57 protein-coding genes and 1 pseudogene are annotated in these 43,555 nt (G+C 42.5%); 54 read left to right on the top strand and 4 right to left on the bottom strand.

The window, feature by feature from the left end:
* The 16 genes and pseudogenes from BLR42_RS22885 to BLR42_RS15785 all read left to right on the top strand — a co-directional run.
* A pseudogene (locus BLR42_RS22885) lies at nucleotides 1-638 on the top strand (DDE transposase); the annotation flags it as partial.
* A gap of 266 nt (nucleotides 639-904) precedes the next feature.
* Nucleotides 905-1,123 carry a hypothetical protein gene (locus BLR42_RS15855; RefSeq protein WP_091871121.1) on the top strand — a complete coding sequence of 73 codons (219 nt, stop codon included), beginning with the start codon at nucleotides 905-907 and terminating at the stop codon, nucleotides 1,121-1,123.
* Between the two features lie 86 nt (nucleotides 1,124-1,209).
* On the top strand, nucleotides 1,210-2,022 hold the full coding sequence (locus BLR42_RS15850; RefSeq protein ID WP_091871118.1) for an FkbM family methyltransferase: 813 nt from the start codon (nucleotides 1,210-1,212) through the stop codon (nucleotides 2,020-2,022).
* A 33-nt stretch (nucleotides 2,023-2,055) separates the two neighbouring features.
* Nucleotides 2,056-3,135: a hypothetical protein gene (locus BLR42_RS15845; RefSeq protein WP_091871116.1), complete on the top strand. Its 1,080-nt coding sequence runs from the start codon at nucleotides 2,056-2,058 to the stop codon at nucleotides 3,133-3,135.
* A gap of 53 nt (nucleotides 3,136-3,188) precedes the next feature.
* Nucleotides 3,189-4,007, top strand: coding sequence for a glucose-1-phosphate cytidylyltransferase (gene rfbF, locus BLR42_RS15840; protein ID WP_091871113.1), 819 nt, complete (start codon nucleotides 3,189-3,191; stop codon nucleotides 4,005-4,007).
* Complete coding sequence (gene rfbH / locus BLR42_RS15835; protein ID WP_091871109.1) at nucleotides 4,000-5,334, top strand: lipopolysaccharide biosynthesis protein RfbH; 1,335 nt, start codon at nucleotides 4,000-4,002, stop codon at nucleotides 5,332-5,334. The genes rfbF and rfbH overlap by 8 nt, the downstream gene beginning before the upstream one ends.
* A gap of 23 nt (nucleotides 5,335-5,357) precedes the next feature.
* On the top strand, nucleotides 5,358-6,434 hold the full coding sequence (rfbG, locus tag BLR42_RS15830) for a CDP-glucose 4,6-dehydratase (RefSeq protein WP_091871106.1): 1,077 nt from the start codon (nucleotides 5,358-5,360) through the stop codon (nucleotides 6,432-6,434).
* Nucleotides 6,435-6,594: 160 nt separating this feature from the next.
* Nucleotides 6,595-7,023, top strand: coding sequence for a hypothetical protein (locus tag BLR42_RS15825; RefSeq protein ID WP_091871103.1), 429 nt, complete (start codon nucleotides 6,595-6,597; stop codon nucleotides 7,021-7,023).
* 109 nt (nucleotides 7,024-7,132) lie between these two features.
* Nucleotides 7,133-8,980, top strand: coding sequence for an AAA family ATPase (locus tag BLR42_RS15820; protein ID WP_091871100.1), 1,848 nt, complete (start codon nucleotides 7,133-7,135; stop codon nucleotides 8,978-8,980).
* A gap of 104 nt (nucleotides 8,981-9,084) precedes the next feature.
* Nucleotides 9,085-9,729 (top strand): acetyltransferase, encoded by a 645-nt coding sequence (locus BLR42_RS15815; RefSeq protein WP_091871097.1) that lies wholly within the window; start codon nucleotides 9,085-9,087, stop codon nucleotides 9,727-9,729.
* A 30-nt stretch (nucleotides 9,730-9,759) separates the two neighbouring features.
* Complete coding sequence (gene neuB, locus BLR42_RS15810; protein ID WP_091871094.1) at nucleotides 9,760-10,758, top strand: N-acetylneuraminate synthase; 999 nt, start codon at nucleotides 9,760-9,762, stop codon at nucleotides 10,756-10,758.
* Complete coding sequence (gene neuC / locus BLR42_RS15805; RefSeq protein WP_091871092.1) at nucleotides 10,755-11,990, top strand: UDP-N-acetylglucosamine 2-epimerase; 1,236 nt, start codon at nucleotides 10,755-10,757, stop codon at nucleotides 11,988-11,990. The genes neuB and neuC overlap by 4 nt, the downstream gene beginning before the upstream one ends.
* Nucleotides 11,991-12,046: 56 nt before the next feature.
* Nucleotides 12,047-12,733 carry an acylneuraminate cytidylyltransferase family protein gene (locus tag BLR42_RS15800; RefSeq protein WP_091871089.1) on the top strand — a complete coding sequence of 229 codons (687 nt, stop codon included), beginning with the start codon at nucleotides 12,047-12,049 and terminating at the stop codon, nucleotides 12,731-12,733.
* Between the two features lie 31 nt (nucleotides 12,734-12,764).
* Nucleotides 12,765-13,847 (top strand): nucleotidyltransferase family protein, encoded by a 1,083-nt coding sequence (locus BLR42_RS15795; protein ID WP_091871086.1) that lies wholly within the window; start codon nucleotides 12,765-12,767, stop codon nucleotides 13,845-13,847.
* Nucleotides 13,848-14,030: 183 nt separating this feature from the next.
* The gene (locus BLR42_RS15790) at nucleotides 14,031-15,260 is read left to right on the top strand and encodes a BTAD domain-containing putative transcriptional regulator (protein ID WP_170832824.1); all 1,230 of its coding nucleotides are present in this window, start codon (nucleotides 14,031-14,033) and stop codon (nucleotides 15,258-15,260) included.
* Between the two features lie 146 nt (nucleotides 15,261-15,406).
* Nucleotides 15,407-16,264 carry a GTP pyrophosphokinase gene (locus BLR42_RS15785; protein WP_091871079.1) on the top strand — a complete coding sequence of 286 codons (858 nt, stop codon included), beginning with the start codon at nucleotides 15,407-15,409 and terminating at the stop codon, nucleotides 16,262-16,264.
* Nucleotides 16,265-16,381: 117 nt separating this feature from the next.
* Here the strand turns inward: BLR42_RS15785 and BLR42_RS15780 are convergent, their stop codons facing one another.
* A complete protein-coding gene (locus BLR42_RS15780; RefSeq protein WP_091871076.1) occupies nucleotides 16,382-17,245 on the bottom strand; it encodes a class I SAM-dependent methyltransferase in 864 nt (287 codons plus the stop codon).
* A 481-nt stretch (nucleotides 17,246-17,726) separates the two neighbouring features.
* Between BLR42_RS15780 and rpsJ the strand changes: the two genes are divergently transcribed.
* The 31 genes from rpsJ (at nucleotide 17,727) to BLR42_RS15625 (ending at nucleotide 34,090) form a co-directional block, all read left to right on the top strand.
* A complete protein-coding gene (gene rpsJ, locus BLR42_RS15775; protein ID WP_022761340.1) occupies nucleotides 17,727-18,038 on the top strand; it encodes a 30S ribosomal protein S10 in 312 nt (103 codons plus the stop codon).
* A 144-nt stretch (nucleotides 18,039-18,182) separates the two neighbouring features.
* Nucleotides 18,183-18,866, top strand: coding sequence for a 50S ribosomal protein L3 (gene rplC / locus BLR42_RS15770; protein ID WP_022761339.1), 684 nt, complete (start codon nucleotides 18,183-18,185; stop codon nucleotides 18,864-18,866).
* A gap of 29 nt (nucleotides 18,867-18,895) precedes the next feature.
* The gene (gene rplD / locus BLR42_RS15765; protein WP_022761338.1) at nucleotides 18,896-19,519 is read left to right on the top strand and encodes a 50S ribosomal protein L4; all 624 of its coding nucleotides are present in this window, start codon (nucleotides 18,896-18,898) and stop codon (nucleotides 19,517-19,519) included.
* Nucleotides 19,519-19,818: a 50S ribosomal protein L23 gene (gene rplW, locus BLR42_RS15760; protein WP_022761337.1), complete on the top strand. Its 300-nt coding sequence runs from the start codon at nucleotides 19,519-19,521 to the stop codon at nucleotides 19,816-19,818. The genes rplD and rplW overlap by 1 nt, the downstream gene beginning before the upstream one ends.
* A gap of 88 nt (nucleotides 19,819-19,906) precedes the next feature.
* On the top strand, nucleotides 19,907-20,749 hold the full coding sequence (gene rplB, locus BLR42_RS15755) for a 50S ribosomal protein L2 (RefSeq protein ID WP_022761336.1): 843 nt from the start codon (nucleotides 19,907-19,909) through the stop codon (nucleotides 20,747-20,749).
* A 33-nt stretch (nucleotides 20,750-20,782) separates the two neighbouring features.
* Nucleotides 20,783-21,064, top strand: coding sequence for a 30S ribosomal protein S19 (gene rpsS / locus BLR42_RS15750; protein ID WP_022761335.1), 282 nt, complete (start codon nucleotides 20,783-20,785; stop codon nucleotides 21,062-21,064).
* Nucleotides 21,065-21,105: 41 nt separating this feature from the next.
* Nucleotides 21,106-21,492 carry a 50S ribosomal protein L22 gene (gene rplV, locus BLR42_RS15745; RefSeq protein ID WP_022761334.1) on the top strand — a complete coding sequence of 129 codons (387 nt, stop codon included), beginning with the start codon at nucleotides 21,106-21,108 and terminating at the stop codon, nucleotides 21,490-21,492.
* Nucleotides 21,493-21,512: 20 nt separating this feature from the next.
* Nucleotides 21,513-22,184, top strand: a complete 672-nt coding sequence (gene rpsC / locus BLR42_RS15740; protein WP_022761333.1) for a 30S ribosomal protein S3 — start codon at nucleotides 21,513-21,515, stop codon at nucleotides 22,182-22,184.
* The gene (rplP, locus tag BLR42_RS15735) at nucleotides 22,184-22,621 is read left to right on the top strand and encodes a 50S ribosomal protein L16 (protein ID WP_022761332.1); all 438 of its coding nucleotides are present in this window, start codon (nucleotides 22,184-22,186) and stop codon (nucleotides 22,619-22,621) included. Before rpsC ends, rplP begins: the two co-directional genes overlap by 1 nt.
* The gene (gene rpmC, locus BLR42_RS15730; RefSeq protein WP_022761331.1) at nucleotides 22,611-22,814 is read left to right on the top strand and encodes a 50S ribosomal protein L29; all 204 of its coding nucleotides are present in this window, start codon (nucleotides 22,611-22,613) and stop codon (nucleotides 22,812-22,814) included. The genes rplP and rpmC overlap by 11 nt, the downstream gene beginning before the upstream one ends.
* A 24-nt stretch (nucleotides 22,815-22,838) precedes the next feature.
* On the top strand, nucleotides 22,839-23,093 hold the full coding sequence (gene rpsQ / locus BLR42_RS15725; RefSeq protein WP_022761330.1) for a 30S ribosomal protein S17: 255 nt from the start codon (nucleotides 22,839-22,841) through the stop codon (nucleotides 23,091-23,093).
* Between the two features lie 33 nt (nucleotides 23,094-23,126).
* Nucleotides 23,127-23,495 (top strand): 50S ribosomal protein L14, encoded by a 369-nt coding sequence (rplN, locus tag BLR42_RS15720; protein ID WP_022761329.1) that lies wholly within the window; start codon nucleotides 23,127-23,129, stop codon nucleotides 23,493-23,495.
* An 11-nt stretch (nucleotides 23,496-23,506) separates the two neighbouring features.
* Complete coding sequence (gene rplX / locus BLR42_RS15715; RefSeq protein WP_091871073.1) at nucleotides 23,507-23,818, top strand: 50S ribosomal protein L24; 312 nt, start codon at nucleotides 23,507-23,509, stop codon at nucleotides 23,816-23,818.
* A gap of 21 nt (nucleotides 23,819-23,839) precedes the next feature.
* Nucleotides 23,840-24,379, top strand: a complete 540-nt coding sequence (gene rplE, locus BLR42_RS15710) for a 50S ribosomal protein L5 (RefSeq protein WP_022761327.1) — start codon at nucleotides 23,840-23,842, stop codon at nucleotides 24,377-24,379.
* A 19-nt stretch (nucleotides 24,380-24,398) separates the two neighbouring features.
* The gene (locus tag BLR42_RS15705) at nucleotides 24,399-24,584 is read left to right on the top strand and encodes a type Z 30S ribosomal protein S14 (RefSeq protein ID WP_022761326.1); all 186 of its coding nucleotides are present in this window, start codon (nucleotides 24,399-24,401) and stop codon (nucleotides 24,582-24,584) included.
* 88 nt (nucleotides 24,585-24,672) lie between these two features.
* The gene (rpsH, locus tag BLR42_RS15700; protein WP_022761325.1) at nucleotides 24,673-25,074 is read left to right on the top strand and encodes a 30S ribosomal protein S8; all 402 of its coding nucleotides are present in this window, start codon (nucleotides 24,673-24,675) and stop codon (nucleotides 25,072-25,074) included.
* Nucleotides 25,075-25,089: 15 nt separating this feature from the next.
* The gene (rplF, locus tag BLR42_RS15695; RefSeq protein ID WP_022761324.1) at nucleotides 25,090-25,629 is read left to right on the top strand and encodes a 50S ribosomal protein L6; all 540 of its coding nucleotides are present in this window, start codon (nucleotides 25,090-25,092) and stop codon (nucleotides 25,627-25,629) included.
* A 19-nt stretch (nucleotides 25,630-25,648) separates the two neighbouring features.
* The gene (gene rplR / locus BLR42_RS15690; protein WP_022761323.1) at nucleotides 25,649-26,017 is read left to right on the top strand and encodes a 50S ribosomal protein L18; all 369 of its coding nucleotides are present in this window, start codon (nucleotides 25,649-25,651) and stop codon (nucleotides 26,015-26,017) included.
* A 16-nt stretch (nucleotides 26,018-26,033) separates the two neighbouring features.
* Entirely contained in the window at nucleotides 26,034-26,543 is a 510-nt protein-coding gene (gene rpsE / locus BLR42_RS15685) for a 30S ribosomal protein S5 (protein ID WP_022761322.1), read from the top strand.
* A gap of 30 nt (nucleotides 26,544-26,573) precedes the next feature.
* On the top strand, nucleotides 26,574-26,777 hold the full coding sequence (gene rpmD / locus BLR42_RS15680; RefSeq protein WP_022761321.1) for a 50S ribosomal protein L30: 204 nt from the start codon (nucleotides 26,574-26,576) through the stop codon (nucleotides 26,775-26,777).
* Between the two features lie 15 nt (nucleotides 26,778-26,792).
* Entirely contained in the window at nucleotides 26,793-27,233 is a 441-nt protein-coding gene (rplO, locus tag BLR42_RS15675; RefSeq protein ID WP_022761320.1) for a 50S ribosomal protein L15, read from the top strand.
* The gene (gene secY / locus BLR42_RS15670; protein WP_022761319.1) at nucleotides 27,233-28,549 is read left to right on the top strand and encodes a preprotein translocase subunit SecY; all 1,317 of its coding nucleotides are present in this window, start codon (nucleotides 27,233-27,235) and stop codon (nucleotides 28,547-28,549) included. Before rplO ends, secY begins: the two co-directional genes overlap by 1 nt.
* A 92-nt stretch (nucleotides 28,550-28,641) precedes the next feature.
* Complete coding sequence (locus BLR42_RS15665; protein WP_091871070.1) at nucleotides 28,642-29,283, top strand: adenylate kinase; 642 nt, start codon at nucleotides 28,642-28,644, stop codon at nucleotides 29,281-29,283.
* Between the two features lie 18 nt (nucleotides 29,284-29,301).
* On the top strand, nucleotides 29,302-30,060 hold the full coding sequence (map, locus tag BLR42_RS15660; RefSeq protein WP_091871067.1) for a type I methionyl aminopeptidase: 759 nt from the start codon (nucleotides 29,302-29,304) through the stop codon (nucleotides 30,058-30,060).
* Nucleotides 30,061-30,098: 38 nt separating this feature from the next.
* Nucleotides 30,099-30,317 (top strand): translation initiation factor IF-1, encoded by a 219-nt coding sequence (infA, locus tag BLR42_RS15655; protein WP_022761316.1) that lies wholly within the window; start codon nucleotides 30,099-30,101, stop codon nucleotides 30,315-30,317.
* 151 nt (nucleotides 30,318-30,468) lie between these two features.
* A complete protein-coding gene (rpmJ, locus tag BLR42_RS15650; RefSeq protein ID WP_022754357.1) occupies nucleotides 30,469-30,582 on the top strand; it encodes a 50S ribosomal protein L36 in 114 nt (37 codons plus the stop codon).
* A gap of 165 nt (nucleotides 30,583-30,747) precedes the next feature.
* Nucleotides 30,748-31,116 (top strand): 30S ribosomal protein S13, encoded by a 369-nt coding sequence (gene rpsM, locus BLR42_RS15645; RefSeq protein ID WP_022761315.1) that lies wholly within the window; start codon nucleotides 30,748-30,750, stop codon nucleotides 31,114-31,116.
* 58 nt (nucleotides 31,117-31,174) lie between these two features.
* Complete coding sequence (gene rpsK, locus BLR42_RS15640; RefSeq protein ID WP_022761314.1) at nucleotides 31,175-31,573, top strand: 30S ribosomal protein S11; 399 nt, start codon at nucleotides 31,175-31,177, stop codon at nucleotides 31,571-31,573.
* A 159-nt stretch (nucleotides 31,574-31,732) separates the two neighbouring features.
* Entirely contained in the window at nucleotides 31,733-32,326 is a 594-nt protein-coding gene (gene rpsD, locus BLR42_RS15635) for a 30S ribosomal protein S4 (RefSeq protein WP_091871065.1), read from the top strand.
* 108 nt (nucleotides 32,327-32,434) lie between these two features.
* On the top strand, nucleotides 32,435-33,397 hold the full coding sequence (locus BLR42_RS15630) for a DNA-directed RNA polymerase subunit alpha (RefSeq protein ID WP_026499387.1): 963 nt from the start codon (nucleotides 32,435-32,437) through the stop codon (nucleotides 33,395-33,397).
* A gap of 156 nt (nucleotides 33,398-33,553) precedes the next feature.
* Nucleotides 33,554-34,090, top strand: coding sequence for a bL17 family ribosomal protein (locus tag BLR42_RS15625; protein ID WP_022761311.1), 537 nt, complete (start codon nucleotides 33,554-33,556; stop codon nucleotides 34,088-34,090).
* A 295-nt stretch (nucleotides 34,091-34,385) separates the two neighbouring features.
* On the opposite strand, the gene BLR42_RS22875 is transcribed toward BLR42_RS15625, so the two are convergent.
* Nucleotides 34,386-36,251 (bottom strand): flagellinolysin, encoded by a 1,866-nt coding sequence (locus tag BLR42_RS22875; protein WP_278289357.1) that lies wholly within the window; start codon nucleotides 36,249-36,251, stop codon nucleotides 34,386-34,388.
* A 194-nt stretch (nucleotides 36,252-36,445) separates the two neighbouring features.
* Between BLR42_RS22875 and BLR42_RS15610 the strand changes: the two genes are divergently transcribed.
* From BLR42_RS15610 to rpsI, 6 genes are all read left to right on the top strand, one after another.
* On the top strand, nucleotides 36,446-37,312 hold the full coding sequence (locus BLR42_RS15610; protein ID WP_242879371.1) for an energy-coupling factor transporter ATPase: 867 nt from the start codon (nucleotides 36,446-36,448) through the stop codon (nucleotides 37,310-37,312).
* Entirely contained in the window at nucleotides 37,303-38,148 is an 846-nt protein-coding gene (locus BLR42_RS15605) for an energy-coupling factor transporter ATPase (protein ID WP_091871062.1), read from the top strand. The genes BLR42_RS15610 and BLR42_RS15605 overlap by 10 nt, the downstream gene beginning before the upstream one ends.
* A 32-nt stretch (nucleotides 38,149-38,180) precedes the next feature.
* The gene (locus BLR42_RS15600; RefSeq protein WP_022761307.1) at nucleotides 38,181-38,981 is read left to right on the top strand and encodes an energy-coupling factor transporter transmembrane component T family protein; all 801 of its coding nucleotides are present in this window, start codon (nucleotides 38,181-38,183) and stop codon (nucleotides 38,979-38,981) included.
* 65 nt (nucleotides 38,982-39,046) lie between these two features.
* Nucleotides 39,047-39,793: a tRNA pseudouridine(38-40) synthase TruA gene (gene truA, locus BLR42_RS15595; protein ID WP_170832822.1), complete on the top strand. Its 747-nt coding sequence runs from the start codon at nucleotides 39,047-39,049 to the stop codon at nucleotides 39,791-39,793.
* Between the two features lie 220 nt (nucleotides 39,794-40,013).
* Nucleotides 40,014-40,442 (top strand): 50S ribosomal protein L13, encoded by a 429-nt coding sequence (gene rplM, locus BLR42_RS15590; RefSeq protein WP_022761305.1) that lies wholly within the window; start codon nucleotides 40,014-40,016, stop codon nucleotides 40,440-40,442.
* Between the two features lie 20 nt (nucleotides 40,443-40,462).
* Nucleotides 40,463-40,861 carry a 30S ribosomal protein S9 gene (rpsI, locus tag BLR42_RS15585; protein ID WP_022761304.1) on the top strand — a complete coding sequence of 133 codons (399 nt, stop codon included), beginning with the start codon at nucleotides 40,463-40,465 and terminating at the stop codon, nucleotides 40,859-40,861.
* Nucleotides 40,862-41,105: 244 nt separating this feature from the next.
* On the opposite strand, the gene BLR42_RS15580 is transcribed toward rpsI, so the two are convergent.
* Both BLR42_RS15580 and BLR42_RS15575 read right to left on the bottom strand, forming a co-directional pair.
* On the bottom strand, nucleotides 41,106-42,161 hold the full coding sequence (locus BLR42_RS15580) for a tyrosine-type recombinase/integrase (RefSeq protein ID WP_170832821.1): 1,056 nt from the start codon (nucleotides 42,159-42,161) through the stop codon (nucleotides 41,106-41,108).
* Nucleotides 42,162-42,214: 53 nt separating this feature from the next.
* Complete coding sequence (locus BLR42_RS15575) at nucleotides 42,215-42,739, bottom strand: helix-turn-helix domain-containing protein (RefSeq protein WP_091871060.1); 525 nt, start codon at nucleotides 42,737-42,739, stop codon at nucleotides 42,215-42,217.
* 163 nt (nucleotides 42,740-42,902) lie between these two features.
* Here BLR42_RS15575 and BLR42_RS15570 point away from each other — a divergent pair, with 163 nt between their 5' ends.
* Nucleotides 42,903-43,139, top strand: coding sequence for a hypothetical protein (locus tag BLR42_RS15570; protein WP_013280038.1), 237 nt, complete (start codon nucleotides 42,903-42,905; stop codon nucleotides 43,137-43,139).
* Nucleotides 43,140-43,555: the final 416 nt, after the last annotated feature.

Here is a 43,555-nt window from a genome sequence, read left to right as displayed (position 1 = left end):
GTATGATGATTGAGTCTAACATCAAGAAGATGGGACGTCTGGAACTGTTGTATACCTGCTTGTCAAATCTTGTAGCAAGCCTTAAACGAGGCGGTTACAATGACAAGATCAAAGGGTTGGAAGCTTATGCGGATCCTAACAACAGAAACCGTGTTGTGTATTACGAAAAGGAAATTCCTCAGTCAGAACGGATTCAAAAAGTAATCGATGATGCTGTTCAACTCCTTCCAACATGTAAGGAAAGCCACGGAGAGACTACTGACTATCAGCTCCTTGAAAGGGCGATCTCAGAGCAGACAAAGGATGATGGCAATGGTCATATCATTCCAAAAGATAAGGGCGAGATGGATGCAACTATTCTTCAAAATCCAGCTGATCCGGAGGCGACTTTCAGAAGCAAGGCTGGTAAAGAACACCGCGGATATGTCGCCAATATCACGGAAACTGTTAGTGAAAACGGATCCATTATCACAGACTACCAGTATGATGTAAATACTAGAAGTGATGCCTCATTCATCAAGGAATACATAGACAATCAGGAAGAATCTCCCGAAGCTGTCGCACTCATAACCGATGGGGCTTATGACAGCCATGAGATAAAGATGCAGGCAGCTAAAAAGGGTATTGCAGTTTTTTAACTGGTCTTATTGGTAAACAACCAAAACCAATACTGGCTGACTTTGAGATTACGGCTGAAGGCACGGTATCAAAGTGTCCTGCAGGAAATGTCCCAAAGAGCAGTTCTCATATAAAGCAGACAAACTGTTCTCGTGTATCATTCCCAAGAGAAACATGTGAAAACTGTCCTCACCAACGGGAATGCAATCCCCAGTTGAAGAAGTGAACTGCCACAATGACCATATCATTAAACTCCAGAAACCGTTTGTTAGGATCATTGGAGATTATGGATGATGATACACGCAGTAAAATCAGCAGAATCAGGAATGGTGTAGAAACATCTCCATCAATCCTCAGAAATAAATATGGTGTTGATAAAATGCCTGTCCGTGGAAAGCTAAAGGCAAAATATTGCTTTGGCTTTAAGGTTGGTGCGCAAAATTTTGCCAAACTGATGCGATTTGTTAATGGCAAATCGAAATGCCGGGCATTGGTTCCAGGATGATGACAATAAAGAGGGGGACTATGCCTCCTCAATAAAGAAAACCGTCGTCAAACATAGTTTTATTCAGTTATCAATGTTCAAAAAATATGTCAAGGTCACGTATAAATGTGACTTTTGGCACCTACATCATAATATTGCTTGCAATAGGCAGTAGTGCATCAGGTGAAGTAGTTAGGAATCTACAGGAAAAAGGGTTTGGGAAAATATATCTTTGCGAGGATTGGGAAAGCGCCAACGATGCGGTGAAAGAGCAGGTTTTCTGTGATTATATTCAAAAAAAGAGCATCGATTTGTCAGGCGAATATATAGATTTAGCCAATCATAAAATTCTCAATCCGCTGAAGCACCCGAGAGTATACAGACAAATGCTGACGGGGACGTTTTTTTCGGAAATAATTGTTCCGGGAATGTATAATGACGATAAGTATGGGAATTTGCAGCAGCTTGATGAGATAAAGAGCAGAATCGGTGGAGCGAAATGTGTTCTGGATATCGGAGCATGTGCCGGACTGTTTTCTATTATGGTGTCCGGTATTGCTGAAAATGTCTGGGCCTTTGAACCGTCAGAGGCTATAAGATTTTACTTGATAAAGAATACGGAGCTTTGCGGAAATGTTCATGTGGAATCGTTTGGTATTTTAAATGAAAAAGGTAAAAAGACTTTTTATGATGTTTCGGATTATCCAAAGTACAGCGGGTTTGTAGAACGCGATGGCGCTGTTCCATATCAGGTAATGACAACTAATGTGGATTACTGGTGTGAAGATATGGGAATTAAACCGGATGTTATAAGGATAGATGCTACGGATTGTCTGGTTGAAATAATGGACGGGGCTAAAAATACAATTAAAGAATATGACCCTGTAATTATTATAGGGACTAAAATAGTTGATGTTTAAAGAAGTGTTGCAAAAGTGGCATGTGGAGATGTTATGAGTAATTGGCAGATAATGCATGACAATAGAATTATTGCTGAGATAGCGGATAATGGTATTGCAAAAGTGCATAATTCTGCCTTTATGCCTTTTGATCTGTGGCTGGAAGAAGCAACTGATGTAGATACTCTTGTTAATAATCTTACCAATTTTTATTACTGGTGTGCATCAAGGGTTTTGACATTAGACCGTGAATATGCAAAGGAAATACTAAGCAGTATAGGGGCGCAGCAAGGTACAACTGATAAGGAGAGGGCTAAGGTTGCGCTTTCTTACCACTGTTTATCTCTTAAAGATATTTATTGGGTGAAACCGGATGATGAAGAAGTCTCCTTCGATGATATAAATATTTACGATAATCATTTAGATAATGCGTTTGTCGATTTGTCATTAAGGGGCAAAGCCATGACAGTGGATAATGCGCACCTAATAGCGGATGATATTTCGACAAGCGGAGTATGCCCTAAGGCTTGGGTCAGGAAAGCGGACGGATTTTGGCTATATAAAGATGGCGATATTCAAAATGTGGAGAATGAGATTTTGGCTAGCAAAATTTGCAGATGCTTCAAGTGCAATCAGGTTTTGTATGAAAAAGAAAACTTTGATGGAGACATCGTTTCTGTCAGTAAGATAATGACTAGCAAGAAATATAGTATTGCGACCAGAGCAGCATTTGATATTTATGCGGTTAATCATGAAATGGATCCGATTGATGAGATTATAAGACTGGATGGATACGGATATTATATGATGAATATTCTTGACTACCTGGTGGGAAATACGGACAGGCACTGGGAAAACTGGGGATTACTGATTGATAATGAGACCGGAAAGGCATTACGGCTGCATGATCTTATGGATTTCAACCAGGCATTCAAAGCATATGATAATGTTGATGGTGCTCTTTGCCAGACAACGCTTCCCAGAAGAATAACTCAGAGACAGGCTGCGATAGAGGCGGTAAATGAAATCGGAATGAATCGGATAAGCGAGGTTGATCCTGTATGGTTTGAGGGTAGAAACAATGACTATATGATGTTTATGGAACGTATGAATATCTTACAGAGCTATGCTTAAGGTCTTGATGAGTCTGAATGTTACTGTGATGCCATATTAATGAGGGAAAAACAATGAAGGTTGTATTACTTGCCGGCGGAGAAGGAACCAGATTTTCTGAGGAGTCCGGGTATAAACCAAAACCCATGATTGAGGTAGGAGGTATGCCTATTATCTGGCATATCATGAAATACTATTCTCATTTTGGGTATAACGAGTTTGTAATCTGCGCAGGCTACAAGCAGCATATTATCAAGAAATGGTTTGGGGATTATTTCCTTTATACTTCTGATGTCACCTACGATCTGGCTGACACCTATAGTATAGAATTCCACGATATACATAGAGAGCCCTGGAAGGTAACCGTGGTTGATACCGGGCTTAAGACGATGACAGGTGGAAGACTTAAGCGGATTCAGAAGTATATTGGCGATGAACCTTTTATGATGACCTACGGTGATGGCGTATGTGATGTCAATATCGATAAACTGGTGGAATTCCATAAGGATCATGGGAAGATAGCTACGCTTACTTCAGTAATGCTCGATCAGGAAAAGGGAGTTCTTGATATTGCTGAGAATAATTCGGTTCGCGCTTTTAGAGAAAAAAGAATTACAGATGCCAGACCGATCAATGCCGGATACATGGTGTTACAGCCTGATGTTTTTAAATATATCGAAGGAGATTCTACTGTTTTTGAAAAGGATGTCCTTGAGAGGCTTGCCGGCTTGGGTGAATTGATGTCATATAACCACAAAGGTTTCTGGCAATGCATGGACACGAAACGTGAGCACGACGTTCTTGAGGGCATGATCGCCAGAGGTGAAGCACCCTGGATGAAGTGGGAAGACACTCATGGTGATTTAAGTTCCGGTGGGAGAGATGATGTCTGATCAGGAAATGATGAAAAAGCAGATACTTGATATGGTATCTGAATATGCAAAAAAATATCACACAAAATCCGATGAATTCCATGAGGGAGACAGGATTCCGTACGCATCAAGAGTTTATGATGAAAAGGAGATGGTTAACCTTGTGGATTCCGCATTGGAATTCTGGCTTACTTCCGGAAGATATACGGACGAGTTTGAGAAGAAGCTCTCTGAGTACCTTGGCGTGAAGTTCTGTTCTCTTGTTAATTCCGGATCTTCTGCAAATCTTGCTGCCTTTATGGCATTGACATCTCCGCTTCTCGGAGAGCGAAGGGTTCGTAGAGGCGACGAAGTCATAACGGTTGCCGCGGGGTTTCCGACAACTGTAGCGCCTATAATTCAATACGGCGCGGTTCCTGTTTTTGTTGATGTTAAGATTCCTGAATGCAATATAGATGTCGCGAGGCTTGAAGAGGCTTTGTCCGAAAAGACGAAGGCTTTAATGATTGCGCACACTCTTGGTAATCCATTTGATCTTGCTGAGGTTAAGAGTTTTTGCGAAAAAAATAATTTGTGGCTTGTGGAGGATAACTGTGATGCCCTGGGCAGCAGATATTCCATTGAAGGCGGGATGCGTTTTACAGGCACAATCGGAGACCTTGGAACCTCGAGTTTTTATCCGCCTCATCATATGACAATGGGCGAGGGCGGAGCAGTCTATACTGACAATCCGCTCCTTCATAAAATTGTGAGATCCATGAGAGACTGGGGGCGCGATTGTGTATGCCCTTCCGGTAAAGATAATATGTGCGGACACAGGTTTGATGGGCAATATGGGGAGCTTCCAAAGGGGTATGATCACAAGTATGTCTATTCGCATTTCGGATATAACTTAAAGGCCACGGATCTTCAGGCGGCCATCGGCTGTGCGCAGCTTGATAAGATCCCGGGATTTGTGGAGAAGAGAAAGCATAATTTTGAGTTCCTGACAAAGCTCCTGGAGGAAGGCGGCTCGGAAGATAAGATGATTCTTCCGGTTGCTACTAAGAATTCAGAACCCAGCTGGTTCGGCTATCTTATGACCTGCAAAGAGGGCGTGGACAGGAATAAGGTTGTGCAATTTGTTGAGGAGCGCGGCGTTCAGACGAGGATGCTCTTTGCGGGAAATCTCACTAAACATCCGTGTTTTGATGAAATGAGAACAACTGGGGATGGCTATAGAGTTGCCGGTTCTCTTGAGAATACAGACAGAATTATGAAGGACAGTTTCTGGGTTGGACTGTATCCCGGAATGACGGATGAGAAGCTGGCTTATATGGCGAAAGTGATACTTCAGGCTGTTTTATGATATGAAGATGTTGGGACGTGCCTATGAATGCTGAAAATCTTAAAGCTATAAAGGAATTCTACTCCGGGAAACGGGTTCTTGTTACCGGGCATACGGGTTTTAAGGGGAGCTGGATGTGCGCTGTGCTTCGCCATCTCGGAGCGAATGTGTACGGCTATGCCCTCGAGCCTATGGGAGATCCGAAGCTTTATGATATTTTGGGTACTTGTCATGATGTGAAAAGTGAGATTGGGGACATTCGCGATCTTGATAAGCTGAAGAAAGTTTTTGAGAGTTTTTCTCCTGAGGTTGTCATTCATATGGCGGCACAGCCTATTGTGCGCGAATCCTATAAAGATCCCGTTAATACCTATTCGACCAATGTGATGGGAACGGTGAATATTCTGGAGTGCATGAGACTGTTTTCAGAAAAGGTAAGTTTCTTAAATGTCACTACTGACAAGGTCTATGAGAATTCGGAGCGCCCTGATCATGCTTTTTGTGAGGATGAAAAGCTGGACGGCTATGATCCCTACTCGAATTCAAAGAGTTGTTCGGAATTAGTGACTCATTCCTACGAGAAATCATTTTTCAAGGATAATAAGAATATACAGATATCTACTGCACGCGCAGGAAATGTCATCGGCGGCGGGGACTTTGCTGCGGACAGGATAATTCCGGATTGTGTGAGAGCGACGATAAAGGGTGAGAGCATCGCTGTCAGAAATCCTGTTTCCACAAGGCCGTATCAGCATGTGCTTGAGCCTGTTTTCGCATATCTGCTCATAGCTATGAAACAGGCGGAGAATCCTGAGCTGGCAGGCTCCTTTAACGTTGGGCCTGATCCGGAGTCTTGTGTGACTACGGGCGATCTTGCGGACAAGTTTGTAAATAGCTGGGGAGAAGGTGCGTCCTGGAAGGATTTATCAGAGATGAATGCGCCTCACGAGGCAGGTTTTTTGCAGCTTGATTCTTCAAAGCTAAAAAGTACTTTTGACTGGGAACCTAAGTGGCACATCTCAGAGGCGATAGACAGGACTGTCATCTGGTACAAGGTCTGGGATTCGGGCGAGGATATGCGCGAGTTTACTGATGATCAGATCAGGGAATGGATGGGATAGTCCTTACAAAAGTGGAAAACCCCATTTTTTATCTTTGTTATTTTTGCTAATAGCCTCCCATACAAGCTTGTGATAATATTGTACTCATCGGATGTGATTCTTTTAAATGCTCCGATGATGGTGGGACCTCCAACAATAGTTATTTTAGGAGGAAAATATAATGTCATTGAATGACAAAGATTTAAAAGCAATTGCAAAAATAGTTAAGGAAAGTATTTCTGGTTTAGAACAGGATGTATCAGGACTTAAGGAAGATGTATCAGGTCTCAAGCAGGATGTCGTCGGTATAAAGGGACGCTTGGATGAGCATGATAAGCGTTTTGACAGGATTGAAAGTGACCTCACCTGTATTGAGAGTGACCTCACCTGTATTAAGAGTGACCTCACCTGTATTAAGGTTGATCAGCTCGAGAATAATGTTATTAGAAGGCTGAATACTATTGAGGCGTGCTATCTGGATGCATCTAACAGATATATAAAGAATAGCGACAAATTCGAAAATGCAATAACCGATATTGACATAATGAAACGTGCTATTCAGAAGAATTCAGCAGATATACTTGAATTAAAGAAATTACAGCAAGCTTGATATGCAGGGGGCTGTCGCAATGAGCGGCAGCCCTTTTTGGCTTTAACCTCATTTAACCTATAGACACTAGGGTTAATTGGGGTTAAAATTATTTTAGAGGTTAATGATTATGAGTAGTTATAATGACAGTTTTGAACTAAATAAGAAGATTAGTGAACTTCCAAGGGGCTATGTTACGCAGAAGAAGATCAACGAAAAAATATATAATTATCATCAATGGAAGGATGATAATGGAAAGATGCATTATGACAGCGTGAGTGAAGAGGACGCTGCAATTCTTCGGAAGCAGATTGAGCTTAGGAAAGAACTTCAAAAGAGTCTTAGGAGTCTCGGAAAAGCTGAAAATGGGCATAAGGGACACTATCTGATGGAAGCTGGTGTGGCCTATGGAAAGCCTGAAGTTTCTAATGACTTTGATTTTGAAGTGAATGCCATGTATGGAAGCTCGCTAAGAAATATGGCAGATGCTGCTAAAGGGCTTAAGAAAAGGGACTGCTATGGGATATTGGAAAAGTATATCTATGGAAAGCAGTCTGATAAAGTCTGCCTGATTTATGGCCTTCGTCGTACAGGTAAGACGACTCTTTTAAGGCAGCTCTTTCTAGGCATGAAGGATGCTGATTTCACTAAGTCGTTATATATTAAGGCGACGACAGCAGATACGATGGCTGAAATGAATAAGGCTATGAAGCTGGCAGTAAAGGGCGGATTTAAATATTTGTTTATTGATGAAGTTACTCTGATAAGTGACTTCATTGATTCTGCGTCGCTCTTTTCGGATGTCTATGCTGCGCAGGGACTAAAGATTATATTGTCCGGAACGGATTCTTTGGGATTTTATTTTGCTTCCAATGAAGAGTTATACGATCGTGCTGTTATGGTACACACAACATATATTCCATACAGAGAGCATGCCAGGCTATTAGGGATAACTAGTATAGATGACTATATTCGATATGGCGGAACATTAAAAGCGGGTGAACTTAGGTTTGGAGATGATGAGGATTTTGAGGAGGCATCTTTCAGAGATGATGAGAGCACCAGACGTTATATTGATACGGCGATATGCAAGAATATCCAGCATTCGCTGGCATGTTATGAAGAGGGGACTCATTTCAGGAATCTGAAAAGGTTATATGATGCCCATGAACTCACTAATGTCATCAATCGTATTATTCAGGATATGAATCATGATTTTACCAAGGAAGTCATTCTGAAGGAGTTTGTTACAAGGGACATTAGGTCATCTGCACAGATGCTTAGAAGTGCAAGAGAACCTGAGAAAAGAACGGATGCGCTTGATGAGATAGATACATCTGATGTCATAAAGAAGTTGAAAGGGATTCTTGATATAAAGGAAAATGAGGAACTCTCAGAGATCATTTCTGAAGCGGTATTAACTGAGATCAAAGAGTATTTGAAAGCTTTGGATTTAATCGAATATATAAAAATTGAATCCAATGCTGCTGGTACAGGTGACCTTTGGCGTACAATTTTTACTCAGCCTGGAATGAGGTACTGCCAGGCACAGGCTCTTGTGTATTTAATTATGAGAAATGAGGAATTCAAAGCGCTTAGTGAACGCGAAAAACTGCTTATTTCAAGTAAAATCCTTGAAGATGTACGGGGGATAATGCTTGAGGATATTGTCCTCTTAGAGACACAGAAGGCTCTGGGGAAGAATAAGCGGGTTTTTAAGCTCCAATTTGATGTCGGCGAGATTGATATGGTCATTTATGATCAGGAAACCGACAGCTGTGAATTGTATGAAATAAAACATAGCAGTGAACGTGCAGATAATCAGTGGAAGCATCTTATGGATGAGAAGAAACTGGATCACATTAGGACGATATATGGAATGATTGAAAAGAGATGTGTTCTATATTCCGGAGAGACAGAGGTACTTTCAGATGGCAGAGAATATAGGAATGTTGAGGAATATTTATCTGAAATGTGACGCTGATTAAGAAAGGTCGGATGTTCACGTTATACGAAATATCGAGTATAATATATCTTAGGAATATATTGATTTGTTAGCACCAGTCTCTCGGAGGAATCCACATGGAAAGCATAGTTATGATCGGTGGCGGCGGGCATTGCAAGTCGGTGATTGATGCAGCGCTCAGGTCCAGGAAGTTCGAGAAAATCTTCATAACGGATGTCAATCTAAAGCCCGGGGATAATATCCTTGGCTGCGAGGTTGTGGGCGGAGACGATAAGTTACCCGAGCTTTTAGCTGGAGGCGTTAAGAATGCATTTATAACTGTGGGATTTGTTAAGCCGAGCGGCCTTAGAAGTAAGCTGTTTTTCATGGCGAAGGATATGGGCTTTTCTTTTCCAAATATAATTGATCCCTCCGCGGTGGTAGCTGCTGATGCAAAGCTTGGAAGCGGGATATTTGTTGGGAAAACTGCTGTGATAAACGCAGGAGCCTCCGTTGGGGATAACGCAATAATTAACACGGGGGCTATAGTGGAACATGATTGCAAAATCGGTGATTTTGCGCATGTGGCGGTTGGAACCAAGGTGTGCGGCGAGAGCAAAGTTGGTGCTAATTCACTGATCGGAGCAGGTGCAACGATTCTCCAATGTGTGGAAGTTGGAAATGATGCGATTATCGGTGCAGGATCAGTGGTTATAAAAAATATCGGAGCATCCTGCACGGCGGTTGGAGCTCCGGCCAGAATACTTAGAAGATGGAACTAGTCTGTAATCATATCTTATGAGGGATAAGCATTGGCGGATAAAGTATTAATAATTGCTGAGGCGGGCGTAAATCATAACGGTTCTTTGGAACTGGCAAAAAAGCTTGTGGATACCGCTAAGGAATGCGGCGCGGATATAGTTAAATTCCAAACGGCGAAGCTTTCAAGCCTGGTGTCCAAAAGCGCGCCTATGGCAGAGTATCAAAAGAATAATATAGGTAAGGAAGAATCTCAGAAGGATATGCTCTCAAAACTCCTTCTGCCTTTTGATGATTTTATTACACTTGCGAACTACTGCAAGGAGGTGGGAATAAAGTTCCTGTCTACGCCATTCGATATAGAGAGTATAAGGTTTCTTGATCCGCTTCTTGATATATGGAAGATTCCATCCGGAGAGATAACCAATTATCCATACCTTGTAGAGATAGCTAAGACTAACAAGGATATGATTCTCTCGACCGGAATGTGCACCATGGATGAGGTTGCGGATGCAGTGAAGGTACTTAAGGAAAACGGGACAGGGAAACTGACCATACTTCACTGTACAACAAATTACCCAACACCGATGAAGGATGTGAATCTGAAAGCGATGCTTGCACTAAAGGAGAAGTTTGGATGTGATGTCGGATATTCGGATCATACACAGGGAATAGAGGTTCCGATAGCGGCAGCAGCACTTGGCGCAACGGTTCTGGAGAAGCACTTTACACTGGACAGGAATATGGAAGGTCCGGATCATAAGGCGTCGCTCGAACCTGATGAACTAAGGCAGATGGTCCTTTCTGTCAGGAATATAGAGATGGCTCTTGGCGATGGAAATAAGCAGCCTACCGAAGCGGAGCTTAAGAATAGATTAGTGGCAAGAAAGAGCATAATTGCTGCAAAAGAAATAAAGACCGGTGATATTTTTTCAGAAGATAATCTTACCACCAAGAGGCCAGGCAGTGGCATCTCACCCATGAGATGGAATGAAGTCATAGGGCAAAAGGCGAAGAGGGATTTTAAAGAGGATGAGCTAATCGAACTATGAAAACCATAACAATCATTACCTCCACAAGAGCTGAATATGGTCTTCTTCGTCCTTTGATAAAAAGGCTTCTTGATGATGGAAAGGTGTGTCCTAAGGTTGTGGCTACCGGCGCACATCTGCTTAAGGAATTCGGCGAGACAGTCAAGGAAATCGAGAAGGATTCCTCAGAACTTGGTTTTGAGATAGATGAAAAAATAGATATTTTTGATGGAGTAAAAGGCGACAGGCCTGTAGATATTTCAAGGATAATGGGGCAGGCGGTTACGCTTTTCGGAGAGTATTTTGATAGAAAAAGATCTGATGCGATAGTGGTTCTTGGAGACAGATATGAGATGTTATCTGTTTGCAGTGCTGCCATGAATGCGAGGATTCCGATTATTCATATACACGGCGGCGAAACCACGCAGGGTGCTGTGGATGAGGCGGTAAGGCACAGTATTACGAAGATGAGCCAGCTGCATTTCACATCAACGGAGGAGTACAGAAAAAGAGTTATTCAGCTGGGAGAGAATCCCTCAAGAGTATTCAATGTCGGCGCTCTTGGTGTTGAGAATGCATGCAAAGCGGATATCATGGCGCGAGATGAGCTTGAGAAGAGTATTAATAGTGCCAGATTGAATGTGGCTGAAAGGTCGCAAAAGGGAGCAGTAATACTTGGTGATAGATATGCTGTCGGAACTTTCCATCCGGTGACTCTTGAAGATGATAGTGCGGAGCAGCAGACAAATGAGCTACTGGCAGCTGCCCAGCAGTATTCGGATATCACTTATCTTTTTACAAAAGCGGGAGCAGATGCCGGAGGCAGGAAGGTGAACGAGATCCTTGCGAAATATGCTGCTGAGCATGATAACTTCTATCTTGTAGATTCGCTGGGAATGCGCAGATATTTAAGTGCTGTAAAAGGTGCACTTTTTGTAATCGGTAATTCATCAAGCGGAATAATTGAAGTTCCGTCTTTCCATGTGCCTACGATAAATATCGGTGACAGGCAGAAGGGAAGAGTGGCAGCAGAATCTGTCATAAACTGTGATACGGACCAAAAGAGTATTGCGGCGGCAATTGATAAGACGCTGGACGCTTCGTTCAGGGAGAAGGTAAAGCATAACGGTAATCCTTATGAAAAAGAAGGTACATCGAAGATGATGGCAGAGATTATCGAGGAGTTTATCTTGGACGATAAATTGGATTTGAAGAAAAGCTTTTATGATGTGGATTTTGATCTGTCAAAATGATTGAAAAGCATGCATGCTATTAAGGCGATTTTTATAACATGGATGAGGCATACAGTATGAAGAATCTCGCTATAATCCCCGCGAGGAGCGGCTCGAAGGGGCTTGTGGATAAGAATATAAAGCCGATGAACGGGAAGCCTCTTATGGGCTATACGATTGATGCTGCTCTGGGTTCAGGAGTTTTTGATGCAGTCATGGTATCGACAGATTCCGAGAAGTATGCAGAGATTGCAAGAGGGCTTGGCGCAGAGGTTCCGTTTTTAAGAAGTGAGAGGACGGCTTCAGATTCAGCCAGTTCCTGGGATGCGGTCACAGAAGTGATTGAGAAGTATGCGGAGAGTGGCAAAACCTTCGATACGTTCTGCCTCCTTCAGCCAACATCCCCGCTCAGGACTTCTGAGGATATACGAGGAGCTTACGATCTTTTTATAGAAAAGAAAGCGAACTTTGTGGTGTCCGTGTGTGAGACGGAGCATCCGCTTTCCTGGTGTGGTACACTGCGTGAGAATTTTAGTATGGATGGCTTTATAGAGAGAAAAGGTGCTAATCAGAGGCAGAAAATGCAGAAGTCATATCGGTTGAATGGTTCGATTTATATTGCGGATATAGTAGCTTTTGCCGAGGACAATTTTTTCTACAGAGACGGAAGCTATGCTTATGTGATGTCTACACGTTCCAGTGTTGATATAGATAATGAAGAAGATTTTTTATATGCGGAATTGCTGATGAATAGAGGTTTATAAACGGACTGACAACAGCCATGAGGGGGTACGTATGTCGGAAGAAAACAGCATTACTCTTGAAAAGTTCATCTCAACAAAGGATATAACCATACTTCAGGCTATGCAGAAAATTGATGTTAATACCAGAAGTATTCTGTACATAGTGGAAGATGACGGTGTTCTTGTGGCGAGTATCTCAGACGGCGATATCAGAAGATGGATATTGAAATCGGGAGATGTTAATGACAATGTCATGATGGCTGCGTATAAGACGCCGAGATTTCTGTATGAAAATGAGGCGGACAAGTGCAACTTCCTGATGAACAGCGCACATATTACGTCTATTCCGATCCTTGATAAGGAAAATAAAATTGTTAATATTATTTTCCGGGATAAGAGTAAGGCTGATTACATTGAGGCGGCAGATCTTGCGCTCTCCGACACACCGATAATTATCATGGCGGGTGGTAAAGGCACAAGGCTTTATCCCTACACCAAGATTTTGCCAAAGCCGCTGATCCCTGTGGGCGATATTCCTATTCTTGAGAGAATCATGAACAGGTTCCACGAATATGGGGCGAGAAAGTTCTATCTGACTGTGAATTATAAAAAGGAGATGATAAAGTCCTATTTCGCAGAGCAGAAGGTTCCTTATGAGATTGAGTATGTGGAAGAGGATAAGCCGCTTGGCACCGCCGGCAGCATCAGACTTATTCAGGAAAAATTCGAAAGACCTGTGATTGTGACGAACTGCGATATACTTATCGATGCCGATTATGACAGTATAATAAGGCACCACATTGCATCCGAGAATGGAATAACGATTGTATCTTCACTTAAAAACTTTCCTATTCCATATGGGGTTCTGGATGCTGAGAAGGAAGGCTTGGTGACGGCTATCAGGGAGAAACCGCATCTTTCCTACTTTGTCAACACGGGTATGTATGTCGTGAATCCTGCATGCTTTAATATGATACCTCCGGATGTTATGTACCACATGACGGATCTGGCCGATGACCTTATGAAAAGCGGCGGCAGAGTGGGCATGTATCCTATAAGCGAGATGTCGTTCCTTGATATGGGAGAGTTCCAGGAGATGAAGCGCATGGAAGACAGAATAAGCGAGGTTTTGTGATAACCAATCATATTCTGAGTTTTGTGTGGTAATATTTTCGCAATAATTTGTGATTTTATGATACAATACTCTTCAGGGGATGATGCTTCCTCTCGGATATGTGGTTTGGGGATATACCGGGTATATGTCGAAGCATCGGCTATAAATATATTTTACGGGTATGGGAGAAAAGCGAAAAAAGTCATGAAGAAAACAAAGTTATACATCAAAACATTAGGCGCGTTTGGAATTGAGTGCAACGGTAAGGAGATTACTCTCGGCAGAAACCGCGCATCTAAGTATATTCAGCTTGTGGCAAGAGTTTTTTCTGCCGGAAGCGAAGGGGTTAAGAAGGAAGATCTTCAGGATGATATTTATTCGGAAGACCTTAACGTTAAGAGTAACCTTAACAACAGTATGAACAACCTGATATATCAGTTCAGGAAGGTTGCTGAGAAGGCCGGAATTCCGGGCGGTAATGTGTTTGTATTCTCAGACGGTCTTTATAAGGCTGATCCAAGCGTTGAGGCTACAGCTGATAACGTTGAGTTTACAGCTTTTATAAACAATGCCAGAAATTCCGAAAAGGATGAGGATAAGGCAAAGAGCTACCAGAAGGCCTTCGATATTTATAAGGGTAACTTTTTGCCCGAGCTTAACGAGCTTTACTGGATATCCAAAAAGAGTGAGGATTTAAGGACTCTCTATGAGGAATGCGTAGATTTCCTTGCGGGCTATTACAGAGCTACCGGGAACTACGAAGCTATGGCTAAGATTTTTCATAATGCGTCAGCAATCGATCCCGACTGTGAGTGGCAGGTTGGAGAGATAGATGCCTACAGGCTTATGAAGGATTATAAGAGGGCATATTCTCTCTATGAGGAGATGATCAGATATTATGCTGAGGAGCTTGGAATAGCGCCTACAGATAACATGCAGCGCTGCTATCAGGAGCTTCAGGATGCCGCTTTCTCCGAAGATCATGCAACTAGCCAGGATTCCAGTGAGAATGGGCTTAAGAGCGGTCTTGTGCTTGAGGAAGAGGGTGGCCCTTACGAGTGCCTGTATCCTGAGATGAGAGCTTCTTATCAGATTCTCAGCAGGAATATGGAGAGACACGGTCTTACTGTTTTCCTTCTTCTTCTCACAATCGCCGATTACGAGGGCAAGGAGATCAGACAGGAGGAAAAGGCCGAGAGACGTATGGAGTCCCTCAGAGTGGCTATTAACGAGACTTTGAGACATGGTGATGCTTTCTGCAGATATTCCAGAACGCAGTATCTTGTGCTTCTTACAGGAACCGGTGTTGAGGAGTGTATGCTGGTACACAGACGTCTTCAGGACAGACTTAAGGTTCTGGCAGGACCCAGAGCTACACTCAACTATCGCATCATTTCTTATGCAGATATGACTGCAGAGAATGACGAAGAGTAGTTTGGAAAGTTTTTTTCAGATTTTTTAGAATTATGTGATGTTTTATTCATAACATTATAAAAGCTTTATATTTAGTTCATAATTAAATAAATGATAGTGATATAATTGTAATGGAGGGGGCATATTAGTTATTTGGAGGAATGCCCATGGCTATTGGAAATCTTGACTTGACTCAGCTCGACAGGACGCTGATGACCAATGAGCAGAAGTCACTGTTAAACGTTAACAATGTATCACAGAAGGAAATCGAGCAGCTGCTTATCATGAGAGGGCAGGTGCAGGAATTCCAGATGATGATGATGAAATATGATTGCGCATTATCCGAAGTCAGAACCAAGTTAGAGATACTTAATAAGGAACTTTCACTTAAAAATAATCGCAATCCATTTGAGAATATTAAGAGCAGGATCAAAACTCCTGTTAGCATCTACGAAAAGTTAAATCGCAAGGGAATCCCGTTTTCGATTGAAAATATCGAGAGTAATATTTCGGATATCGCCGGATGCCGCGCTATCTGTTCTTTTGTTGATGATATTTATATGGTCGCTGATTGTCTGAAAAAGCAGGACGATGTACATGTCCTTGTAGAGAAGGATTATATCGCGACTCCAAAAGACAGTGGCTACCGCAGTCTTCATCTTATAATAGAGACTCCGATTTTCCTTACGAAAAACAAAGAGTTCATGAAGGTTGAAGTGCAGTTCAGAACCATCGCGATGGATTTCTGGGCGAGCCTTGAACACAAGATGAAGTATAAGAAAGATATCGAGAATGCGGAACTTATCTCTGAGGATCTTAAGTTTAGTGCGGATCTGATCAATCAGCTTGACAGAAGAATGCAGCAGATACGTGAGCGAATTGATGCCGGTGACGGTAAGCCCTATGGTATGACTCCTACCGAAGAGGAGGAGAGAGCTGACTGCGAGACCATGGAGATCATAAGACGTGAGATTCAGGCTGAGCAGAATGCAGCACGCAAGCGTGGCAAGAAGAAAGCAGAATGATGTATGTATAAAATTGTTCTTTATATATAAGGAAGAAAAAATGTCATCCCGTTATGAAGGTTAACGGGATGGCATTTTTGCTTTGTGATTATTATTTTGAAAAATTGCCAGATTATATTATTTTGCAGTCCATCTGCCGCTGGCGCCGCAGGGAAGAACCAATCCGTTTGAAGAAACAGGAAGCCCGACTTCATCAGCTTCTACAGTTCCTTCGTGGATAGGATCAATTGCTGTATGTATCATATAGGAAAGAACTGCAGGTTGAAGTCCTGTGGTATATGAGTTAATAAGGAAGAAAAGAGGTTTATCCGAAAGCAACTGAACGCTTCTGAGTATAAGGTCATATACGCAGTCCTCAATTTTCCATATCTCGCCCTTGGGGCCTCTTCCATAGGAAGGCGGATCCATTATGATTCCGTCATAGTGATTTCCGCGTCTTATCTCTCTGTCGACGAATTTACCGCAATCATCAACGAGCCATCTGATAGGAGCATCTGCAAGACCTGAAGCTGCAGCGTTTTCTTTTGCCCATTGAACCATGCCCTTGGCGGCATCGACGTGGGTTACAGCAGCGCCTGCCTTTGCAGCGGATACTGTAGCACCGCCAGTGTAGGCGAAGAGGTTAAGAACTTTAATGTCGCGGTCCGCATTTTTTATAAGGCCTGAAAACCAATCCCAATTGGCAGCCTGCTCCGGAAAAAGTCCTGTGTGTTTAAAGCTGAAGGGTTTTAAATGAAAAGTAAGTTCCTTATAATTAATAGTCCATTCTTCAGGGAGTGAACGGAAATCCCATTCACCGCCGCCTTTATTGCTTCGCTGATAACGGGCGTTCCACTTTTTCCAGCCCATGTGCTTTTTCTTGGTGTTCCAGATCACCTGCGGATCCGGACGAACCAGCATATAATCACCCCAGCGCTCAAGCTTCTCACCGCCGGAGGTATCGATAACTTCGTAATCTTTCCAATTATCTGCAATCCACATAGAAGTACTCCTTGCTATTGTTTATCATTACACTTATATTATAGAAGAAACAAGTAAAGATTTTATCCCAAAATGCATAAAAAACTAGGCTATGCATAAAATAGATTAAAAAGCATCAAGTCAAAGTAGCTAAAATTGCCTATTTTTATTAAAAAGTGATTAATTTTGAAAATAACGCTTGCATGAAATGAAAAAATGGGATATAGTTATCCATGCTGTGACATGATAGCTGTGAAGCGTGAGGTTGCTGTCTTATCCAGTGAGACAGGTTTTCCGTGGAGCGAATGTCAAGAGACCGCAAGGTCAGACAATCTGACGACAAGTCACTGTACAAACAATTTGTCTGCGAAGCTATGCTAGCAGAAACGACGTGTGAGAACAGGATGAGAATGGTTTGAGTCCATGACACACACGGGAGAGTGTACAGTCACCGCTTGTCGTACTTATCTAATTAAAGTGCGAAAAGGAGGCGACTTTTTTTATGGCAAATCAGGTAATGAGAATTACACTTAAGGCGTATGATCATCAGCTCGTAGATGCATCTGCAAAGAAGATCATCGAAACAGTAAAGAAGAACGGATCTCAGGTTAGCGGACCTGTACCGCTTCCGACTAAGAAGGAAGTAGTTACAATCCTCCGTGCTGTACATAAGTACAAGGATTCCAGAGAGCAGTTCGAGCAGAGAACACACAAGAGACTGATCGACATCATCACACCTACACCTAAGACAGTTGAGGCTCTTCAGAGATTAGAGATGCCCGCAGGTGTAAACATCAACATCAAGATGAAATAATTCATCGGCAACTAATGTTAAACCTCTACTAGTATGATGCGAGACGCATGATGCCGTAAGACTGGAGAGTTGCCCAAGGGCAATTGAGACGACATTGCGAACGATTTAAGCATCCGCTGTAGATGTAATAAGGAGGTAAATACAATGAAGAAGGCTATCTTAGCTACGAAGATCGGTATGACTCAGATCTTCAACGAAGACGGTTCACTTGTACCTGTAACTGTTTTACAGGCAGGCCCCTGTGTAGTAACACAGATCAAGACCGTTGAGAACGATGGTTACAGTGCAGTTCAGGTCGGCTATGTTGATAAGAAAGAAAAGATCATCAACAGAGACAAGAACGGCAAGAAGACAATCGTACATGCACATGGTGTAAACAAGGCTCAGCAGGGTCACTTCAAGAAGGCTGGCGTATCATGCAAGAGATTCGTTCGCGAGTTCAAGTTTGAGAACGCAGCTGAGTATGAGCTTGGAAGCGAGATCAAGGCAGACATCTTCGCCGCTGGTGACAAGATTGATGCTACAGCAACATCCAAGGGTAAGGGATTCCAGGGCGCCATCAAGAAGAATGGTCAGCACAGAGGACCCATGGCTCATGGTTCTAAGTTCCACCGTCATCAGGGTTCTAACGGATCCAGTTCTGATCCGAGCCGTGTATTCAAAGGAAAAGGAATGCCTGGTCACATGGGAAGCGTAAAGGTAACAGTTCAGAATCTTGAGGTTGTTCGTGTAGATGCAGACAAGAATCTGATCCTTGTAAAGGGCGCAATACCCGGACCTAAGAAGGGACTTGTAACAATCAAGGAAACCACAAAGGTTGAGGCATAATTTCCAGAATACGAAAGGAGGACATACAGATGGCTAACGTATCTGTTTATAATATCGAAGGCAAAGAAGTTGGCAACATCGATCTTAACGATGCCATTTTCGGAGTTGAAGTAAATGAACATCTCGTACATCTGGCAGTAGTTCAGCAGCTTGCTAACAATCGTCAGGGTACACAGAAGGCTAAGACACGTTCCGAAGTTAGCGGAGGTGGTCGTAAGCCTTGGAGACAGAAGGGAACCGGTCATGCAAGACAGGGTTCAACAAGATCTCCTCAGTGGACAGGCGGCGGTGTAGTATTCGCTCCCGTTCCGAGAGATTACTCTTTCAAGATGAACCAGAAAGAGAAGAGAGCAGCTCTTAAGTCTGCACTCACAGATAAGGTTCAGACAGGTAAGCTTATCGTTCTTGACGAGCTTAAGATGGATGAATTCAAGACAAAGAAGCTTGCAGAGGTTATGAACAACCTCAAGGCTACACGTAAGGCACTTGTTGTTCTTGCAGACAACGATACTAAGGTTGTTAAGTCAGCAAGCAATCTTCCTGAAGTTAAGACAGCGCTTACAAACACAATCAATGTATATGATATCGTAAACGCTCAGACACTCGTTCTTACAAAGGACGCAGTTGCTAAGATTGAGGAGGTGTATGCATAATGGCAGCATTACAGTACTATGACGTAATCCTTGAGCCTGTACTTACAGAGAAGAGCATGAATGCCATGGGCGAAAAGAAATACACTTTCTTCGTTCATCCTGAAGCTAACAAGACTCAGATAAAGGAAGCAGTTGAGAAGATGTTCGACGGCGCTAAGGTTTCTAAGGTAAACACACTTAACGCAAACGGCAAGCTTAAGAGACGCGGAATGACTTACGGCAGAACTGCTAAGATCAAGAAGGCAATCGTACAGCTTACTGCAGACAGCAAGGACATCGAGATTTTCCAGGGACTTTGATAATAACTAATTAACTATACGCACAGGATCAAAGCAAAGTCCGGATCCGGGTTTTAAACCGTGCGTGATATCAAAAAGGAGAAGAATCATGGGAATTAAGAAATACGGCCCATATACACCGTCCAGAAGAAACATGACAGGTTCTGATTTCTCAGAGATCACAAAGAAGACACCTGAGAAGAGCCTCCTTGTTTCTAAGAATTCTAAGGCTGGACGTAATAACCAGGGTAAAATCACTGTAAGACATCGCGGTGGCGGTGGAAGAAGAAAGTACAGAATCATCGACTTCAAGCGTTACAAGGATGAGTGCACAGCAAAGGTTATCGGTATCGAGTACGATCCTAACAGAACTGCAAACATTGCACTGCTTGAGTATGAGGATGGCACAAAGGCTTACATCCTTGCTCCTCAGGGACTTAAGGATGGCATGACAATCATGAATGGTCCTGCAGCCGAGGTTCGTATCGGTAACTGCCTCCCTCTTGCAAACATTCCTGTCGGTGAAAGCGTACACAACATTGAGCTTTATCCCGGAAGAGGCGGTCAGCTTGTTCGTTCAGCAGGTAACTCAGCTCAGCTTATGGCTAAGGAAGGTAAGTATGCAACTCTTCGTCTTCCTTCAGGCGAGATGAGACTTGTTCCGATCGAGTGCCGTGCAACAATTGGTACAGTAGGTAACATTGATCATAACCTTATCAACATCGGTAAAGCTGGTCGTAAGCGTCACATGGGTATCCGTCCTACAGTTCGCGGATCAGTTATGAACCCGAATGATCACCCGCATGGTGGTGGTGAGGGTAGAGCACCTATCGGTCGTTCCGGTCCCAGCACACCTTGGGGTAAGCCTGCTCTTGGTTACAAGACACGTAAGAAGAAAAAGGCTTCTAACAAGATGATCATTAGAAGAAGAGATGGTAAGGCAATCAAGTAATTGATGCCTGATTGATAGAAAAGGAGAATGACAATGTCTAGATCACTTAAAAAGGGACCTTTCGCAGATGCTAGTCTTCTTAAGAAGATCGATGCAATGAATGCAGAGAATCAGAAGCAAATCGTTAAGACATGGTCCCGTCGTTCCACGATTTTTCCTTCCTTCGTTGGACACACAATCGCTGTTCATGACGGAAGAAAGCATATTCCGGTATATGTAACGGAAGATATGGTTGGTCACAAGCTTGGTGAGTTCGTTCCTACAAGAACCTACAGAGGTCATGCAGGCGCCGAGAAGAAGGGCGGAGTTCGCTAAGTCTGTGTGACTTGGTTCAACATTGAAAGGAGGTTAAATCTATGGCAACAGCACATAGATCTCAAGTTAAAAGAGAGAGAAATGCTCAGAAGGATACAAGACCTTCAGCAAAATTATCTTACGCAAGAATCCCTGTTCAGAAGGCATGCTTCGTAATGGATGCCATCAGGGGTAAGGACGTTGAGACAGCACTTGCTATCCTGGAGTACAATCCGAGATACGCTTCCAGCGTTATTTATAAGTTACTTAATTCTGCAATCGCAAATGCTGAGAACAACAACGGCATGAACAGAGCTAATCTGTACATTGCAGAGTGCAATGCAAGCAATGGCCCGATTATGAAGAGAATTCAGCCTAGAGCTCAGGGTAGAGCTTACAGAATTCAGAAGAGATTAAGCCATTTGACTGTAATTCTGGATGAGAGATAAGAAAGGAGAAAGTAAGTTCAATGGGACAGAAAGTTAATCCTCATGGCCTTAGAGTCGGCATCATTGCAGATTGGGATTCCAAATGGTATGCAGAGAACAATGAGTTTGCAGACAACCTTGTTGAAGATTACAAGATCAGAAAGTTTCTGAAGAAGAAGCTTTACGCTGCAGGTATCTCAAAGATCGAGATCGAGAGAGCATCTGACCGCGTCAAGGTTATCGTTTATACAGCTAAGCCCGGTTTCGTAATCGGTAAGGGTGGTGCTGAGATTGAAGTTACTAAGAAAGAGCTTTCAAAGCTCACAGACAAGAAGGTTCTTGTTGATATTAAAGAGATCAAGAAGCCCGATAAGGACGCTCAGCTCGTTGCAGAGAACATTGCACAGCAGCTTGAGAACCGTGTATCCTTCCGTCGTGCTATGAAGTCCTGCATGAGCAGAACAATGAAGACAGACGCACAGGGTATCAAGGCATGCTGCAGCGGACGTCTTGGTGGTGCTGATATCGCACGTAGCGAGTTCTACAGCGAGGGCACAATCCCGCTTCAGACACTTAGAGCAGATATTGATTATGGATTTGCTGAGGCAGATACAACCTATGGTAAGGTTGGTGTTAAGGTATGGATCTATAAGGGTGAAGTACTTCCTACTAAAGCATCCGAGAATTCAGATAAGGAAGGGAGCGATAAATAATGTTAATGCCGAAGAGAGTAAAGCATCGTAAGCAGTTCCGCGGTTCTATGGCTGGTAAGGCTACACGCGGCAACACAATCGCATACGGTGAGTATGGAATAGTAGCGCTTGAGCCCTGCTGGATTCGTTCAAATCAGATCGAGGCAGCCCGTGTCGCTATGACTCGTTTCATCAAGCGTGGTGGTCAGGTTTGGATCAAGATTTTCCCTGACAAGCCTGTTACAGCAAAGCCTGCTGAAACTCGTATGGGTTCCGGTAAGGGTTCTGTAGATTACTGGGTAGCAGTTGTTAAGCCTGGACGTGTAATGTTTGAAATCGGCGGAGTCGATGAAGAAGTTGCAAGAGAAGCACTTCGTCTTGCAACACACAAACTTCCTTGCAAGTGCAAGATCGTTTCAAAGGCTGATTTGGAAGGCGGTGCATCCAATGAAAACTAATAAGTATGTAGAAGAGCTGAAAGCTAAGTCTGCTGAGGAACTCAGCCAGGAGCTTGTATCAGCTAAAAAGGAACTTTTTAATCTGAGATTCCAGAACGCAACTAACCAGCTGGATAACACAGCAAGAATCAAAGAAGTTAGAAAGAATATTGCGAGAATACAGACTGTCATCACACAGAAGGCAGCACAGTAATTGGAATCCTGAAAGGAGTATATCGTGGAAAGAAATTTAAGAAAAACGCGTGTTGGTAAAGTAACAAGCGATAAGATGGATAAGACCATCGTTGTTTCCATCGAAGATCATGTAAAGCATCCTCTTTACAAGAAGATCGTAAAAAGAACCTATAAGCTGAAGGCTCATGATGAGAACAATGAGTGCCATATAGGTGATACAGTCAAGGTTATGGAAACAAGACCGATCTCTAAAGATAAGAGATGGAGACTGGTTCAGATTATTGAGCGTGCTAAGTAATTAGCTGATAGTTGATTATAAAGGAGAAATAACATGATTCAGCAGGAAAGCAGACTTAGAGTTGCTGATAACACAGGTGCGAAAGAGCTTCTTACAATCCGTGTTATGGGTGGTTCTACAAGAAGATATGCGAGAATCGGCGATGTAGTTGTTGCTTCGGTTAAAGAAGCAACACCAGGCGGCGTTGTAAAGAAGGGTGATGTTGTTAAGGCAGTTGTAGTACGTACTGTTAAAGAGACTCGCCGTAAGGATGGTTCTTACATCCGTTTTGATGAGAACGCTGCAGTAATCATCAACGATGAAGGTAACCCGAGAGGAACTCGTATTTTTGGACCCGTTGCAAGAGAGCTTCGTGACAAGAAGTACATGAAGATTCTGTCTCTCGCTCCGGAAGTATTATAAGGAGGCACCGAATGTCTACAAGTAAGATTAAGAAGGGCGACACTGTTAAGGTTATCGCCGGTAAGAGCAAAGATAAAGAAGGCAAGGTACTCTCCGTTGACACAAAGAACGGCAAGGTAGTAGTTGAGGGTGCTAACATGGTAACAAAGCACACAAAGCCCTCTGCATCTAACCCCAACGGTGGTATCGTTCAGCAGGAAGCTCCCATGGACATCTCCAATGTTATGTATGTTCATAAGGGAAAGGCAACACGTGTTGGTTTCAAGGTTGAGGATGGTAAGAAAGTCCGCATCGTAAAGTCAACCGGTGATGTCATTGACTGATAGGAAAGGAGGTAAGGAGCTTTGAGTAGATATAAAGATTTATATAAAGACGAGATCGTGAGCGCTATGACAAAGAAGTTCGGTTATAAGAACGTCATGGAAGTTCCGAAGCTCGATAAGATCGTAATCAATATGGCTGTAGGTGAAGCTAAGGAGAACGCTAAGGTTCTTGAGAACGCTGCAAACGATATGCAGATCATCTCCGGTCAGAAGCCTGTTTATACAAAGGCTAAGAAGTCCATCGCTAACTTCAAGATAAGAGAAGGTATGCCGATCGGATGTAAAGTAACTCTTCGTGGTGAGAAGATGTACGAGTTCATGGATCGCCTTGTAAACCTTGCACTTCCTCGTGTCCGTGACTTCCGTGGTGTTAACCCGAACGCTTTCGATGGCAGAGGAAACTATGCTCTTGGTATCAAGGAGCAGCTTATTTTCCCTGAAATCGAGTACGATAAGGTTGATAAGACAAGAGGTATGGACATCATCTTCACAACAACTGCCAAGACTGATGAAGAGGCTCGTGAGCTTTTAACACTCTTCAACATGCCTTTCGCTAAGTAATTAAGGAGGAATCGAACACATGGCTAAATTATCCATGAAGGTAAAGCAGCAGATGAAACCCAAGTTTTCAACACGTGCATACAACCGTTGCAGAATTTGCGGTCGTCCTCATGCTTATCTCAGAAAATACGGAATCTGCAGAATTTGTTTCCGTGAGTTAGCTTACAAGGGCGAGATCCCGGGTGTACGTAAGGCTAGTTGGTAATTATTTAAACCATTGCGGCTTCGTGTCTCTGTGCAGACGGGCACAGTAAGGCGGAGCAATAATAGAAAATTAAGGAGGCTTTTTCAAAATGGCAATGAATGATCCTATTGCAGATATGCTTACAAGAATTCGTAATGCTAATACTGCAAAGCATGACACAGTTGACGTTCCTTCTTCAAAGATGAAGCTTGCTATTGCAAACATTCTTCTTGACGAAGGTTATATCAAGAAACTTGACGTTGTTGAAGAGAACGGTTTCAAGAATCTTCACATCACACTTAAATACGGTGCTGACAGAAATGATAAGGTTATCACCGGATTGAAGAGAATTTCCAAGCCCGGTCTGCGTGTATACGCAGGTAGAGAGGAGCTTCCGAGAGTACTTGGTGGTCTCGGTATCGCTATCATCTCAACTAACCAGGGTGTTGTAACTGATAAGAAAGCAAGAGAGCTCCAGGTTGGTGGCGAAGTTCTTGCATTTGTATGGTAAATTGGAGGTACGGGCATGTCACGAATTGGAAAAATGCCAATCGCAATTCCTGCTGGAGTTACAGTAGAAGTTGCAGAAAATAATAAGGTGACTGTTAAGGGTCCTAAGGGCACTCTTGAGAGAGTTTTCCCTGCAGAGATGCAGTTTGAGCAGAAAGATGGTCAGATCGAAGTTAAGAGACCTGATGATCAGAAGAAGACCAGAGCGCTTCACGGACTTTCAAGAAGTCTTCTGAATAACATGGTTGTTGGTGTTACAGATGGCTATGAGAAGAAACTTGAAGTTAATGGTGTAGGTTACAGAGCAGCTAAGAGCGGTAAGAAACTCACCTTAACCCTTGGCTATTCACATCCTGTAGAACTCGATGATCCTGAAGGAATCGAGACAGTTGTTGATGGTAATGCTATCATCGTCAAGGGCATAGATAAAGAAAAGGTTGGCCAGCATGCAGCTATCATCAGAGAGAAGAGAGCTCCTGAGCCGTATAAGGGCAAGGGTATCAAGTACGCTGATGAGGTTATCCGCCGCAAGGTTGGTAAGACCGGTAAGAAGTAAGAGATAAGGAGAGTAAAAAATGGTTAGTAAAGAGTCCAGACAGAAAAGTCGCGAAAAGAAGCATCTGAGAATTCGCAATCGTTTCAGCGGCACTGCTGAAAGACCGCGTCTTGCAGTTTTCAGAAGTAATAATCATATGTATGCTCAGGTTATCGATGATGTTGCCGGTAAGACACTCGTTTCTGCTTCCACACTTGAGAAGGACATTAAGTCAGCTCTTAAGGTTACAGATAATGTTGAGGCCGCTGCATACGTTGGTGATGTTGTTGCTAAGAGAGCAATGGAAAAGGGTATCAAGGCTGTTGTTTTCGACAGAGGCGGTTACATCTACCATGGTAAGGTAGCAGCACTGGCTGAGGCAGCCAGAAAAGCAGGCTTAGAATTCTAAGGAAGGGAGAAAGATAATGAAGCGTACAATCGTTGATGCAAGTCAGCTTGAATTAACAGATAAAGTCGTTACCATCAAGCGAGTTACTAAGGTTGTAAAGGGTGGACGTAACATGAAGTTCACCGCACTCGTTGTAGTTGGTGACGGAAACGGTCATGTAGGTGTAGGTCTTGGAAAGTCTACTGAAATTCCGGATGCTATCCGTAAGGGTAAGGAGGATGCTACCAAGAACCTCATCACAGTTCCGCTTGATGAGAACAACAGTATCACACATGATTTCGTTGGTAAGTTCGGTTCTGCAGAGGTTCTGCTTAAGAGATCTCCTGAAGGTACCGGTATCATCGCAGGTGGTCCTGCTCGTTCTGTATGTGAGCTTGCAGGAATCAAGAACATTCGTACAAAGTCACTTGGTTCCAACAACAAGCAGAACGTAGTTTATGCAACCATCAATGGTCTTGCAAATCTCAAGACACCGGAAGAAGTTGCTAAGAAGCGCGGTAAGTCTGTAGAAGAAGTTATCGCATAATAAATAGGCAACTAGTAAAGGAGAAAATCAATGGCAGCTAATAAAGAAAGTGGAAAAATGCTTAAAATCACATTGGTTAAGTCCACTATTGGTGCTGTTCCGAAGCAGGTTGCTACGGTAAAATCAATGGGATTTAAGAAGCTTAACAGCAGTGTAGAACTGCCGGATAACTCTGCTACCAGAGGTCAGATCCAGCAGATCAGACACCTTGTTAAGGTCGAAGAACTGAACTAATAAAGGAGGAAAGTCATGGAATTATCTAATTTGAGACCTGCTGAGGGTTCTGTTCAGAGTGACAATTTCAGAAGAGGCCGCGGTCATGGCTCAGGAAATGGCAAGACTGCAGGTAAGGGACACAAAGGACAGAAGGCTCGTTCAGGTGCTCCGAGACCCGGATTCGAGGGTGGACAGATGCCCCTTTTCCGTCGTCTTCCTAAGAGAGGATTCAAGAATATCAATTCTAAGAAGATTGTAGCTATAAATGTAAGCGAACTTGAGCGCTTCGACAACGACAGTGTTGTTGACATTCAGGCACTTAAGGATAATGGTATCATCAAGCATGAGTATGATGGTGTTAAGATACTTGGAAACGGTGAATTTACCAAAAAGCTTACGGTTAAAGTAAATGCCTTCAGTGCATCTGCTAAGGAGAAAATCGAGGCTCTTGGGGGAACGGCAGAGGTGATTTGATGTTCACAACAATTAAGAACGCATTCAAAATCAAAGATATAAGATTAAAGTTATTATTCACATTTGCAATGCTTTTGGTGATTAGACTTGGTTCAGCAATTCCGGTACCCGGAATGAACGTATCTGTTTTCCAGCAGTGGTTTGCTGAATTATCGGAAAACAATGCCTTTGGTTTTATGGATCGATTCACAGGTGGATCATTTGAGAACATGTCAATTTTGGCACTCAATATTACACCTTACATCACATCTTCTATTATTATCCAGCTTCTCACGATTGCTATTCCTAAGTTTGAGGAATGGCAACGTGATGGAGAGGATGGAAGAAAAAAGCTTGCAGCTCTCACACGTTATATCACTGTAGCACTTGCTCTTATTGAGTCAGTAGCAATGGCTATAGGTTTCTACAGAAGTGGATTCCTCATCGAGAAATCTCCTCTGTATGTAGTAGAGATTGTTGCAGCACTTACTGCAGGCAGTGCGTTCCTTATGTGGATCGGTGAGCGTATAACAGATAATGGTGTAGGAAACGGTATCTCTATCGTACTTACTATTAACATTATCTCAAGAATGCCTTCCGACCTCAGCAGCTTGTTTACACAGTTTGTAACAGGCAAGAACATTGCCAGAGGAGTGGTATCCGTAATCATAATTGTTGCGGTAATCGTAGCAATGGTTGTTCTCGTTGTTCTTCTGAACGGCGCAGAGCGCAGGATTCCGGTACAGTATGCTAAAAAGATTCAGGGGAGAAAGACCTATGGCGGAAATCATTCAGAGATTCCTCTTAAGGTTAACACCGCAGGCGTTATGCCTATCATTTTTGCGATGTCTCTCTTCCAGTTCCCGATCATCATCAGCCAGCTTGTTGGCTATAAGGGAACAGGTGCATGGAGTGAGATCCTTAAATACTTGAATCAGAGCTACTGGTGCAATACCTCAAATCTCAAGTATTCAATCGGACTTGTTGTATATGTTTTACTGCTTATCTTCTTTGCATATTTCTATACATCAATTACATTTAATCCGCTTGAGATTGCAGATAATATGAAAAAGCAGGGTGGCTTTATTCCCGGTATTCGTCCCGGAAAGCCTACCAGTGATTATTTAACAAACATTCTGAATTACATCATTTTCATCGGAGCTGTTGGACTTACCATTATCGGTGTCCTTCCGATATTCTTCAATGGTGTATTCGGTGCTAACGTATCCTTCGGTGGTACGAGCCTTATCATTGTTGTAAGTGTTATTCTTGAAACGGTGAAACAGATTGAATCACAGATGTTGGTACGTAATTACAAAGGTTTTTTAGATGATTAAAACTTAAGAGGTTTCGGAGCATACCGAAAGGTATGCTTCCTAACCTCTTATTGTGCATTTAAGAAATATAAGAAAAATAGGAGACTTCCAGTATGAAAATTATTATGTTAGGTGCACCCGGTGCAGGTAAGGGAACACAGGCAAAAATGATTGCTGATAAATATCAGGTTCCGCACATTTCTACAGGTGATATTTTCAGAGCAAATATCAAGAACGGAACTGAACTCGGAAAGAAAGCAAAGGAATTCATGGACCAGGGACAGCTTGTTCCGGATGAGCTTACTGTTGAGATCCTTCTTGACAGAGTAGCGCAGGATGACTGCAAGAACGGCTATGTTCTTGACGGTTTCCCGAGAACAATTCCTCAGGCTGATGTGCTTGACAAAGAGCTTACAAAGCTTGGCGACAAGGTTGACTATGCAATTAACGTAGATGTTCCGGATGAGAACATTGTTCGCAGAATGTCAGGAAGAAGAGCATGCCTTAAGTGTGGTGCTACTTACCATATTGAGCACATTCCTCCGAAGCAGGAAGGAATCTGTGATACTTGTGGCAGTGAGCTTGTTCAGAGAGATGATGACAAGCCGGAGACAGTTAAGAACCGTCTTAGCGTTTATCATGAGCAGACTCAGCCCCTCATCGACTATTACACAAAGAAGAACATTCTTAAGACTGTCGATGGAACAAAGGACATGCAGGAAGTCTTTAATGAGATTACAGGTATTCTCGGTTAATTATTGAGGTAATGAGTAATGCCGGTCACCATTAAAACGGACGAAGAATTGAACCTCATGAGAAAAGCAGGTGAGCTGCTTGCACAGGTTCATGAAGAACTACATAATGCGCTCAGACCGGGAATCTCCACTTTAGAGTTGGATGCAATTGGCGAAGAAGCCATTCGCAAACGCGGTGGAATACCGAATTGCAAGGATTATGAAGGATATCCGGCATCAGTTTGTATTTCCGTGAATGACGAGGTTGTTCACGGAATACCTAAAGCTGAGACTATTTTAAAAGAAGGCGATATAGTTTCTTTTGATACGGGTCTGATATATGAAGGATTTCATTCAGATGCAGCCAGAACCTGGGGCGTAGGAAATATTTCCCCGGAAGCACAGAAACTTATTGATGTCACAAGAGAGAGCTTTTTTGAAGGCATCAAATATGCCAAAGCCGGAAATCACTTATATGATATTTCCAAGGCGATTGATAAATATATCAAACCGCATGGCTACGGAATAGTAAGGGAACTTACAGGACATGGAATCGGCAGAGAATTACACGAAGAGCCATATATTCCCAATTTTAGGAAATTAACAAGAGGAATACTCTTAAAACCGGGAATGACTCTCTGTGTTGAACCCATGATTACGATGGGAAGCAGAAAAATAGCATTTCTCGATGATGAATGGACTGTTGTAACTCTTGATAGTTCTTTGGCGGCACATTATGAAAATACCATTGCGGTAACGCCTGACGGAGAACCCGAGATACTGACAATTATTAAATGAACCACTTAAATGTGATATAGAAATGAGGTTAAGATCAGATGTCTAAAGCAGATGTAATTGAAATTGAAGGAAAAGTAGTTGAGAAGCTCCCCAACACAATGTTCAGGGTTGAGCTTGAGAATGGTCATATCGTACTTGCTCATATCAGTGGCAAGCTCAGACAGAACTTTATTCGTATTCTTCCCGGAGACAAGGTAACACTTGAACTTTCACCCTATGATCTCACAAAAGGAAGAATAATTTGGAGAGATAAGTAATCGCTTAGCTCCTGTAATTCGGGACGAATAAAAGCAAGTTTAAAATAATGCTTGTAATAGTTCTATATATATGTTATGATTGAATGCGGTCGTTTAAAAAGGGGTATCAGTATGCCCTTTTATACGCATATATACCAGAAAGGAGTTACAAATGAAAGTTAGGTCTTCTGTTAAGCCTATGTGCGAAAAGTGCAAGGTTATCAAGAGAAAAGGCGTTATTCGTGTAATTTGCGAAAACCCTAAGCACAAACAGAGACAGGGCTAATTCGAGTCATTTTGACATTACTTTTTGATACCAATGTGTATTGGAAAGATCGGATTAACTACTGTCCGATTGGGCTGAATAATCGCCCCAATCAAACAAGTAACATTTAATTATGGAAACAAAAGGTTTCCGCAAACAATTTTTTTAAATGGAGGAATATTAAAAATGGCTCGTATTGCAGGTGTAGACTTACCCAGAGATAAGCGAGTTGAGATTGGTCTCACATATATCTATGGTATTGGTAGAACAAGCTCAAACAAAATTCTTGCTGCTGCAAATGTAAATCCCGACACACGTGTTCGTGATCTCACAGATGATGAGGTTAAGAAGATTGCTGAGATTATCGGTAATGATTATGACGTAGAAGGTGATCTTAGAAGAGAGATCGCTATGAACATCAAGCGTCTTTCAGAGATCGGATGCTACAGAGGTATCCGTCACAGAAGAGGACTTCCTGTTCGTGGTCAGAGAACAAAGACCAACGCTAGAACAAGAAAAGGTCCCAAGAGAACAATCGCTAATAAGAAGAAGTAATTCTCTTATTATATAGTAACTTTAGATAATTCATAGGAAGAAAGTAGGTTAGTTTAAAATGGCAAATCAGAAATCAAGTGCTTCTAAGACTAAGAAGCGTGTCAAGAAAAACGTTGAACACGGACAGGCACACATTCAGTCATCTTTCAATAACACAATCGTTACATTGACAGATGCTGCAGGTAATGCTCTTAGCTGGGCAAGTGCCGGTGGTCTCGGTTTTAAGGGTTCAAGGAAATCTACTCCATATGCTGCACAGATGGCTGCAGAGACAGCAACAAAGGCTGCACTTATTCATGGCCTTAAGACTGTTGATGTCTTTGTAAAGGGACCGGGTTCAGGAAGAGAAGCTGCTATCAGAGCTCTTGCTGCAAGTGGTCTTACTGTTACCAGTATTACGGATGTAACTCCCGTACCTCATAACGGATGCCGCCCGCCCAAGCGCCGCAGAGTATAATTTATCCTATATGATATTCACTCAGAGCCTGCGTTTTTACGTCTGGCTCTGATGGAGTATATAGACACTATTAACATTTAACTCGTTGGATGAAGGCACAGGTAGTGTCGTGCTGTAAACAACAGTCAGGATTTTTCCTGAACAAGAAAGGAGCCAATAATGGCAGTAAACAGAGTTCCAGTACTTAAGAGATGCAGATCACTTGATTTGGATCCCACATTCCTTGGATATGACAAGAAGTCCAAGAGAACAAACAGCAGAGCAAACAAGAAGATGAGCGAGTATGGTCTTCAGCTCCGTGAGAAGCAGAAGGCAAAGTTCATTTATGGCGTTCTTGAGAAGCCTTTCCGTAACTACTACGACAAGGCTGATCGTCAGAAGGGACAGACCGGTGAGAACCTTATGGTCCTTCTTGAGCGCAGACTTGATAATGTTATTTTCCGTATGGGCTTTGCAAGAACAAGAAGAGAAGCTAGACAGGTTGTTCTTCATAAGTTCATCACTGTAAATGGTAAGGAAGTTAACATTCCTTCTTACCTCATCAAGGCAGGCGATGTTATCGAAGTTAAGGAAGCTTCCAGAAGCATCCAGAGATTCAAGGATATCGCAGAGATCACAGCAGGCAGAATCGTTCCTGAGTGGCTTGATGTTAACAAGGATAACCTTAGCGGTACAGTTAAAGAATTCCCTTCAAGAGATGTAATCGACGTTCCTGTAAACGAGATGTTGATCGTCGAGTTGTATTCTAAGTAATTTAAAATAGTTCAGCGTGGCCATAGTTCGAAAGCGCGTGCGTTTTCGAACCCGGCTCTGAATTATTTAATTTTAGAAACACCATAAAACCATAAGGAGGGTATGTCAGTGTTTGATTTTGAAAGACCAAATATTGAAGTTGCTGAGATTTCAGAGGACAAGAAGTACGGCAGATTCGTTGTTGAGCCTCTTGAGAGAGGTTATGGAATTACTCTTGGTAATTCACTCAGAAGAATTATGCTTTCCTCTTTGCCTGGAGCAGCAGTAAGTCAGGTCAAAATCGAAGGTGTACTGCATGAGTTCAGTTCTATTCCCGGAGTAAAGGAAGATGTAACTGAGATCATAATGAATATCAAGAATCTTTCTATTCGCAATAATTCTGAGACTAATGAGCCCAAGACAGCATACATCGAGTATTCAGGCGAGGGTGTAGTCACAGCTGCTGATATTCAGGTTGATCAGGATATCGAAATCACAAATCCTGAGCAGGTTATTGCAACACTGTCCGGTAAGGATGCTAAGCTCTACATGGAGCTCACCATCACAAAGGGCAGAGGATATGTAAGCTCTGATAAGAATAAGCTTGCAGATCTTCCTATCGGTGTTATTGCAGTAGATTCTATCTATACACCAGTTGAACGTGTAAATGTCAGTGTAGAGAATACACGTGTAGGTCAGGTTACTGACTATGATAAGCTGACACTTGATGTTCACACTAACGGAACACTTGCTCCCGATGAGGCTGTAAGCCTTGCAGCAAAGGTTCTTAGTGAGCATCTTAGCCTCTTCATCGATCTGTCTGAGAATGCCAAGACTGCAGAAGTTATGGTAGAGAAAGACAATGATGAGAAGGAAAAGGTTCTTGAGATGAGCATCGATGAGCTTGAGCTCAGTGTTCGTTCCTTCAACTGCCTCAAGAGAGCCGGAATCAATACTGTTGAGGAGCTTACAAACAAGACTCCCGATGATATGATGAAGGTACGTAACCTTGGACGTAAGTCCCTTGAGGAAGTGCTTGCAAAGCTTGATGAGCTTGGACTTGCACTTAGAACAGGTGAAGATCAGAACTGATAAAACAGATTAGTATTCGCTGATGGTAAAGCCGACGTGTACGGATGCGGATTCTCATTAGGTATTAACACAACATATCGGGAGTAAAACCAAAGCGTATTCCGGTATGCACCACAGCAGAGGGAACTCTGCGATTGAGAAAGGAAGTAAATTATTATGGCAATGTACAGAAAGTTAGGAAAGGCTACAAAGCCCAGAAGAGCACTCCTCAGAAACCAGGCAACAATGCTTCTTTACAATGGTAAGATTGTTACAACCGAGGCTAGAGCTAAGGAAGTAAAGAAGATCGTTGAGCCTATCATCGCTCTTGCAGCTAAGGAGATGGACAACTACGAGACAGTTACTGTTGAGGCTAAGGTTGCCCGCAAGGACAAGGATGGCAAGCGCGTTAAGGAAGTTAAGGATGGCAAGAAGGTAACAGTTTATGATACTGTTCAGAAGGAGATCAAAAAGGATAAGCCTTCACGTATGCATGCTAGAAGACAGATCCTCAAGACCCTCTATCCTGTAACTGAGGTTCCGAAGGAAGCTGCTGGAAGAAAGAAGAACACAAAGCAGATCGACCTTGTTGAGAAGCTTTTCACAGAGTATGGTCCTAAGTATGCTAGCCGTAACGGTGGTTACACAAGAATCGTTAAGATCGGTCAGCGTAAGGGCGATGCAGCTATGATGGTTGTTCTTGAGCTTGTATAATTAACATAATAAAAATAATGAGCGGTACGATTAGTCGTATCGCTCATTTTTTATGTGCGCTTAGCGGCACACTATTTTAATTCCTAAAATAATTTAACAGATTTTACTCTGCATTGCCATCAGAAACAATCTCCGTAGATGTTCCGTAAGCTTTATCGGGATGCTTGTTTGCGTATTCTGCAAGTGTTTCACCACCCGACATAGTACGGGCCAGTAAGGAACATAAGATAATAAGTGCAATTATTATAATTAGTGGTTTAAAGTATTCGTTTGACATAAAGTCATTTTAGCAAATTTATTGAAGAAGTGCCATAACACCCTGAGGGGTCTGATTTGCCTGTGCCAACACAGACTGTCCGGCCTGCTGAAGGATATTTAATGTGGAAAGTCTCACCATTTCTTCAGCCATGTCGGCGTCACGCAGGCGTGACTCTGCAGCGGTAGTATTTTCAACAACGTTATTGAGATTATATACAGTATGCTCGACACGGTTCTGAATAGCGCCAAAATAACTTCTTACACCGCTTACCATCAGGATTGCATTAGAAAAATTGTCAATAGCGTTGGTTGCGTTATCTTCTGTCAGAAGATTTACATCTGTAATAAGAAGTGCATCTGTGCTCATGTCAAAAAGTTCAATTTCCACTTTGTTTGTCATATCAGCGTCTGTTCCGAGGTGAAGAGCGATAGAAGATCCGCGTCCTTTCTGGTTCTCGGTAGTAAGGTCCATTTGAACATAACCCAAAGTGGTATTCTTAATTTCAATCGGTTGCTTGTTCTTTTTCGCAGTTTCGCCAAGTATATTTGTTCCGCCTGTGCTAAGTGAAGGAGTAATAAGTGATCCTACACCACCAAGACTTTCGTATGAGAGTCTTCTTACAAATTCTACTGCGCCCATTTTGCCTGATACAGGACTTGAGTAACTACCGTTGTTGATGCAATCCTTTAAATCGGATTCGGATATACCTATAAGGCTTGTAAGAACGGTATCAAAGCTATCGGTTTTGTTATCGATGAAACCCTGGAAGATTTTGTTCATTCCGGTTAAAATGGTGGCTTTTGAGAAATCATTTGTGTCGGAAGCAAGGTAACCGGCATAGGCAGCTGCCAGATAACCATGACCATAAACTCTTCCGTCCACTGTATATTGTCCGCCTTGTGAGAGGTATGCAGCAATATTATAGTCTCTGGAGGGATCGTTTGCACTGGAAAGTGTACTTGCACAACTACTGAGATAACTATTCCAACCGGATGAATAGCCGCCACCTGATAACTGCGCTGTTCCTTCTATAAACCATAACGGAAAGTCTTCAGGACCTGTACCTATATTCATTCTTTCGGGATAAACTGTAGCCATAACACCATGCATTACTTCGTGTGCAACCGTTGATTCAAGCAAACTGAGTTTATCTTGGCTTAAATTCAGGGAAGGGAAATCGGCCTTATCCACTGAAAGCAGTAGAGAACCTGGTGTGAAGTTCTGTCCGGGCCATGAAATTTGGGCGGACATGGATGCCAATACGTTATCCACACCGTCTATTGTATTGATAGTCATTGTTGAATAATAGGGAGTTTTATCGTTTTCAGCCGCTGTCCTTACTGTATTTCCCATAGAAGAAAAACTGTTTAGTATCTGTTCTACAGCGTTGGGGAAATACTCATTAGAGATTTTCTGTGCAAGATATTTCATCCCATTTGCTATAGAAGAAGGAGGATTGAGAGTAGTTAATCTCGGAAGACGACCTTTTTTAGGGAAAATGGGAGTTTCGTTGAATTTGGTACGACTGGTGATCGCGTTTATTTCACTTTTTAACTGCTTGATTTCGTTATTGATGGCTATTCTGTCTTCAGGCGCAAGGGTTCCATTAGCGGCCTGAATAGAGAGCACGTTGCATCGCTGAAGCATTTCATGTACTTCGTGTAAAGCACCGTCAGCAACCTGGGCCATAGAAATGCCGTCTTTGCCATTTGAGGAAGCGCGTGTAAGTCCCCTCATCTGGCGGCGCATTTTTTCAGATATGGTTAAACTTGCTGCGTTATCTGCGGCGCGATTAATCTTATATCCTGAAGCCAGCTTTTCGGCTGTTTTAGCTCGTTCTGAAGTTGTGATACCGGTCATCATATTTGCATACGATGCCTGCATGTTATGTTGTATTACCACAAGCTGCCCCTTAATGATAATAAATCGATATTTTTAGTTCCTTTACACTAAAGTTATCGGCAGTTTTATGAAAAAATTTTACACTTTTTAAATATGGCAGAAGAAGTGCACAGCTGCGCTTGTTTTTCACAACTGCATATAATAAAATAGTGAGGATGTACTAAAGAGCGCAATAATACTGAAAAAGAGGCAAAATGAGTTCAGAAACAATGCTCCGGACGGAGAATCTGACATTTGAATATATCAGACGAGATGAGGAAGGCAACGTAGAGGGAATAACCACCGCTGTTGACGGAGTGGATCTGGAAGTCAAAAAGGGCGAATTTATATCCATTCTCGGACACAACGGTTCAGGAAAATCTACACTGGCCAAGCATTTTAATGCACTTTTATTCCCCACTGAGGGTACTGTCTTTGTTGACGGAATGAACACTTCGGATGCAAGTAATCTCTGGAGTGTCAGACAGGAAGCGGGGATGGTTTTTCAGAATCCCGACAATCAGATAATAGGACAGGTTGTTGAAGAGGATGTGGGATTTGGACCGGAAAACATGGGTGTTCCCACAAAAGAGATATGGGAGAGAGTAGAGGAGAGCCTTAAGACTGTAGGAATGTACGAATTTAGGAAAAGCTCACCCAATCACCTCTCCGGAGGACAGAAACAGAGGGTTTCCATTGCGGGAGTTATTGCAATGCACCCCAAATGCATCATTTTTGATGAGCCGACAGCCATGCTTGATCCGAACGGACGAAAAGAGGTTATCCGCGCGGCGAGAGCCCTGAACGACGTGGAAGGGATAACGATCATTCTAATTACGCATTATATGGAAGAAGTAATATACTCCGACAAGGTCTTTGTTATGGATAAGGGGCATGTGAAGATGCAGGGTACTCCCAGGGAGATTTTTTCACAGGTTGATAAGCTGAAGGATTTGAGGCTGGGTGTTCCGCAGGTAACTCTTCTTGCGCATGAGCTTAGGCAAAGAGGACTTAATATTCCCGAGGGGATTCTTGACCGCAAGGAACTTGTAGCAGCTTTGAAGGGATTAAAATGGCAATAATACTTGATCATGTAAATTACATATATGAAGCCGATACAGCGATGGCAAGGACAGCCTTAAATGATGTGTCACTTCAGATACCGGATGGCCAGTTTATAGGCCTTATCGGACACACCGGATCGGGAAAATCGACCCTTGTGCAGCATTTGAACGGTCTTATGAAGCCGTCATCAGGTTCTGTCTACTTTGATGGCAAGGACATAAACGATCCCGAATATGACAGAAAAAATCTCAGAGCCAAGGTGGGACTCGTTTTTCAGTATCCCGAGCATCAGCTTTTTGAGATAAACTGCTTCCTGGATGTGTGCTTTGGGCCAAAAAATCTGGGGCTTCCTCAGAAAGAGATAGAGCTTAGAGCGTATGATGCCCTTAAAAAGGTAGGACTTCCGGATGAATATTTTTATCAGTCTCCATTTGATCTGTCCGGAGGACAAAAGCGGAGGGTGGCTATAGCCGGAGTTCTTGCTATGAAGCCGGAGGTGCTGATTCTGGATGAGCCCACAGCAGGACTTGACCCTAAAGGCAGGGACGAGATACTTGATCTAATCGCTGAGCTGCATGATACACTGGGCATCACGGTAATTCTGGTGTCACACAGCATGGAGGATGTGGCGAATTACGTCGACAGGATAATAGTCATGAATAAGGGTGAAGCAGTCTATGACGGAACCCCGAAGGAAGTATTCGCCCATTACAAAGAGCTTGAGGCTATAGGTCTTGCTGCACCGCAGGTTACATATGTTATGGAGGAGCTCAGAGAAGCCGGATTGCCCGTACATACGGATGCTACCACGATTGATGAGGCGGCTGACGAGATTATGCGGGTTTTTGGATGATTTTTATATAAAAAGTTGGGAGCATGTACTGAATGCTTAGAGATATAACGCTGGGACAGTATTACCAGACGGATTCCGCTATTCACAGACTGGATCCGAGGGTAAAAATTGTAGCGACACTGGTATATATTGTATCCCTATTTGTAGTAGACAATTTTATAGGATATTTGATAGCAGCAGCCTTTCTTGTGCTTGCCATTATGAAGTCAAATGTGCCCGCAAAATTCATTTTTAAGGGCATGAAGGCTATTTATTTACTGCTTCTTATTACTATGCTGTTTAATCTCTTTTTGACGCCCGGAGAGCCTCTGGTGACTTTCTGGAAACTGAAAATAACCAAAGAGGGACTTAAAATAGCGGTTATGATGGGAGTGAGGCTTGTTTTCCTTATAACAGGGTCTTCAATAATGACGCTCACTACCACCCCAAATCAGCTTACGGACGGTATGGAGAGCCTCATGAACCCGCTTAAGGTGTTCCATGTGCCGGTACATGAGATATCTATGATGATGTCGATTGCACTCAGATTTATTCCGATTTTGATGGAAGAGACAGACAAGATCATGAAGGCTCAGATGGCAAGAGGTGCCGATTTTGAGAGCGGATCGCTTATCCAGAGGGCTAAGAGTCTGATACCGCTTCTTGTTCCGCTTTTCATATCTGCCTTCAGAAGGGCAGGAGACCTTGCTATGGCTATGGAAGCCAGATGTTATCGAGGCGGCGAAGGCAGGACTAAAATGAAGCCTCTTGCTTATAAGAAATGGGATATTTTTGCATATATAGTGATTTTTGTGTATTTATGCGCAATGATCGCTGTGGGAATTCTGTTTTGATTGACGCAATATTGTGCAATTTATTATTGATATATCCTTATATGCATATAATTGAGGGCTAAGATTTGAAAAATATTATGCTGACAGTTGCATATGATGGGAGCGGCTATCACGGCTTCGCTTTTCAGGAAAACACCCGGACAATAGAGGGCGAGCTGAAAAATGCCGTTGATGCGCTGACCGGTGAGGATTCGGAGATTATCGGTGCCAGCAGGACAGATGCCGGAGTGCATGCATATGGGAATCTGGTGGTGTTTAAAACAGAATCCACCATTCCTGCTGAAAGCTTTGCACCGGCATTGAATAATAAGCTCCCCGATGATATCAGAATCATGCGGTCGGAGGAAGTTCCGCTTGAATTCCATCCGAGAAAGTGCCTCTCAGAGAAGACATATGAGTATAGAATCCTGAACGTTAAGACAATGGTGCCTACTAAGAGGCTCTATTTTTGCCATAACAGCTATCCTCTTGATGAAAAGAGGATGAACGAGGCTGCCAAGTACCTGGTGGGAGAACATGATTTTTCAAGCTTTTGTGCAGCCGGATCTCAGGCACTAAGCCATGTTCGAAGGATTATTTCGGCAGAGACTGTGAGACAGGGCGATGAGATAGTGATTAGAATCACAGGCAACGGCTTTTTATATAATATGGTGAGAATCATAGCCGGGACTCTGATGGAGATAGGCAGGGGGAAGGGCGAGCCTTCGGACGTTGAAAAGATGATCGGAGCAAAGGACAGAGCGGCAGCAGGACCGACAGCTCCGCCGCAGGGACTTTTCCTTATAGAATACAGATTCCCCGAGGGATTATAAAATTTTTATAACCTCAGCTATTTTGTGCTATTTTCGGTGGATTTTAGGTTGACAAATTGAAAGAAATGAGCATATAATATATGACTGTGTGACGATTATCGCCAAAGTTATCCCGGTAAGTAACGAGGCGTATATCTTATACAATATATAAGCGAATGGATCAGGTGAAGGGTTCTTCGCACCAGAGTTTAACTGTTAACTGGTTATGGAGGTAATTAGAATGAACACATATATGCCTAATGCTTCTTCTGTTGAGAAGAAATGGTATGTTGTAGACGCAACAGATATGACACTCGGTCGTCTTGCTTCTAACGTTGCTAATGTACTTAGAGGAAAGAATAAGCCGATTTATACACCCAACATTGATACAGGTGATTATGTAATCGTAATCAACGCTGAGAAGATCAAGGTTTCAGGTAAGAAGATGGACCAGAAGATGTACTGGCACCACACAGATTATGTTGGACACCACAAGGAGTTCACTCTTCGTCAGATGATGGAGACACACCCGGAGCGTGTTATCGAGCATGCAGTAAAGGGAATGCTTCCCAAGGGTTCTCTTGGCAGACAGATGTACACAAAGCTTCACGTATATGTAGGTCCTGAGCACGATCATGCAGCTCAGAAGCCCGAAGTACTTACATTCTAATCTGAAAGGAGAATTTGAAAATGGCTAAAGCAGCAAGTTTCTATGGCACAGGTAGAAGAAAGAAGTCTATCGCCAGAGTTTATCTTACACCCGGTAAGGGCAATATCACTATCAATAAGAGAAGCATCGACGAGTATCTTGGACTTGAGACTCTTAAGGTTATCGTTCGTCAGCCCCTTGTACTGACAGATACTCTTGATAAGTTCGATGTTAACGTAACAGTTCGCGGTGGCGGCACAACAGGTCAGGCTGGTGCAATCCGTCACGGTATCTCAAGAGCACTTCTTCAGGCTGATTCTGATGAGTACAGACCTGCACTTAAGAAGGCTGGATACCTTACACGTGATCCTAGAATGAAGGAGAGAAAGAAGTACGGTCTCAAAAAGGCTCGTCGCGCTCCTCAGTTCTCAAAGAGATGATCTTTCGAGATTCAAAAAGAATTTACAAACCTCAGAAACTCAGTGTTTCTGGGGTTTTTCTTTTATCTATAATTGTATTCAGTTGTGGTGAAACGCAGAAAATTTTGTACCGTAAACAGCGAGTAAACAGCAGGTAGACAGCAAAATTCTCAAGTCTTAGATCTTGTTTGAGTAGAGTACTTAGCGAGGTACTATCGAGCTTAGTACGAACCATACAAGTTCACTTGACAAGGTTTTTTCGAGTCTAGTGAAGCTTGTTAATTGCTTCTACCAGAGACTGGATATCAAGGTGGGTGTACACTTTCTCTGTCAGAGACATCGCCCCGGAGTGTCCTACGATTTTCTTTATCATTGTAGGATCTACATGAGCTTCTGCCAGCATTGATATGCAGGTGTGTCTTGTATCATGAGGAGTGTGCTCCATCCCAAGATTTTCAATTAGTGGTGTCCAGTAGCTGTCTTTATAATTTCTGTAAGTGAACTTTTTGTTTTCATCGGTGTGAAGAAGGTATTCACAGTCAGAGGATTCATACCAGGCTTTGTAGAATGGTAGAACCTTATCTGCTATAGGAACCTTTCTGATACCATTTTCAGTTTTACTTAGTATCACATCGAAATACTGTTCTTCGAGATGAACATTTTTCTTTTCCAAATCCAGTAGTTCAGATATTCTACAGCCGTTGTAAATCAGCATCAGTACTGTCTGGTAGAACGGATCATCCTTGAGTTCCCATAGCCTTTCAATCTCAGCTTTTGAAAAGATATCTCTCTCAACCTTATTTGGATTTTTGTCCTTATACTTGAGGATATCAACAAATTCGGAATAGTCCTTGTTACAGATATCGTTCTTAAGGGCGTAATCGTAAAGCTGATTGAAAAGGACTTTGATCTTACGGAGCGTAGGATAATTTTTTCCGCAGGTATCAATGACATTCTGAAGCTCTGCCAGCCTTATATCTCTAAAAGTTTTGTTGTAAAGGGTGCCACATACGTTATATGAGGCTGTATACCCATGTACGTTGGATTTAGAGATGGCAGGATACTTTGCTTCAGACCAGGCATTATATACGTCTGTGAATGTCATTTTGGCTGCTTTTGTATCAAATGGATTCTGATGATAATCTGATAGCATTTGCAAGCCTTCCTGCTTGGTTTCAGCATATCCTATGACATTGTACGTCTGCTTTTTGGTACCTTTTTCCGGATCAATGGTCCATCCGGTGGTTACTCTTACCATATAGGGCTTTCTGCGTTTCCCGGACATTTTCATAACACTTCCATATCCGTTTGGTAATTTCAAATAATATCGACCTCCTTTGATGCTCAGGTTATTTATGAAAAAGGGTATAACCCTTAATCACCTTTCTTATCGGGCAATGCTACATTTGCGTAGTATGCAAGTTCTGTTTCGAACCAGTGATTAAATCTATCTTCATTTGAAAAGCCTTGTTCAAGGCTCTCTCGCTCATCTGCATATCTTTCCAGAAAGAGGCAGAGATCTGAGTTGTTTTCTGCTGCTTCATCGTTTCCAATGAATTTAAGACTGCAGCTCCATTCTTCGGTTTTGGGTGGACGATTTACGTCTATATTGAAGTTAATCCCTGCTTTTTTATTTAGTTCGTTAAGAACATAGAGGACATCTGAGAGTGTGTCTAAAGTGATGTTCTTCTTCTGATATCCAATAAGTTCAGCAGGAGAGATATTAAGAATATTTGCTATCTCATTCAGTACACCTATTGAAGGCTCTATTTCACCGCTTTCATATTTCTGTACTGTACGCATGGTTTTACCTAGTCTGTTAGCCAGTTCAGTCTGACTGAGGTGCTGAGCTTTGCGGGCCTGCTTAATTCTATTTCCAATATCAGATCCATTGTTCATTGTACTGACCTCCTTGTGAGAATTGTAACACGTAGTAATACGAATTGCAAGAACGTATTACGAATTGAAAATACATATTTATTGTTGACAAATGAATTATGAAGACGTATTATCAAAATACGAACTAATAATTCGTATTTTGAAAGAAGGGAGGTGAAAAGGTATGGAAGACAAAAAGTTATATGTAGAACTACCAAGATTTACTGGTAGAAATGTTCCTATAACTGAGGTTGCCGAGGCAATGCACAAGGATGCACAGTTCGTAAGAATTGGAATCCAGCAGGGGATATTCAAATTTGGATATGCCATGAAGAAAGAGAATTCCAGTGAATACAACTACTATTGTCCAGACAGAAAGGTATGGGAAGAGATTGGATACTTTAGTCCAGAAGCAGTCTAAAATGAAAAAACTCTCTTGCTGGTAACAAGAGAGTGAATGAAAAGCCGGAGCTTTTGTAAATTCGATTAAATAAAGTATAGCAAGGGTTCCGGCCAAGTTCAACAAAAAAGTAAGATTGGATAGGGTTGTTTCATGAAGAAGTTTTTGTGCAGGAGAATGCCATAATCAGGTGGAGTAGTTGCTTTTTGAGATGTTATTATCCTATATTCAGCATAAAAAAGCGCATAGTTATCCCTATGCGTCATCAAAAGGAGTAAAGGTATTGTTATTCTCAAAAATCAATACATACTGGGAATTGGTTCAAAAATAAACTTTGCCACACATGTAAGATCCGAGTCCACTTCATCCATTATATCTATCATCTGTATCCGGTTCACAGGATCTTCTAATTGCATCAGCCTTGCTACGTTATATGA

Origin of the sequence: Butyrivibrio sp. INlla16 (genome assembly GCF_900104155.1) — a bacterium.
Classification (GTDB): domain Bacteria; phylum Bacillota; class Clostridia; order Lachnospirales; family Lachnospiraceae; genus Butyrivibrio.
The sequence above is the reverse complement of the archived record's forward strand: the minus strand, read 5'-3'. Positions and strand labels throughout refer to the sequence as shown.

Excerpts from the sequence above, each read along its gene's own strand:
- rplC (WP_022761339.1), top strand. The coding sequence starts at position 18,183 with ATGAAGAAGGCTATCTTAGCTACGAAGATCGGTATGACTCAGATCTTC.
- rpsC (WP_022761333.1), top strand. The coding sequence starts at position 21,513 with ATGGGACAGAAAGTTAATCCTCATGGCCTTAGAGTCGGCATCATTGCA.
- BLR42_RS15790 (WP_170832824.1), top strand. The coding sequence starts at position 14,031 with ATGAAGAAAACAAAGTTATACATCAAAACATTAGGCGCGTTTGGAATT.
- rpsS (WP_022761335.1), top strand. The coding sequence starts at position 20,783 with ATGTCTAGATCACTTAAAAAGGGACCTTTCGCAGATGCTAGTCTTCTT.
- rplX (WP_091871073.1), top strand. The coding sequence starts at position 23,507 with ATGTCTACAAGTAAGATTAAGAAGGGCGACACTGTTAAGGTTATCGCC.
- rfbG (WP_091871106.1), top strand. The coding sequence starts at position 5,358 with ATGAATGCTGAAAATCTTAAAGCTATAAAGGAATTCTACTCCGGGAAA.
- rpmD (WP_022761321.1), top strand. The coding sequence starts at position 26,574 with ATGGCAGCTAATAAAGAAAGTGGAAAAATGCTTAAAATCACATTGGTT.
- map (WP_091871067.1), top strand. The coding sequence starts at position 29,302 with ATGCCGGTCACCATTAAAACGGACGAAGAATTGAACCTCATGAGAAAA.
- rplP (WP_022761332.1), top strand. The coding sequence starts at position 22,184 with ATGTTAATGCCGAAGAGAGTAAAGCATCGTAAGCAGTTCCGCGGTTCT.
- rpsK (WP_022761314.1), top strand. The coding sequence starts at position 31,175 with ATGGCAAATCAGAAATCAAGTGCTTCTAAGACTAAGAAGCGTGTCAAG.
- BLR42_RS15855 (WP_091871121.1), top strand. The coding sequence starts at position 905 with ATGGATGATGATACACGCAGTAAAATCAGCAGAATCAGGAATGGTGTA.
- BLR42_RS15575 (WP_091871060.1), bottom strand. The coding sequence starts at position 42,739 with ATGAACAATGGATCTGATATTGGAAATAGAATTAAGCAGGCCCGCAAA.
- BLR42_RS15825 (WP_091871103.1), top strand. The coding sequence starts at position 6,595 with ATGTCATTGAATGACAAAGATTTAAAAGCAATTGCAAAAATAGTTAAG.
- BLR42_RS15600 (WP_022761307.1), top strand. The coding sequence starts at position 38,181 with ATGCTTAGAGATATAACGCTGGGACAGTATTACCAGACGGATTCCGCT.
- rplB (WP_022761336.1), top strand. The coding sequence starts at position 19,907 with ATGGGAATTAAGAAATACGGCCCATATACACCGTCCAGAAGAAACATG.
- neuC (WP_091871092.1), top strand. The coding sequence starts at position 10,755 with ATGAAAACCATAACAATCATTACCTCCACAAGAGCTGAATATGGTCTT.
- BLR42_RS15625 (WP_022761311.1), top strand. The coding sequence starts at position 33,554 with ATGGCAATGTACAGAAAGTTAGGAAAGGCTACAAAGCCCAGAAGAGCA.
- rpmC (WP_022761331.1), top strand. The coding sequence starts at position 22,611 with ATGAAAACTAATAAGTATGTAGAAGAGCTGAAAGCTAAGTCTGCTGAG.
- rplF (WP_022761324.1), top strand. The coding sequence starts at position 25,090 with ATGTCACGAATTGGAAAAATGCCAATCGCAATTCCTGCTGGAGTTACA.
- rpsM (WP_022761315.1), top strand. The coding sequence starts at position 30,748 with ATGGCTCGTATTGCAGGTGTAGACTTACCCAGAGATAAGCGAGTTGAG.
- rplN (WP_022761329.1), top strand. The coding sequence starts at position 23,127 with ATGATTCAGCAGGAAAGCAGACTTAGAGTTGCTGATAACACAGGTGCG.
- rpsI (WP_022761304.1), top strand. The coding sequence starts at position 40,463 with ATGGCTAAAGCAGCAAGTTTCTATGGCACAGGTAGAAGAAAGAAGTCT.
- rplW (WP_022761337.1), top strand. The coding sequence starts at position 19,519 with ATGGCAGCATTACAGTACTATGACGTAATCCTTGAGCCTGTACTTACA.
- BLR42_RS15850 (WP_091871118.1), top strand. The coding sequence starts at position 1,210 with ATGTCAAGGTCACGTATAAATGTGACTTTTGGCACCTACATCATAATA.
- rpsE (WP_022761322.1), top strand. The coding sequence starts at position 26,034 with ATGAAGCGTACAATCGTTGATGCAAGTCAGCTTGAATTAACAGATAAA.
- secY (WP_022761319.1), top strand. The coding sequence starts at position 27,233 with ATGTTCACAACAATTAAGAACGCATTCAAAATCAAAGATATAAGATTA.
- rpsH (WP_022761325.1), top strand. The coding sequence starts at position 24,673 with ATGGCAATGAATGATCCTATTGCAGATATGCTTACAAGAATTCGTAAT.
- rplO (WP_022761320.1), top strand. The coding sequence starts at position 26,793 with ATGGAATTATCTAATTTGAGACCTGCTGAGGGTTCTGTTCAGAGTGAC.
- BLR42_RS15610 (WP_242879371.1), top strand. The coding sequence starts at position 36,446 with ATGAGTTCAGAAACAATGCTCCGGACGGAGAATCTGACATTTGAATAT.
- rplD (WP_022761338.1), top strand. The coding sequence starts at position 18,896 with ATGGCTAACGTATCTGTTTATAATATCGAAGGCAAAGAAGTTGGCAAC.
- rpsD (WP_091871065.1), top strand. The coding sequence starts at position 31,733 with ATGGCAGTAAACAGAGTTCCAGTACTTAAGAGATGCAGATCACTTGAT.
- BLR42_RS15820 (WP_091871100.1), top strand. The coding sequence starts at position 7,133 with ATGAGTAGTTATAATGACAGTTTTGAACTAAATAAGAAGATTAGTGAA.
- rplV (WP_022761334.1), top strand. The coding sequence starts at position 21,106 with ATGGCAACAGCACATAGATCTCAAGTTAAAAGAGAGAGAAATGCTCAG.
- rpmJ (WP_022754357.1), top strand. The coding sequence starts at position 30,469 with ATGAAAGTTAGGTCTTCTGTTAAGCCTATGTGCGAAAAGTGCAAGGTT.
- BLR42_RS15665 (WP_091871070.1), top strand. The coding sequence starts at position 28,642 with ATGAAAATTATTATGTTAGGTGCACCCGGTGCAGGTAAGGGAACACAG.
- rfbF (WP_091871113.1), top strand. The coding sequence starts at position 3,189 with ATGAAGGTTGTATTACTTGCCGGCGGAGAAGGAACCAGATTTTCTGAG.
- BLR42_RS15605 (WP_091871062.1), top strand. The coding sequence starts at position 37,303 with ATGGCAATAATACTTGATCATGTAAATTACATATATGAAGCCGATACA.
- BLR42_RS15785 (WP_091871079.1), top strand. The coding sequence starts at position 15,407 with ATGGCTATTGGAAATCTTGACTTGACTCAGCTCGACAGGACGCTGATG.
- rpsJ (WP_022761340.1), top strand. The coding sequence starts at position 17,727 with ATGGCAAATCAGGTAATGAGAATTACACTTAAGGCGTATGATCATCAG.
- BLR42_RS15780 (WP_091871076.1), bottom strand. The coding sequence starts at position 17,245 with ATGTGGATTGCAGATAATTGGAAAGATTACGAAGTTATCGATACCTCC.
- BLR42_RS15795 (WP_091871086.1), top strand. The coding sequence starts at position 12,765 with ATGTCGGAAGAAAACAGCATTACTCTTGAAAAGTTCATCTCAACAAAG.
- BLR42_RS15570 (WP_013280038.1), top strand. The coding sequence starts at position 42,903 with ATGGAAGACAAAAAGTTATATGTAGAACTACCAAGATTTACTGGTAGA.
- BLR42_RS15815 (WP_091871097.1), top strand. The coding sequence starts at position 9,085 with ATGGAAAGCATAGTTATGATCGGTGGCGGCGGGCATTGCAAGTCGGTG.
- infA (WP_022761316.1), top strand. The coding sequence starts at position 30,099 with ATGTCTAAAGCAGATGTAATTGAAATTGAAGGAAAAGTAGTTGAGAAG.
- rplM (WP_022761305.1), top strand. The coding sequence starts at position 40,014 with ATGAACACATATATGCCTAATGCTTCTTCTGTTGAGAAGAAATGGTAT.
- BLR42_RS15705 (WP_022761326.1), top strand. The coding sequence starts at position 24,399 with ATGGCTAAATTATCCATGAAGGTAAAGCAGCAGATGAAACCCAAGTTT.
- rfbH (WP_091871109.1), top strand. The coding sequence starts at position 4,000 with ATGTCTGATCAGGAAATGATGAAAAAGCAGATACTTGATATGGTATCT.
- BLR42_RS15845 (WP_091871116.1), top strand. The coding sequence starts at position 2,056 with ATGAGTAATTGGCAGATAATGCATGACAATAGAATTATTGCTGAGATA.
- BLR42_RS15800 (WP_091871089.1), top strand. The coding sequence starts at position 12,047 with ATGAAGAATCTCGCTATAATCCCCGCGAGGAGCGGCTCGAAGGGGCTT.
- rplR (WP_022761323.1), top strand. The coding sequence starts at position 25,649 with ATGGTTAGTAAAGAGTCCAGACAGAAAAGTCGCGAAAAGAAGCATCTG.